The organism is Nitrosomonas sp. Nm33, from assembly GCF_900107265.1.
Classification (GTDB): Bacteria; Pseudomonadota; Gammaproteobacteria; order Burkholderiales; family Nitrosomonadaceae; genus Nitrosomonas.
The window spans coordinates 1-43468 of the sequence record NZ_FNPJ01000017.1 but is presented as its reverse complement, the minus strand read 5'-3'; the positions used below and the strand labels follow the sequence as shown (position 1 = coordinate 43468).

Here is a 43468-nt window from a genome sequence, read left to right as displayed (position 1 = left end):
TACGATGGGCATACGCTGACAGCATCCTTGGAACAAGTTCACAAACTAACGGGTATTGCGCCAAAGGAAGTTTATGTGGATCGGGGTTATAGAGGACACGTGGTGACGGATACGGTCAAAGTATGGATAGCAGGAGCCAGGCGCGGCGTCACGGTGGCGATCAAAAAGAAGCTCAAGCGGCGCAGTGCGGTGGAACCCGTGATCGGACATATGAAAAACGATGGGCGTCTGGGGAGAAACTTTTTGAAAGGCACAGCAGGCGATGCCATGAATGCCTTACTGTGCGGTGCTGGCTATAACTTGCGCAAGATTCTGCGCCAACTGGCGCTTTTGTGTACTCGTTTGGGAATCAATATTAATCGGCTATTGATTGGCAATATGCCTAACCTACAACTTAGTAGTTGAGAAAAAGGGTTTTTCAGGGACGACTGGTTACTTTTGGAACGATACATGGTAGGACACCAAGAATAAGCGTCCTACCGCCTAAAGCTTTAGCTTGCCGCCTGACGTAATGCTGCAATCCGTTCATCCAGTGGAGGATGTGACATAAACAAGTAGCCAAATCGACTTCCTCGACCTGAGATCCCGAGTGCTTCCATTCTGTCTGGCAAATGAGAAGGTTCATACTGTTGTTTCAGACGTTCTAGTGCAGCAATCATTTTATTGCGCCCAACCAGACTTGCACTGCCTGCATCTGCCCGGAATTCACGCTGTCTGCTAAACCACATTACGATAATGCTCGCAAGGATACCCAGCAGAATTTCTGCAATGATGCTTGTAATCATGTAGGCAGGTCCGTGCTCCTCTTCTGTTCTGAAGACAATGCGATCTACTGCATGGCCGATAATTCGAGCCAGGAAAATTACGAAAGTGTTTACTACCCCCTGAATTAGAGCAAGCGTCACCATATCGCCATTGGCTACGTGGCTTACCTCGTGCGCAAGGACAGCTTCGATTTCATCTTGTTGCATTTTTTGCAGTAATCCTGTGCTGACTGCTACCAATGCATTATTTCGATTCATTCCAGTAGCAAAAGCATTGACGTCGGGTGAATCATAAATAGCTACTTCTGGCATGCCAATACCAGCGGCCTTTGCTTGTCGACGTATTGTTTCAACTAACCAGCCCTCCGTAGCATTGGAAGGTATGTCAATGACGACAGCACCTGTCATATTTTTTGCACTCCATTTAGACATGGCAAGCGAAATAAGCGAGCCCCCAAAGCCTATGACTGCAGCAAACACAAGTAATGAATTGTAATTTAATCCACCACCTTGAGCTTCTAATATGCGATCAACGCCCAATATTCTTAGCGTAATGCTTAGTAATAATAAAATAGCTAGGTTGGTTGCAATGAATAAAAGAATACGTTTCATAAGTAACTACCTGTCAGAATTTGTTAATAAATATTTGAATACCCTACAAGGCAATGGTTCAATGTCTGCCTGTGTAGAATAAATTGAAGTTATATTTTATCAAGCATGAAAAAGGAATGGGAAGAAAGCAGCAAAATCAAAAATAGGTTCCTGTTGAGGTTGAGGTACAATTAAGCGCATATTTGATTATCCGATAAGAGGGACCTGAAAAATAATGAGGAAATATCAGTGCAAAGTGTGCGGTTTTATTTATGACGAATCGATAGGCGATCCAGAGCATGGTATTCCAGCGGGTACTCGCTGGGAAGATATTCCTGAAAGCTGGGCCTGCCCTGAATGTGGCGTAATCAAGGTTGATTTTGAAATGGTAGAACGTATATGAATCATCAATCAGTCGTGATCATCGGCAGTGGCCTGGCAGGTTATGCTGTAGCCAGAGAGTTACGCAAACTGAATACAGAAATTCCGATCACTATGTTATCCGCCGATCATGGGGGATTTTATTCCAAACCAATGTTATCCAACGCATTGGCAACAGGTAAAACGCCTGCATCAATCTTGGCCTCGGATGCAGCATTAATGTCCAGTCAACTAAAAATAACGATACGACCGTTTACTCGCGTCAATAACATTGATCCATCCAGTAGTAGCGTACTCCTTGAAAATGGAGAAAATTTATCTTATAGCCACCTTGTGCTGGCTGTTGGAGCGAATCCAATCCGGTTGCCCTTGTCAGGAGATGCAGCGGAAGAAGTTTTATCCGTGAATAATCTCGATGATTACCGTCGTTTCCGCGAAGCACTGGAAGATAAAAAAGAAATTGCTATTTTGGGTGCAGGACTGATCGGCTGTGAGTTTGCCAATGATCTTGCCATCGCAGGTCACCAGGTACATGTTATTGATATTAGCGCACAACCTTTAGGTAGGTTACTCCCCGAGGAGGGAGGTAAGTATCTATTGGATAAGCTGACAGCAATAGGGATTAGATTTCATTTGAAGTCCAAGGTACAGCGTATTGAACGAATCGAGAGCCGCTATCGTTTGATCTTTGAGGAAGATCGAATGATCGATGCAGATCTTGTTCTGTCAGCAGTAGGTTTGCGTCCACGGACCCAATTAGCTGAAGTAGCAGGCATTTATGTTAATCATGGTGTGGTAACAAATCGATATTTACAAACGGAGAATACGAATATCTTTGCATTGGGTGATTGTGCAGAGGTAGATGGTAAGGTATTGCCATTCGTAATGCCTATTACCCATGCAGCTCGCGCTTTGGCAGCAACAGTGATGGGTACGCCCACACCTGTTCACTATCCTCCAATGCCAGTATTCGTTAAAACACCAGCCTGTCCTATCGTAGTCTCTCCACCCGATCCTGATGTGATTGGTGAGTGGCAGATTGACGCCAATCAGGATGGTGTTAAAGCCCTATTTCAGGATATGGCAGGCAATCTTCATGGCTTTGCTTTATTAGGAGCAGCAACAAAGGAGAAAAACGCAATTACTCCTCAGTTACCGCCTATATTAGCGTGAGTCCAAACATTATCACAGCTTTCAGTAATGCGATTGGGGAGCTGCAATAATTTCAAAGACTTCTTGCTAAAGATATTGGCACAGATTAGATGTACTTGTTACTGCATGGGCAAGGAATTTGGGTGTTTCCGCTCCAGTACGGATTATGCGATTTTGCAAGCACATGGCTGCGCTGCACTCCTTGGAATGGAACCGATCATTCCGCGTCGTCGCACCTTGCCCCGCACTCGCAAAACTGCACACTCCATCCCGCTCAACGGAGAAATCTAGAATTATTCTATTGATGCTTTATTGAGCACTGGGACAAGTAGTTTATCTTTATGAAAGCTGCTATGGTAACCACTTTGGAGCACATAGCATCCAGGTAGCAGCAGGTCAACAGAGACAAAATCTTGTCTACTAGAAACTCTTCTGTCCCAGCATTTCTTTTTCCTCAAACTTTCTCTTTTTTCTTACTTTATACACAGCCGTCAGGCTGCCATACCACTATGCCGCAACAATGCATCTATGCTGGGCTCCCGACCACGAAAAGCAATAAAGGACTCCAGTGCTGGACGACTTCCACCTACTGCCAAAATTTCATTCCTGAAACGCTCGCCAGTCTTGGCATTAACTACCTGATTAGCACCATTTTCTTCAAATAAACTGTAAGCATCGGCGGATAAAACTTCTGCCCATTTATAGCTATAATAGCCCGCTGCATAACCACCCGCAAAAATATGCGAAAAACTGTTCGGGAAACGGTTAAATGCAGGTGGGATGACCACGGCAACCTGGTTACGAATTTCATCGAGTAACTGCAACACAGTTTTTTCCCCATGGGGATCAAAATCATAGTGCAGACCCATATCAAACAAGGCAAATTCAATCTGACGCAGTGTCTGCATACCACTCTGGAAATTCTTGGCAGCCAGCATTTTGTCGAATAGCTCTCGCGGCAGGGGCGCACCACTGTCGATATGGGTAGTCATATGGTTTAGCACTTCCCATTCCCAGCAGAAATTTTCCATAAACTGGCTAGGCAACTCAACTGCGTCCCATTCCACCCCATTGATTCCGGAGGCGCCCAAATCCTCAATCCGCGTCAACAAATGATGCAGGCCGTGACCAAACTCGTGAAATAACACAATTACCTCATCATGAGTAAATAATGAGGGACGTACTTGCTCATTGATTGTCACCGGGGGGGAGAAATTGCAGGTCAGATAAGCCACGGGGGTCTGGATAGCCGATTTTCCAGTTCCCGGCAGCTCAATACGCCGCCGAGTAATGGCATCATCCATCCATGCTCCCCCTCGCTTACTCGGGCGCGCATAAAGATCAATATAAAATTGACCAATCAGCTCACCTTTGGCATCGTGGATATTGAAAAATTTCACATCTGGATGCCAACATTGAGTATTAGAGGATGGCGGTACCTGACTAATGCTAATGCCATAGAGCGCCTCCACTAGTTTAAACATACCTGGCAATACTTTATTTTCAGGGAAATATTGTTTGACCTCCTGATCAGAAAAGGCATAACGCTCCATTCGCAACTTTTCACTAACATAGGCGAAATCCCATGATTCGAGTTTTCCCAGTCCCAGTTTATCTGCAGCAAATTGCTTCAACTCAGCCAGATCGCGCTCTGCATAGGGTCGAGCCTTAGCCGCAAGTTCATTTAGAAAATCCAATACCTGCCTGGGCGATTCAGCCATTTTAGACACCAGAGAAACTTCTGCATAGCAATCAAACCCCAGCATTCTGGCTTCTTCTTGTCGGAGCTGAAGAATCTTATTGATCAGCGGCATGTTGTCCCAGTTGGATGTACCATGCGCAAGGCTATCAATTTCACTCGCCCGGGTCACGTAGGCACGGTACATACTCTCGCGCAATGCCCGATTATCAGCATATTGCATAACGGCTAAATAGGAAGGAGCATGCAAGGTGAATTTCCAGCCAGGAGTAGAAATACCTGGATCTTTCTCGGCAGCCTCTCTGGCAGCATGCAGCACATCATCAGGTATACCTGAGAGCTCACTTTCATTTTTTATGAGTAGAAAAAAATCATTGGTCGCATCGAGCAAGTTATCGCTAAATTTTGCAGAAAGCGCTGATAATTCTTCCTGAATTTGCATAAAGCGCGCTTTCTTCTCCAGGGGCAGTTCAGCACCACCGAGGCGAAAATCACGTAATTGATTTTCAATGATCTTTTTCCGAGCACGATTGAGGCTGTTAAACTCCTCACTACCTCGTAACTGCTTAAATTTCTCAAATAATGCCTGATCCTGCGACAATTCAGCATAATACTGAGTAATACGCGGCAAGTTAGCATTGTATACTTCACGTAATTCTGCACTATTCATCACAGCATTCAAGTGCGAAACTTGCCCCCATGCACGTGACAATCGTTCATTTGCATCAACCATGGGTTGCACAAAATCTTGCCAGGTAGGTGGAGTTGCCGCAGCACGAGCTTCGGCGACTACTTCTCGACAATCATGCAGTAATTCTTCCACTGCGGGGGTAACGTGTTCTGCTTTAATGTCTGTAAAACGAGGTAGTCCAGAAAAATCAAGTAAAGGATTCATAATGATAATTGTCTAGAATTATTATTTTTTAGATGCAAATAAAACACATGTTTCATTACACCTTTTGTTTGATTAAGAAAATACTTAAAGGCTATGTGAAAAACGTTGTGATTACACCTCACTATCTTAAGGAAGAGCTGAATAAGTGAGCAAGGTGGATACCGGGTACAATGCGCACGGAACACAGAAACGATAAAATGAACTCGTAAGTTTTAGCAAAATTTCGTTTCTGCGTAGCCCCATACTTTATATAGATGGCGAGAGGAGCGAGCATCGTGCAACGAAGCAATGTGCCACAATAGCCACTTATTCAGGCTTTCCCTAATGTACTGTATATGCTGCACTTTGTATCTCGTTTGCTGATTTCCATCTTATTTTCGGAAAATTAACTTTCATACACAATATTGCCATCAGTCAGCGTAAATTTTACCCGTCCGGGTAATTCCCTACCCAAGAATGGCGTGTTCTTACCCTGACTTTTGATCGTCGAAGCAGACACATACCAATATTCTTCCGGATCGAAAATACATATATCAGCTGGCGCACCGAGGGTTAGATGCCCCGCATCAATACCTAATATCCTGGCAGGCGCTAACGTAACCGTGTTTAACGCTTCAATCAGCGGGATATTCATACTCGTTGCCCACTTAAACGTCAGCGACAATAACAATTCCAGACCCGTTGCGCCAACTCCAGCTTGTCCAAATGGTAATAACTTGGCATCTTCATCCACCGGTGCATGATCCGAGCAAATAGCATCGATGGTGCCATCAATCAGCCCTTTAGAGAGTGCGTCTCGATCATGCAAGCTTCGCAAAGGGGGAATAAGATGGCAATTGGTGTCAAAGAAGTCGATATCCATCTCTGAAAGATGAACATGATTGATCGAAACATCACAAGTGATAGGCAATCCTTGCTGCTTGGCAGCTCGCACCAGGGATACACCTTCTGCGCTGGAAATTCGGCACAGATGGACTTTCACAGCAGTTTCACGTGCCAGATAAATGATATTCGACAAAGCAATAGTTTCTGCACAAACCGGAATAGGGGGCAAACCGAGGCGTGTCGCGATTTCACCATCATGCGCCACACCATTGTTTGCGAGGCTGACTTCCTGCGGACGCAGCCAGACACTAAAACCGAAAGTCGATGCATATTGCATGGCCTGCATCAACACATGCAGATTGGCCAGAGGTGCATCGGCATGACTGAAGGCAACACAACCTGCATCTCGCAATTCAGCCATTTCCGTCAAACGCTCGCCTTTAAGTTTCTGGGTAAGCGCTCCCACTGGATAGACATTAACCTGATCCAAACTTTTAGTTCGATGTTTTAGCATTTCAACCAGCCCAGGCTCATCCAACGGTGGATCAGTGTCGGGTGGGCATGCCAGGCTGGTAACTCCTCCAGCTGCAGCTGCTTGCAATTCTGATTCTAAAGTGGCTTTGTATTCAAGCCCGGGTTCACGTAGCCGTGCCGATAAATCGACCAAGCCTGGACACACAATCAATCCAGTAGCATCGATCACCCGGCAATCTTGAAAACCTGCAGGAATGCTATTTACTGAAACAATTTTGCCCGTAGCAATACAAAGATCTCCGATAATATCAATACCATTCTTCGGATCAACCAGGCGTCCATTCTTGATATGGATTTTCATAGTGATAACAGTTGGTTATGCGTAAATAACCTAAACTCGATATTCAACTCAAAGAACTCATCAATTTCCAGCCAGAATCGACATAACTGCCATTCGTACCGCAATACCAAATGTCACTTGTGGCAAAATGACCGACTGTTTCCCATCAGCTACTGCCGAATCAATCTCGACCCCACGATTCATTGGCCCAGGGTGCATGACTATTGCATCCTGTTTAGCCAGTAATAATTTCTCCTGAGTAAGCCCATAATATTTAAAATATTCTTCAGTACTGGGCAAGCTTGCTCCCAGCATTCGCTCATTTTGCAGACGCAACATGATTAATACATCGATATCTTTCAATCCCTGAGCCATCTCGTGATAAACATGTACACCAAGGCGCTCAACTTTGCTAGGTAATAAAGTCTTGGGTGCAATGACGCGCACTTCGGGCACACCTAGTGTAGTCAGCGCATGAATTTGTGAGCGCGCTACCCTGGAGTGCAAGATATCTCCAACGATCGCTACTCGAAGGTTATGGAAATCTTTTTTGTAACGGCGAATGGTAAACATATCCAGCAATGCTTGCGTAGGATGGGCATGACGCCCATCACCGGCATTGATGACATGTATCTCTGGGCGGACATGGCTTGCTATCATATGAGCCGCACCACTTTGCACATGCCGGACGACGAACATGTCCGCATGCATGGCCGAAAGATTATTAACTGTATCCAGTAATGTCTCCCCTTTAGATTGCGCGGAAGCCGCGATATTGAGATTGATCACATCTGCTGACAGTCGCTTGGCAGCAATCTCAAAAGTTGTCCGCGTACGGGTACTGGATTCAAAAAAAAGATTGAATACTGATTTTCCACGCAGCAGGGGAATTTTTTTGACCTCCCGTTCAGTGACACCAGCAAAAGATTCTGCTGTGTCCAAAATATGCAGCAAAATGGACACAGGCAATCCTTCGGTAGTAAGCAGGTGCTGTAATTCACCGTGCTTGTTTAACTGAGGATTTCTATTCATTTCTCTGGGAGACGAATATCGCGTAAGCTGAGACTCAGCTTCCCATCAACATCCTGTTTTAATTCAAGCATTTTGTCTGCTGGCAAGGATAATACCGCGCCAACATATTGCGCTGCAATAGGAAGCTCTCTGCCTCCTCGGTCAATTAGTGTCGCCAAATGAATGCTTGCGGGTCGCCCATAATCAAAAATCTCGTTCACAGCAGCTCGGATTGTCCTGCCCGTATAAAGCACATCATCGACTAAAATGATATGACTGTCTTCAACTTCAAAAGGCAGATCTGATGGTTTAACTTGGGGATGCAAACCAATTTTACTGTAATCATCGCGATAAAAAGATATGTCGAGGACACCGAGTGGCGTACTGAACTCTAATGCCTGATGCAATCGTTTTGCCACCCATGCACCCCCTGTATGGATTCCGATCATGGCGACAGTCTCATCGACAACAGGACGTAGCTGCTCAGTCAAATCAGCAAGTAATTTTTCTGCATCAGGTAGTTGCATAGTTACAATCAAAAAAAGATTGCAGAATATGCTGCGCTGCAATCTGATCCAGCATGGGTTTTTGTTTTCTTCCTTTAATACCCAATTCACCTAATGCAGATCTGGCAGTAATGGTCGTATAGCGTTCATCTACTAAAACCGATTTAATTCTATAACGCCCTTCCAAACGGCGCGCAAACCGCCGACTTAATTGGGTGAGTTCATGTTCCGTTCCATCAGCATGCACTGGCAATCCAACTACGAGTAATACGGGCTGCCATGTTTCAATCAACTTGGCAATAGCCTCAAAACGCTGCCTGGTCATTTCACCATGAATGGTCGTAAGCGGATGCGCTAACCGCATCTCCTTTTCTCCGACAGCGACCCCAATGCGTTTCTTTCCAAAATCAAAAGCCAGTACTGTGCCCTTTGACAATCTTCCCTCAATTTCTGACACATTTTCATGGTCATGCACTGAGTTATTAATCGTTAATGTTGCTTGAATGCAGTTATCCGAGTTATGCATGCCCTACATCATTCGATAAATTAGAAAAATTGATTCCCAGCAACTGCGCTGCTGCAGGCAATCTTTCCTCGAAGGACATTTCAAAAATTATATTAGAAGAGGCTGGAACAGTCAGCCAGGCATTTTGAGCCAGCTCTTGTTCGAGCTGCCCAGGCGCCCATCCTGAATAACCTAATGTAACCAATATTTGCTCAGGGCCTTCGCAATTTGCGATAGCTTCTAAAATATCAACAGAAGATGTCAATCCAACTGTCTGGTTGACTGCTAACGTAGATTTCCACTTCCCTACAGGCTGGTGTAACACAAATCCGCTGTCGATCTGCACAGGCCCACCAAACAATACAAATCGCCCTGGTGGGAACGAACCTGTAAGAGGGATGCCAAGCTGCTCAAATAATTTCTCCACAGTTAGTTCTGTAGGCCGATTAATCACGAGTCCAAGTGCACCGTGTTCATTGTGCTCACAAATATAAGTAAGGGTTTTTGCAAAAAACGGATCGGCCAAATTAGGCATCGCAATCAGAAAATGATCTGTCAGGTTGATATTTTTCATGATAAAGATCTCTTTACTACCTATGCGAACTCGCAAGTCACACTATATGATCAATCTCAAATATGATCAATCTGAAATATAGAATTTCTGTTAATTCCTGCTTCCTTCTAAAATCCTGCTCATCAAACCCAGTATGCCGTTTGTGTCATAACTTTTGAACTCATTTTCATGAGTAATTTTACTGGTAATGGCAATTCTGTGCCGCCATGTGATACTGCCATCGTTGCATGACCAGCTTCGTCAATTTTCATTTGTGAAACAATAGCGCGACTTTTCAAATCCTGATGAGGCAATCGCTGCAAATGCTCTGAAAGATGGGCTTCAACCTGATGCTCTGTTTCAGCTAGAAAACCGAGATTCCATTTATCACCAAGCAACCCCGCTGCTAAACCAATAGCAAAAGAGCCGCCATACCAAATTGGATTGAGCAAACTTTTCCGACCACCTAATTCAGCAATACGACGTTCTGTCCACGCCAAATGTTCAGTTTCCTCGCGCGCAGCCTGTGTCAATGCGTTTTGTACTTCCTGATTCCGTGCAGTCAGTGCCTGCCCTTGATAAAGGGCCTGAGCACATATTTCTCCAACATGGTTAACACGCATCAATGCACATGATTCATTTTTTTCTTCGTCAGTTAATTCACCTTCTGGCAGATTTTTTCCCGGCACAGCACGTAATGTTTGAGCTGGCACCGTTAGTGTACGCAACGCACTATCAAAACCTATAATGAACTTATCTATATTCAGCATAGCATTAATTCCGGCTATTATAAGTAAATCAAATTATTCATTTTATCATTGTATACCTATTTGCCGAGCTAGCAATGTTACTGGGTGCAATACTTCTACTTTTTTCCCTTGATTTCTTAATCCACTCGCAAGATGTAATAAACAACCGATATTTGTTGTCGCAAGATAGCTTGCTTCTGCTGATTGCGCTAATGCTGCCATTTTATCGTTTAGTAATGATTCTGCAATTTCTGGTTGATCGAGAAAATAGGTACCCGCCGCACCACAACAGAGGCTATTGCCAGCAAGCTCGATCAGTTCAATATCAGGAATATGCGCTAGCAGTTGATAAGGGTAAATAGAAGAACGCAATACATTACGCATACTACATGGATCATGCACAACGACTTTTTTTGACAAAGCTTTGATTTTGACTTCGCTCCAATCCTGCTCAGCTAGAAATTGATTGATATCAACTATCGGAGCAGAAAAATTTTCCATTTGATTCTGAGAGCAAGACTCTACCAGATGCGCACCACACCCAGACGCTGTACTGATAATTACTTTTATGTTTAACCCAGCAAATGCTTTCCTATTCTGCTCAATTAAATACGCTGCCTTGGTTATTCGACCGCTATGCTGGTACAACGCTCCACAACAAGTTTGTGCATAGGGGACATGCACTGTATAGCCCAAGTGGTTAAGCACAAAAATTGCTGAAATATTCGTTTCGACATCAACTAATCGTGCTACACAACCCAGAAATAAGGCCACTTCTCCACGCTTCCTTCCAATTGCTGGATAAATTTCTTGCCACCCATGGAACGGAAAGCCAATCAATGGCAATTTTGATAATAGCAGCCCGAGTTTAGTCCCTTTTACATTGCTTGCTTGCTGCAACTTTTCCTGCAAGCCAACTTTCTGGAAAAGATAGATGAGTGGACGCACAAGATCAAAACGCTTTGTTTTATCAATAAACACTCTCTCCAACAGGTTCTTGAACCAATTCTTTTTTCTTACTACTACTTCCTCTGGCAAGTCCGATAGTGAAACTGTCATCATGTCGCGCGCCTCATCGATCAGCCGTCCATATGCCACATGATTGGGGCAAGCTACCTCACAAGCACGGCAAGTCAAACATCGGTCTATATGTTCAGCAAAACGTGCATTCATTGGAATACGCTGGCTCACCACCCCGTTTACCATAGCAATACGCCCTCGCGGAGAATCAGCTTCCGACAACGTTAAACGATAGGTTGGGCAATGTGGCAAACAAAGTCCACAAGAAACACACCGATTTGCTTCTGCCAGTAAGCTAGATCGAGAAGGTTTGATTAGAGAATCATCCTTAGTATGCATCCCTACTTCCTCTGAATAAATCTTGTTATTACATTTCTTCTACAAAGGTCAAAAATAAAAAATAAACAGAAATACATCTATCAAATCATGTTAATCCAATAAGTTTTTTATTTTTATATTTTTATAGCTTGCTAAGCTACAGAAAATTACCATAAAATTACCAGTTTTTAAGTTCGATTTGTTAATATACAATTAATATATGGTTATTATTCGACTGGCGCGCGGCGGCGCTAAAAACAGGCCTTTTTTCAATATGGTAGTTGCAGATTCTCGTTACAGACGCGATGGTAGATTCATTGAGCGTGTTGGTTTTTATAATCCCCGAGCAGCTGGGGACGAGGAAATGCTGCGTATTCAAATGGATCGACTCACGCATTGGCAATCTAAAGGAGCTCAATTATCCAGTACGGTAACAAGACTGGTAAAACAATTTGGTGCACAACAAAAAGTTACACAAGAAAACTAATATCAATCAATGCTCAACTGAATCCATGGTAACCATGGGTCATATTATGGGTCCTTTTGGTATCCTGGGTTGGGTTAAGATCGTTCACTATACTGAAAATATCGAGAGTTTGCTTGCTTATCCTGTATGGTGGCTAAGCAAAGGTGATGATACTTGGTCACCAATGAATATTGCATCATACAATATTCATGACAACAAATTGATCGTTGCGTTTGAAGGATATCTTGATCGAACTCAAGCAACACAATTAAAAGGTATGCAGATAGCAGTTCCTCGCGACCAATTGCCCCATCTAGCTGAGGATGGCAAAGAAGGGTACTACTGGTCGGATCTCATAGGAACAAGTGTGTTTAATTTACAGAATGAAGAATTTGGGACCGTAATTGGCTTATTAAGAACGGGAGCCAACGATGTATTACAGGTCCAATCTGCGAGAGAAGGTCAGAAAGAAAGATTGATCCCCTTTATTGATCAGGTTATTGTCGACATAGATTTAAAAGCCCGCAAAATAACGATTGATTGGGGGATGGATTACTGACAGAGGATAAAATCTTGTCATTTGAAATTGACGTCATTACGCTATTTCCAGAAATGCTTGATGCCATTACAAAATATGGCATAACAAGTAGAGCAAGCAAGAATGAAATTTTTCGATTGCATACTTGGAATCCACGTAATTTTGCAAAAGATAATTATCGCACAGTAGATGATAGTCCATACGGTGGAGGGCCAGGCATGATAATGCTAGCCCAACCTCTGGATGAGGCTATAGCCCATGCCAAAACAAGGCAGCTAGCAGAAGGAATAAACGAAACAAAAGTAATCTATCTTTCCCCACAAGGTAAACTTCTTAATCATGAGAAAATTTTACAATTATCCAAGTTACAGGGAATGATATTACTTTGCGGCCGTTACGAAGGGATTGATGAACGAATAATCATGCGCCAGGTAGACGAAGAAATTTCAATTGGAAATTACGTTATTTCAGGGGGTGAACTGGCGGCAATGGTTTTGATTGATAGTATAGTGCGGCAAATTCCTGGAGCACTTGGTAGCGCTGATTCAGCCAGAGAAGACTCATTTGTCAATAATTTACTAGAATATCCACAATATACACGACCAGAAATATATCGGGGAGATTCCGTACCCCCTATTTTGCTTTCAGGAGATCATGCAAAAATAAATCGCTGGCGATTGCAGCAATCTCTTGGTAAAACATGGTTAAAACGGCCTGATTTATTGGAGTCCAAATACAAACAGGGCATTTCCAAGGAAGAAGAAGAATTATTGGAAGAATTTAAACGAACTCAAAATTTAGAATAAACTAATCCCATAAAATATTAGGAGAAAAGAATGAATTTAATCGAACAATTAGAGCGAGAAGAAATAGCGCGTCTTGGTAAAATTATCCCGGGTTTCTCTCCTGGTGACACAGTTGTAGTCAATGTAAATGTGGTGGAAGGTGATCGCAAGCGCGTTCAGGCATATGAAGGTGTTGTTATCGCCAAACGTAATCGTGGTCTTAATTCATCTTTTATTGTACGCAAGATATCCAGTGGTGAAGGTGTCGAGCGCACTTTTCAGACATATTCCCCTATTATTTCCAGTATTGAAGTAAAACGTCGGGGCGATGTGCGTCGAGCAAAACTTTATTATTTAAGAAGTCGTTCTGGTAAATCAGCGAGAATTCGCGAAAAACTTCCTACTCGTAATACAACAAGTAGCGTGACGGAAGAATAAACTTTACTTGGAGCTATAAGTTATTAGTAAGGCGGCAAGGCAAAGCTTTGACCGCCTTTTCTCTTTAGCAAATAAAAATTATTTTTCTATTGCTCTAATAATTTTTTCACATTTTCTGGTGGCCTGCCTAATATTGCCCTATCACCTCGCACTACGATAGGGCGTTGGATCAGATCCGGATTTTTTACCATCAGCTGCAATAACTCCTCATCAGTTGCAGATTCCGTACCACGAGCCATAGGTTCTTCTGCGCGCAGAATATCACGTGCTGACATATTCAGCTTGTGGAGAAGCTCGCGCAACAATTCTACTGTCATAGGCTTTTCGTAGTAATTGACACTATCGAATTCTTCTCCACTTTCTTTCAGTAATACCAGCGTAGTCCTGCACTTACTACAAGTAGGCTTCTGATAAATAGTTATTTTGTCATTCATATTACTTTTTATATTTATAAGCTGTAGGCTACTGGTACAACATATTACCCTGGATTTTATTAACCACAGAAATAGCTATTTAATACCACATTCTTTGGAAATAGCGCCATAAGCAGAAGATGAACCTTTTAATCCAAACGTATCCGTCGTTGTTTTATCACGTGCAGATATCCCTTTAATAACTAATGAGCTACCACTACGAATCGCATTGGTTAGCTTATTATCAGTTTCTTCATCAGGTGCCCAGGCTGTTTCATTCTGAGTGAATAGCTTAATATTCTGATTACCCGCACTCACCGTTACCTCGCTACCTTGCTTGAATGGATAGCCAGCAACAAAACTGAAGACATTTTTACTTTTTTCTGCAGGCCTGTGTGTAACAAGAGCAAAAACATCACCTCGCTTGGTATAATTTCCTTCTTGTTTTTTAGGTTTGCTAACCATATAACAAACCTTGTTATTACCTTCCATATAAACATAAGCAGTCCAATCATTGAATTCACCAATCACTTTTGGATCAGCTGCATAGACTAATCCGCTCATCATGAGCGTAGTCAGAAAGGTAAATTGCTTTACAAAAGTCAGTCTCATTATATAAAAATCCTAAAAGTTATCAGCTGTTTCCCTTCGTCCAGCCATTACTATTTACAGCCTTCCATCTTATATATGAAATAACCATCTTTGTTGATTGCCTCAACAACATCATCAGGTGCACCCTGACTATGACAGAATCTACATTCCTTGCTAGTAACGACTGCTTCCCCTTCCCCAATCGAAGTTAGCCATTGTTTAGCATATTCAATTGCTTTCTTCTCGTCCTTGACAGAAGTAAATACATCAAAATGCATGATATGCCCATCTCTGGCCTTTACATAGGTATCGTAAACATGAATTTCCATAAATATTCCTCTCTGAATAATTTAAATAAGTTGATTAATAAACATAAAAAGAACTCAAATCACTTCACTCTGATCTTTTTATTCACACTTTTTATTATGCCATTTTTCGCCTTGCCACGATAACACCATCACGCGTTGGATTGATAAAAGCATCAAACTCAGGATCATTGAAAATCAGCTGATTATGCGTGAGTATTGCTTCTGTCCAGTTCGAAACAATGTCAGTAAAATTTTCCATTGCAACTTGTCCATGCCAAAGTACATTATCTGCGATGTATAGACCACCCGGCCGGATTCGGTTTTTTGCCATTTGCCAGACGTTAGGATACTCGCCTTTATCGACATCGTTGTAGCAAATATCGAACATACCCTCTGTTTGCGAAAATATTTCCTGGGCATAACCAACATGAAAATCTATCCTATCCCATAAACCAGCTGAGGATAAATATTGCTCTGCTTTCATTTTGTTAGCAGCATTACCATCAGTACATACCACTTCCCCTTCGGGACCAACTGCTCTTGCAAACCAGTAAGCAGAATAACCATAACCACTGCCAAACTCAAACACACGCTTGGCGTTAATCATTTTTGCCAGCACTTCCAAGGAAACACCCACCAAACGATCGACAATCGGAAAATTTTTCTGCTTTGCCAAGGCTTCCATTTCAATCAATACTGGATGATCAGTTTGTTTCACTAGACTGCGCATATATTTCTCAATTGCAGGATTTACTGGAAGCAAAACATTTGGGTTTTCCATTGTTGGAGACTGTATTTTTGCCATTATCCACTCCTCCTTAAACATAAAAACCTAAATTTAAACTAAAATTAGATCACTATAAATTTTTTATATTTTTAACTGATTGTGCGTTTTGGCTCTATTGGTTTTTGCCAGCAAATCACTATTGCCGTGACGACTAGCAGGATGATTGGTATCCTGTTGTAAAGTAGAAATGTATCTGTCAATCCTGCTAGAAATACATAGCAAATTAATATGACCCCTAGCAAACTCAGCTGGTAGATCTTTAATGTTTGAAACCAGCTCCACAGTAGAAAAATGAGTGCAAAAATACCAAGTCCTCCCAAATGCATACCGATCTCAATCCAGTCATTATGGTAATGCGAAGTTTTTTGGAATTCTGGTAGATTTTTATATATACCATTTTTGTAGGTTTGTATGGTCTCTTCAAAATATATTTCCGGCATACCTGTTCCATACCCTAACAAAGGTCGCTCTGCAATCCCATGCACCCCGACATCCCATATTGCGAGACGATAACCTAAGCTAGTCATATAGTTGCCTTGCAAGACTGAACTCAGATCTCTTTCTATGAGCTTTAATCTTTCCTGGAAAACATTACTGCTCATCGCAATCAAGAGAATCACAGTCATAAACAAAGCTAAAATACCAAGAAATATCTTACCTTGAGATCTATAGCGTAGAAAAATTAAAAGCAATAAAGCAAGTACCGTAGCTAGCAGTAATCCCCTTGCGCTCTGATGAAATTGTAAAAAAAGTAGTACAAATGCAATAAACCAATATAATAATGTTATTTTCCTTACCTGGCAGATACTACCTAAGAAAGCCATCAAAATGATTCCAATTCCTAACATAGCTGAAAAAGCAAGGTATGAGATTTCGAAAAAGGGTACTCCACTTTCTCCTGAAACTATACACTGATAGCCACCCGTCAATAACACACATAAATAGCCGATCAAGAAAGCAGCAATCACCCAGGGTAATCGCTCTTTATTCAGCAAGGAAAGAAAAGGAATAAATGTCAGAAGAATAAAATATTTTTTCCATTTATTCTGACCAGTATCTGAATAGTCACCCCAAAGCAATCCCAAAACTAATACGCCACAAAATACCAGTATGCCCAAGGCTAAAGGCTCCTCAATCAGTCTGCTGAATTTCTGGAAACCTCCATCAATTATCCATGCAAATGCCAAAAGAAAGAAAGCATAAGAAAGAGACCCCTTCTGCCACAAAGCTATGCAAAAGAAGGCTAGCGCACATTTTGCAAACATGTCACGCCAACCGCTCACACGTATTCCCTCTCCCGGGCAAAATAGACTGATTCGATTTTCACGCATTTGAAATGTCAGTCATTAATAAATTACTTTTTAAAGAGGAAAAGCTCTGATGCCTTGAAAATCTGTTTTCTTAAAGAAATTGAAGATGCGAAACGAGAAACGAGTTTGATCAATAAAACCTAAATAAGCTATTTTCCTTCAACCAGGGATTCCAACAATGCCACATAATGAGACAAAACATCAGTACCCGGTACATCTAACATCTCCTTTATGAACCGTTGCCGATGTGATTCGACATAATGAGACTGATAACCATTTGTAAGAAATTCATTGATTTTTTTATACACATCATCGCGGCAATACAGCTCAGTTTCCGGCATATACACCGCTGCAGCAGAACGCCCTGCATGCAAATAATCAGCAGCCAAGACAGGCTTACCTGCTCTAATTGCTTCATACGCAACTGAAGTAGCTAGATCAATGATGACATCAGCCCATTGCAACAAATGGACGGAATGAATATCATCTCCTATCATGGTTACATTTGTCAGACGTTGCAGAGCAGTATCCTTAGTCAAGGATTGTTTCCAGCCACCGCGCGTATGAGGCTTAATCGCCAATTCCACACCAGGAAATGCTGCAATCATTTGCACTACTTCACCCACTTCTTCCCAGAAAGTTGTGAAATTGGCTTTTCTTAGAAAGATTACAATTTTGAGTCGGCTATCAGAGCGCTTTAACGGTGATGAAGGCATAAGCGTTGCCAGTTTGGCTAACCACTCTTCGCAGTATCGAGGTGAACCTAACACAATGAGCTTCTGATTATCTAGAAAAGGGCGGAAACGCTTGGCACACAACTCATTCGGCACAACAACTTTATCAAATATTCCTGCGGCCGAAAATGATGCATCGGGCTTTAGCTGCCATTCACCACGTCGTATCAATTGACTTGCATGAGGACTGTCGCCGTGCGGAAGCGAAATCGTTCCAAGCCCTTGGCTCCGAGCTATACCCACCAGAATCTCTACCCATTCGACACAAATTTCTGAATTTCTCTCGATCCAATCAAATACAACTACCCCCTTTCTACCGTCGGAAAAGCTTCTTTCCAGTAAATATCGAGTAGTGCGCAACCAAGTCGCTTTGCGTCGCTTAGCATGATAAAGCCTAGCCAATACCTTGACCAGCGGGCCCAAAAAAGATCTATACGAACTTCTAACGAGCAGTAAAGTTTGCAAACGCCATTTCGTGAATTCCACCAATGACAATAAATCACGCAGATGAGCAATCCGTACACCTGCTAATTTTTTTAGAAATTCGATACGATAATCTCCATCAAATCGCTTCTTACCAATCATGACAATATCGCAAACATGACCTCGCTCCACCCATTTAGCAATAACCGGCGTCATGTGATCAATATCGTTATAATGGCGAAGGAAAAAAAGGGCTTTCATGAAAGAAAATCAAGTTAATAGAAACTTCAAGAAGAGATTTAAGAAATTTTATTTTTCTCAAATATAAAACAGGTTTCACCCCAATTTTTAGTCGATTTTTGTTTCAACTCAAGCCCTGCCTGCTTCATGATTGTAATTGCCTCTTGTTGTTCTGCAGGCGTGCCAAGTTCAACGATCACTGATTTAAGATTAGGGTGACTTAATACTTTCTCTGCCGCCTTAAGGATAGAAATTTCTATCCCATCGACGTCAATTTTCATATAGTTTGGATAAGGAAAGCCCCACTTGCTACATAAATCATCCAAAGTTACACCAAACATACCTTGAATATGTGAAGTAGGTGCTTTCATGGTATCCAGCAATTCTTCTCCGAATTGGGAACGATTCCCACCTGGAATAAATTTAGGTACATACAATTTGGAGAATCCACTCTTGCCTGACACTGCAATACAATAAGCACTGATGCGGTCTTTAAGATTGTTATAAAAAATATTTTTGTTAAGCGCGTAGTAATTATTGCTCTGAGGCTCGAATGCATATATCTCAACTTCACGACCGTATTTTTTGGCCGGATAAAGCGAATACTGACCTATATTGGCACCGATGTCGAAATAGCATGACTCTGGATCAAAACTATCAATCCAATCCAAGGTATCCGGTTCTTTAATCGTATAAGTCTTTGCTCGTTTAAGAATCCGCCAGTGATCTATAGTAATCAGAATAGATAACCCTCTGACATTTATATTGGTATAGCCGCCTTTAACCCAATAAGCAGCTACTGCCAAGTTTTTCAGAAAACTAATCGAAAAGACATATTTTATTGCAGTCCATAAGGATCGCAAACTCATTTACCTCATCAAAATAAAGTCTTGTTAATAACTTCAGTCGCGCTCCGCAACTGCCTCAAGCAATGCTACATAACGAGGCAATACCTCTGGTCCTGATACATCGAGCATTTCTCGCAGAAAATGTTGACGATGTTTTTCAATGTAGAAATCATGACAGCCCTGAGAAAGAAATTTATTTATTTTTTCATACACATCATCACGGCAACGTAATTCAGTCTCGGGCATGTAAACGGCGATGGCAGATCGACCTGCATGAAGATAATCCGCAGCCAATACCGGTTTCTTAACTCTGACAGCTTCAAAGACCACTGAAGTAGCCAAATCAATACAAATATCCGCCCAGTTCATTAAATGAATGGAATGCACCTCATCGCCTGCTATGGTTACATTCGGCAATTGCTTCAGGGCTCTGTCCTTGGTCAGAGACTGTTTCCATCCACTGCGCGTGTGAGGCTTGATGGCAAGCTCTACTTCGGGGAACGCAGCAATCATATGCACGACCTCATTCACTTCTTCCCAGAACGTCGTAAAGTTCGCCTTTCTCAGAAACATGACTATCTTGAGGCGACCATCCGAGCGAGTTAAGGGCGAAAGGGGCATCAGTTTCGCCAATTTGGCTAACCACTCTTTACTATAGCGAGGTGACCCCAATATGGCGATCGAGCGTTCTTCCAAAAAAGGTCGGAAGCGTTTAGCACAAAGTTCATTTGGAACCACCAGCTTATCGAAGATCTGGGCAGTTGAGAATAAAGAATCAGGGCCAACACGCCACTCTCCTCGACGGATAAGCTGGTTGGCATGCGGACTATCACCGTGTGGCAATGAAGCCGTACCTAGCCCCCTTTCTCGCGCCATGACCACAACAGTCTCAACCCACTCCACAGCAATCACAGAGTTTCTTTCAATCCAGTCAAAAGCAACCACACCCTTGTCGGAATGTTCAAAACTACGCGATAGTATGTGCTCTGCAGTAGCTCGCCATAGTGGTGCACGCCGCTTAGCATCGTAAATATCTGCTAACAAGCGGATAAAAGATCCGATAAACAAGCGACGTAAATTGCCCGTCAACAATAACATCTGCAATCGCCACTTGAGAAATTGAAAAGGTGAGAATAATTCGCGGATATGCGCGACCCTAACTCCTGCGAGTTTACTTAAAAAAGAAATACGAAAATCATTACGGAATCGCTTAGCGCCAATCAAAATCACATCACAAGTATGACCCGCATCGATCCACTTGGAGATGATGGGAGTAATATGATCAATGTCGTTATAATGACGAAGAAAAAAGAGAGCTTTCATACCTATGTTATGATTACAAGCGTTTAAGAAGAATAATATGTCTACAATTTTTATGAGTCAGATCAGAAATAATAAATATTCTGAAAATCAGGCAGTAGAAATTATGCGTAAAATCCATATGAGCAATTTTACACGTCCAGTTCCTTATTTATCAAAAAAGCAGCCAAGCTACTTCATTTTTCAAGACGTTTGACCATCCTCAATAAATTCTTTCGGGACAAATGAAATAGTCTTCTTATAGCTTAAACTTGGCCGCTTCAGCCTATTAATCCCGATAAATAAATCATTACCAACCATTAACTTATCATGAAAACAATTGCAATTATTCCCGCACGAATGGGATCATCACGCTTCCCAGGCAAGCCCCTTGCTAAATTGCTTGGGCGCACCATGCTAGAGCATGTTTATAAACGCGTTGCTTTAAGTAACGCACTTGATGCTACCTATATTGCTACCTGTGATGAAGAAATTCGTCAAGCGGCAGAAGCTTTTGGTGCACCTGCCATCATGACTTCAAATAAGCATGAGCGTGCGAGTGATCGTGTCGCAGAAGCTGTCACTGGCATGGATGCAGAACTCATTGTGATGGTCCAGGGTGATGAACCCATGACCCACCCTCACATGATCGACACTGCGGTCGCCCCGTTTCGTGCAGATCCACAGCTGGGCTGTGTCAACCTTGTTCGGCGCATTGAAAACGAAGCTGATTTCCATGGCGTCAATACTATTAAGGTGGTTATGAATCAACGAGGTGATGCACTCTATATGTCGCGCCAGCCTATTCCTACATTGACCAAATCAGGTTTTGCCTCAACTTCTGCCTATAAGCAGGTTTGTATCATTCCTTTTAGACGCGCCACCCTTCTTGAATATGCTCAATTACCCACTACGCCACTGGAGCAGCTTGAATCAATTGATATGCTGCGTCTACTGGAACACAACATCCGAGTCAAGATGGTAGAGACTGAATTCAACAGCCAAGCCGTCGATACTGAAGCCGATCTGGCACGTGTCGCCAAGCTGATGGAATCAGATCCATTGCTTAGCAGCTATTAACGATTTTTAAGGACTTTTCATGCAATTGAAAGCAAAGCTTGCACGCTCCGAATTGACTATTGGTTCATGGATTACGCTTGGACATCCCGCCATTGCCGAAATCATGGCTTCAGCCGGCTTTGACTGGTTAGTACTGGATATGGAGCATAGCGTGCTGGAATTAAGCGAAGTGCAGACAATTATACAGGTGCTCGATGGTCAGCGTTGCCCAGCAATTGTCAGACTTACCTCCAATCATCCGGATCAGATTAAGCGCGTCATGGATGCAGGTGCAGCGGGCATTATGGTGCCTATGATCAAATCTGCCGCAGATGCTCAAGCAGCAGTAGAATCCGTGTATTATCCTCCGGAAGGAAAACGAGGGGTAGGATTAGCACGTGCACAAGGTTATGGTGCTCGTTTTCATGAATATCGGCAGTGGTTGAAAAATAATGCAGTGATCATCGTCATGATCGAACATGTAGACGCTGTTTATAACATTGATTCGATTCTTTCAGTTCCAGGTATAGATGCTTATATCATTGGTCCTTATGATTTATCCGGATCAATGGGGCGACCAGGCGAGCTTGATCATCCACAAGTGCAAGATGCCATCAAGCAGATATTGGATGCCGGACATCGCCTGCGCAAACCAGGAGGCATTCATGTCATTGAGCCTGAACCGAATGTGTTACAGCAACGTATTAACACAGGCTTTAATTTTCTTGGCTACAGCCTCGATATCCGCATTCTTGATACGCTCTGCCGCAATCACATGCAAACCATAAGATCCCAGCTATGAGTAAAGTCGTTATTTCCACTTCTTCATTCGATATTGACAACAACCCGTACATCCAGCATTTGCTCAAAGCTGGAATAACTATTATCACTAATCCTCATCGCCGCAAGTTAACTGAAGAAGAAATTATTGCACTATTGGATAATGACACGGTGGGCTTGTTAGCAGGTATTGAACCCCTCACTGAACGTGTTTTTGCCTCTGCTAACTGCCTCAAGGTTATCTCGCGTTGCGGAACCGGCCTTGATAGCGTTGATTTAGCTGCCGCCAAACAGCATAACATAGCTGTTTCTAATACTCCTGAAGCGCCAGCCCAGGCAGTCGCCGAACTGACACTGGGGCTGATACTCGCCATACTCAGACAAATAAACCAGACTGACCGTATGTTGCGCGCTGGCGAATGGCCACGCATGCAAGGACATTTGCTTGCTGCTCAATCAGTTGGCATTATCGGCCTGGGGCATATTGGCCGGCGTGTCGCACGGTTGTGTCAAGCTTTTGAAGCGACCGTAATCGCGCATGATCCTTATCTACCGCAAGCGCCCGCTGGTGTCACGCTTATGCCATTGGAACAACTCTTGGCAGAAGCGGATATCATTAGTCTCCATCTCCCCTATAGCATCGCTACCCACCATCTATTAGATGCTGCTGCGTTCAAACGCATGAAAGCAGGCGCTATCGTTATCAATGCAGCACGGGGAGGATTAGTTGATGAAACCGCCCTGTATCAAGCGTTGGTTTCGGGACATTTAGGTGGAGCTGCACTCGATGTATTCGAACAGGAACCATATCAAGGTCCTCTACTCCAATGCGACAATATCACGGTAACATCACACATTGGCTCACTTGCCAAAGAATCACGCCATCGCATGGAATTGGAAGCAGCGGACAATTTATTGCGTGGCTTAGTCAACATAGGGTTAATTGATGGAAAATAAATTAGCATCTGATGAAATTGCTGTCGTGTTTGGTGCTAGTGGCTTTTTAGGTAGCCATGTTGCAGATGCGCTATCGGAAGCAGGCTATCGGGTTCGCCTATTTGATCGTTCATCCTCTCCTTACCAAAAACCCGATCAGGAAATGATCGTTGGCGACATAATGGATATCGAGCAAGCGATCGAAGCGGCAAAAGGCGCTTCTGTCGTCTACAATTTTGCTGCCATTGCCGATATCGATGAAGCGCATGATAAACCGCTGGCTACTGCTACCATTAATGTTCTTGGGAACATGCATGTACTAGAAGCAGCACGATTAGTTGGCGCACGCCGTTTCATCTTTGCCAGCAGCGTGTATGTGTATTCTGAATCTGGCTCATTTTATCGCGCCAGCAAACAGGCAGCTGAACGCTTCACCGAAACTTATCATGAACGTTATGGATTGGAATATACCATTTTGCGCTATGGCTCATTATATGGTCGACGTGCCGATCTGCGTAATGGAATTTATCGGATGCTGCATGAAGCCGTTCAAAAACATACTATCACCTATCACGGCAGTGGAAACGCCATGCGTGAATACATCCATGTCGAAGATGCTGCCCGGATGAGTGTGCAAGTGCTCGCTCCAGAGTTTGCCAATCGCCACTTGATCTTGACAGGTCAAGAAAAACTGCGCATCCGCGACGTAATGACCATGATCTCTGAAATCATGCCATGGCCAGTTGAATTGCATTTTGAGGAGGCTAACGTTGTACACCATTACGAGATCACTCCTTATGCATTTCAGCCTCGCATCGGACGTAAACTGGTACTCAATGAACACGTTGATCTGGGGCAAGGGTTGCTTGATTGCCTTAGGGAAATTCACCAGTACATCCATCATGCTGATGAAGATGATGACGCTACACCTTCCACCTCTGACAATAAAGCCTGAAGATGAGCATGAAAAACTGGCAAGCCATTATCTTCGATTTTGATGGCGTAATCGCTGAATCCGGCGATATCAAAACTCAGGCTTTTGCTGAACTATATCGCTCCCATGGCGAGCATGTGGTCACAGAAGTCGTTCGCTATCACCGGCAAAACGGCGGGATGTCCCGTTACCACAAGTTCCGTTATTTTCAGCAGCATTTGTTGGGTAAACCATTCTTGACAATGGAAGAAGAACAATTACTTGATCAACGTTTTTCCGAACTTGTGATTGAAGCTGTTATCGCGAGCCAGGCTGTGCCAGGTGCTGAAGCATTGATTCAAAAGGCAGCTGCAACGATTCCCCTCTTTGTCGCTTCTGGCACACCGGAAAATGAACTCAAAACGATTGTTGAACGACGTGGTCTGTCATCTTACTTCACTGAAGTGCGAGGCTCTCCGCTATCCAAACAGACCTTGATTGCTAATATATTGACTACCTATGCGCTCATTCCCGAGCGAGTTCTGATGATTGGTGATGCCATGGCTGACTATCAGGGCGCCACTTTGAACGGAACTGCATTCCTGGGCCGGGTCCGCCCAGGTGATGAGAATCCTTTTCCCGGGCATGTCAGGATTGTTCCTGATTTGTGCTCGCTCACAATATGATTGAACGTCACTTCCATAACAGCATGCATGAGCTGGTTGCTGCTTTTACTGATTCTGCTACCTTGATTCTGCGCAATGCGCTCATGCAAAACAATAAAGTAAGCTTGGTTGTGCCAGGTGGGCAAACACCACGTGACTACCTGCCTGCACTAGCTCGCAAAGTCTTGCCATGGGAACGTGTCTATATTACGTTAAGCGATGAACGTTGGGTAGAAGCTCAAGCAGACGCCTCCAATGAACGGCTGGTACGCAACTATTTTTTAAAAGACCAGGCAGAGAAAGCCCACTTCATCGGATTGAAGACCTCGCATGCTCATCCATCCGAGGCACTGACTACGGTTCATGAACGACTCTGCCAACTCCCCCGGCCGCTTAATCTAACAGTATTGGGATTGGGACAAGATGGACATATTGCCTCCTTGTTTCCTGGAATGATTCTCGATCAAGATACCCCCTATTTATGCCAGGCAGCTGAACCACCGCTCGCACCGAGTCTGCGCATCAGCCTGACACTGCCGGTACTGGCCAGCAGCTGTCATATTGCTCTTGTCGTTACCGGTATTGCCAAAAGACAACTACTCGATCGATTAATCAAGAACCCTGATCCACTTATTCCGTTTGTACAACTGATGCAGCAGTGTCAATCGCCTATCACTGTTTTTGAAACAAATTAGCTAATAATTTTTTATGAGAAATAGTCATGTCGATTTTCAGCGCCGCAAATTGCTTCGATATGGCGGTGTCGGGTTAACTACCCTGCTAGTACACAACTTGCTGGTTGTCAGCACTAGCAAAGCAGCCATGCCAAACCTTGCATCAATTGGTCCCCTGCAAGCACCTGACCAGAATGGGGTTCGCCTACCCCAAGGCTATTCCTCTCGCATCGTTGCCTATTCAGGGCAAAATTTGTTTGGTTATTCCTGGCACGCTGCACCTGATGGGGGCGCCACCTTTGCTACCGATGAGGGTGGCTGGATTTATGTCTCCAATAGCGAAATGAAAAATAACGCTGGCGGAGTAGGCGCGCTTCACTTTGATCACAATGGGAAGTTGATCAACGCCTATTCTATTCTGGAAAATACCAACCGCAATTGCGCCGGTGGAGCTACGCCCTGGCAAACATGGCTGTCTTGCGAAGAAATTGAACACGGTCTAGTTTGGGAATGTGATCCCTTTGGGGAAAAACCGGCACAAGTCAGAAGAGCTCTCGGACGCTTCAACCATGAAGCCGTGGCTGTCGACACAAAAAATAAACAGCTTTACCTCACCGAAGATGAGCCTGATGGCTGTCTCTATCGTTATACCCCCAATTTACTCAACGCAACTGGCCACCCTGATCTGGAAGATGGTTTTCTGGAAGTAGCGGAAATACTCGGTGATCGTCAGAAAACAGTATGCTGGCATCGCCTATCTGACCCTGAGGGGACAAGAATTGCCACACGCAAGCAAATAAAACAAAGCAGTCATTTTAATGGCGGTGAAGGGATCTGGTATCACCAGGGAATCGTTTACTTCACTACCAAAGGCGATAATCGGGTATGGGCTTATGACACCCTTCATAACAACCTTGATATCATTTACGACGCTGCACACTATGCTTCACCCGTACTGAGCGGGGTTGACAATATTACTGCCAATGCCGCAGGCGAGCTGCTGGTCGCAGAGGATGGCGGAGATATGCAGATCGTGATTTTATCAGGTGAAACAATCAAACCCTTGCTACAACTTGTCGGTCATGACCGCTCTGAAATAACAGGGCCAGCTTTTAGCCCAGATGGATCACGCTTATATTTCAGCTCGCAAAGAGGAAAAACCGGACGTCATGAAAATGGAGTTACCTTTGAAATAATGATTCCATTCTAAGTTACCTGGAAGAAATCGCTTCTCGCTTCTCGCCTATCTATTTGATATGTAGCTACGCTAAAACGTAGTTTCGCTAAAACTTCATTTTATCGAAACTTACTCCGTTCGTTTTCTTGTCGCTGCGTTCCATCCGCCTTGCGCTTGGAGTGTTCGCTACGATTTTTTGGCGAAACTACGTTTTCACAACCTCTCAGTCTTCCCGTCGCAATTGGGGAAACAAGATAACATCACGAATACTGGGGCTATTGGTCAGCAACATGATCAATCTATCAATACCAATCCCCTCTCCTGCAGTTGGGGGTAAACCATATTCCAGCGCACGAATGTAATCAGCATCATAATGCATGGCCTCTACATCGCCCGCTTCTTTAGCTTTGGCCTGCTCTAGAAAACGCGCTGCTTGATCTTCCGGGTCATTCAATTCTGAAAAACCATTTGCAATTTCACGTCCGGCAATATAAAGCTCGAAACGATCCGTAATTTCTGGGTTATGATCATTTCGGCGCGCCAGGGGTGATACCTCTGCGGGATAATCAATGATAAAAGTCGGTTCGAATAATAGATGTTCTGTGGTTTCATCAAAGAGGGAAAGCTGCAATCCACCTATCCCATCTTTAGGATTATACGCAATATTCAATTCCTCCATTCGACCAATCAGAAAATTGCGATCATTAAGCTGAGCAATCGTATATTCCGGGTAATGCTTTTGTATCGCCTGAGTGATGGTTATTCTGGCAAATGGTTGAGATAAATCGATCTCACGCTCCTGGTAGATGACTCGAGTTGTTCCCAGCACCTTCATTGCAACTTCCCGCAACATGGACTCGGTTAAATCCATCAGGTAGACATAATCCCGGTAAGCTTCATAAAACTCCAACATGGTGAACTCAGGGTTGTGTCGGGTAGAAATTCCCTCATTCCTGAAATTCCTATTAATCTCAAAAACTTTCTCTATACCACCGATTACCAGGCGCTTCAGGTATAATTCAGGTGCAATTCGCAAATAGAGCGCCATATCCAGTGCGTTATGGTGAGTTATGAAAGGTCGCGCAGCCGCACCCCCTGGAATGGTATGCATCATGGGTGTTTCTACTTCGAGATAATGCCTCGCCACCAGAAACTCTCGAATAGCCTGGATGACTTTGGAGCGTATCGAGAAAACCTGACGTGTCTCTTCATTGGTAATTAAATCGAGATAACGTTGGCGGTATTTCTGCTCTTGATCAGCCAGACCATGAAATTTCTCCGGCAGCGGACGTAACGATTTAGTCAGCAACTGCAAATAAGTGACGCGTACAGATAATTCGCCCGTTTTGGTTTTGAACAAAACACCTTCAGCCCCCAAAATATCACCCAGATCGTAATGCTTGAACGCTTCATGCACAGTTTGGCCTGTATGATCATTGGAGACATAAAGCTGGATTCGTCCACTCATATCTTGAATAGTAGCAAAACTTGCCTTGCCCATGACGCGCTTGAACATCATACGTCCCGCCACCTTAACCACAATCGGATCTGCCTCCAGCGCCTCTTTGCTATGCGCGTTATAGTGGTGGTGCAATTCTGAGGCTAAGTTATCGCGATGAAAATCATTAGGAAAAGCATTACAGCTTTTACGCAACTCGGTTAGTTTAGCGCGCCGTTCAGCAATAATATGGTTCTCGTCTTGAGGAATGGCAGATTGAGTTTCTTGAGTCATAACAATTTAATTTGCTTAATAAAATTTAGATTCCGGGCCGTTTAGGTTATTTGCGCTGCATTTATTTCACTAATTTATTCTGGTTTTGGCTGGTCAAACACACTCTATAATATTGCGACTTTGTATTATAGTTCTTTTAATGATCGCATTCCCAACCCAATTAGAAAGACAAATTTGTGAGCACATTACCTATTTCTTCAAATTTCATTCGTACCATTATTGATGAGGATAACCGTACCAGTAAATGGGGCGGGCGAGTAGAAACACGTTTTCCACCAGAACCAAATGGTTATCTCCATATCGGTCACGCCAAGAGCATCTGCCTCAATTTTGGCCTTGCTCGGGATTATGGTGGTATCTGTCATCTGCGCTTTGACGATACTAATCCGGAAAAAGAAGCACAAGAATACGTGGATGCCATCTGTGATTCAGTCAAATGGTTGGGTTTTGATTGGGGAAAGCATATTTACTATGCATCTGATTACTTTGAGAAACTATACGAATTTGCTGAATATCTGATAAAAAAAGATAAGGCGTATGTAGATAGCCTGTCCGCAGAGGAAATCCGGCAATTACGCGGCACCTTGATTCAGCCAGGAAAAAATAGCCCATATCGCGATCGCTCCGCAGCAGAAAGCCTGGATTTGTTCCGTCGCATGCGTGCTGGTGAATTCCCAGATGGCGCACATGTATTACGCGCCAAAATTGACATGACTTCTCCCAACATTAATATGCGCGATCCAGTCATTTATCGTATTCGCCATATTCATCATCAGCGAACCGGTGACAAGTGGTGCATTTACCCCATGTATGATTTTACGCACTGCATATCTGATGCACTTGAACATATTACCCATTCTCTTTGCACACTGGAATTCGAAGACCATCGACCACTGTATGATTGGGTACTAGACCAATTAGTTGACCAAATCCCTTGCCACCCTCAGCAAATCGAGTTTGCTCGATTAAATCTCACTTATTGCGTGATGAGTAAGCGCAAGCTAATTGAGTTAGTAGAAGGTCATTTTGTGGAGGGATGGGATGATCCACGTATTAATACCTTAGCAGGCCTGCGTCGCCGTGGATATACCCCTGCATCAATTCGCCTGTTTACTGAACGCATCGGTATCAGCAAAGCTGATTCTTGGATAGATCTGACAGTTCTAGAAGATTGTCTGAGAGAAGATCTCAATGAGCATGCTTTACGGCGAATTGGAATATTAAAACCATTGAAACTTATAATTGATAATTTTCCGGAGGATCAGGAAGAAGAATGTTATGCACCGAATCATCCGCAAAAACCAGAATGGGGTAAACGAATATTGCCTCTTACCCAAACTGTTTATATTGAGCAGGATGATTTTATGGAAGTTCCCAGCAAAGGCTATTTCCGGCTCTCGCCTGGAGCAGAAGTTCGTTTACGCTATGCCTACCTGATAAAATGTGTCTCTGTGGTAAAAAATGACCGGGGCGAAATAGAAGAAATACACTGTGTTTATGATCCAGCTACCAAAAGTGGTACGGCAGGCGCCGATATCCGCAAGGTCAAGGGAAATATTCATTGGCTATCTGCCAGGCATGCACAACCAGCGGAAATCAGAGTATACGATCGTCTGTTCAATCATCCCTATCCTGATAGTGGCGATAAAGACTTTAAATCCCACTTGAATCCTCATTCAAAACAAATCACAACCGCCTTGATCGAACCTTCGCTGCTTGACGCACAAGCTGAACAATGCTTCCAGTTTGAACGTCATGGCTATTTCGTGGCGGATCGCATCGATGCAAAACCAGGAAAACCAGTATTTAATCGCGCTGTTACTTTACGCGATACGTGGGGAAAATAGCTAATGTGCAGGCACATACGATAATAAACAAAGGGTGTTCTAAGTAAATCTAAAGCAGATTATTATTGATTGACTGAATCGCTCGAAACGCTCACAACACACCGATTATCAATTGGTAAATAATTGAAATCTACCATTCTAGTAATAACAACTCATTTAAGGAATGCGATAAATTGTGATATCGTCATGTTTGATAGTGTCACTTTAGCATTGCAGCTGCATTAAGCGGGTGTATTTACTGTATTATTTTGATTTAGGAGAACTCAATGAAAAAATCTATCGCATCACTGTCGGTATTGTTCGCATTAGCATTCTTTTTCCCAACCGCGGCAATGGCAACTGATTACCCCATTAAAGTTGGAGAAAAACTTGCTAATGGTGTCGCCAATGCAGTGACTGGTTTTGTAGAAATTCCTAAAACCATGATGGTCAAAGGCCGTAGTCATGGCGCTACCTATGGCATGACTGCTGGTTTCTTTACCGGTCTTGTCCATGCGGTAGGACGCTCCTTAACCGGAGCACTCGATATCGCTACCTTTCTGATTCCAACCACACCCATAGTAAATCCTGCCTATATCTGGGATGATTTCAACAGAGAAACGACTTACACCGCTTGGCGCATGCGCTAGGATACAACATAATTTTTACATAATTTTCCGGAATCACCCACGTGGTGGATTCCGGAAATGATCGTATCTTTGAGAATTTTATAGTAAAAATCAAAGAACTGCAGTAGTCAACTATTTATCATGCTGCCGCAGCGCCCATTGGACATGTTCACGTACTAAAGGGGAAGGATCATTACTGCGTGCTTGCAACGCTTCAATGACCGCTGGAGATGAGGGAGCATTACCCAAACCAACCGCAAGATTGCGCAACCATTGCTCATAACCGATGCGACGAATGGGACTACCCGCAAGTTTTGATTCAAACTCTTCCCTGCTCCATTGAAATAATTCCACCAGTGAGACATTATCCAGTCCATTGCGCACAGCGAAATCAGCTTCCTGTGTGGTCCTAGCAAATTTGTTCCAGGGGCAGATCAATTGACAATCATCACAACCATATACCCGATTACCGATTAGCGGGCGCAAATCTTCGGGAATACTACCCTTTAGCTCAATGGTGAGATAAGAAATACATCGTCTTGCATCTAACTGGTAAGGACCAATAATCGCCTGGGTAGGACAGATATCAATGCAGCGAGTACAGCTACCGCAATAGCTCTCGACAGGATCGTCTACAGGTAGCGGTAAATCAGTATACATTTCCCCAAGGAAAAAGTACGATCCCCCTTCTCTGGATAACAGCAATGTATGCTTGCCACGCCATCCAAGTCCTGATTTTTTTGCCCACTCTACTTCCATTACCGGCGCGCTATCAGTAAAAACACGATAATTAAATTGACCTATCTTACTGGAAATATTGTCAGCCAGTTTCTGCAGTCGCGCACGCAATACTTTATGGTAATCACGTCCGACAGCATAGCGTGAAATAAATGCTTTATTGCCGTCATGGATAATGCCCCAACTTTCCTTCACTTCTGGCGGTGCATAATTCATACGCACAGAGATCACTCGCAACACCCCAGGTACCAGCTCTGCAGGGCGGGTACGCTTGGTACCATGTTTTGCCATATAATCCATGTCGCCATGGAAGCCTTTATCCAGCCACGCGAATAGTTCTGCTTCGACTAAAGACATGTCAGCATTAGCATCAGCGATACGAACATCTTGAAAACCAAGTTGTCTACCCCAATTTTTGATAGATTCTTTTAACGAAGCAACATCTAATGATGAATTTGTGGAGATCTCTTCTTGCATAATCCTTTTCTTTCCAATTCTGATACAGAGCAACCTTTTATTTTACAGCTTGCCAATGAAACAGCAACGCTAGCGCTTGGTGAGAAAATTGCCAGCATTTTGCATCCTGGCTTAATTATCTTTCTTTCTGGTGAGCTAGGTGCTGGGAAAACTACATTAACTCGCGGTATTTTGCACGCAATGGGTTATTTGGGGAAAGTGAAAAGCCCAACGTATAATCTGGTTGAGATCTATAAATTTTCTAGGTTATACTTGTATCATTTTGATTTTTATCGCTTCAATGATCCTATTGAATGGGAGGAAGCTGGCTTCCGCGATTTCTTTAATGCAGAAACAATTTGTTTAATCGAATGGCCAGAGAAAGCTGACAAATTATTGCCAGCTGCGGATATAGAGATTTTTCTTCGATTCAATGAATTAGGCCGGGAAATTAGAATTCAAGCTGGAACTGAAAAAGGAAAACAATGCTTAAAATCCTGGTAAAATCTGGAGCTACTTTTAATATCATTGCGACTGGGTATTATCAGGGTTTATTTCTAGCTTTTTTCTTATTAATTGCCATCCTCATTTCCTTATTTAGCAATAGTGCTCTGGCAAGCACAAAGATTATCTCTACGCGTCTCTGGGCAGGCCCGGAATATACCCGACTGACACTTGAATCCAACTCACCTATTAACTATACCCTTGATACACTTGATAATCCTCGAAAAATTATTATGAATCTGGAAGGGGTGGCATTAACCCCTGCGCTGGAAAGTCTGTCAGGAAAAGTTAATAAAAAAGATCCTTTTATTCAGGTAGCACGTATAGAACGCCCAAAACCACATACACTGCGCCTTGTTTTAGGGCTAAAAACCAGCGTTGCGCCTAAGACATTTACTCTTGATCCAATGGATGGATTTGGTCACCGTCTTGTACTGGATATCTATCCACCTGAAGAGCCTGCTGCATCCAATAAAAAAGAAGATCCATTAATGACACACGGCGGCGAAGGCAATGCAGCTCGGCATCCTGCGGCTGCATCCAATAAAAAAGAAGATCCATTAATGGCGCTGGTACAAGAATTTGAAAGCAGAGTACCTACGAAAAATAATAGCCACAAGCAATCAGGAGTATTACCAACAGCTTTTGATCGCAATCCTCGTAAATTATCAAAAACTTACATTGTAGCAATTGATGCGGGACATGGCGGGAAAGATCCTGGCGCAATTGGACCAAATGGTACTCGAGAAAAAGATGTAACTCTTGCTATTGCAAGAAAGCTCAAAACCAGTATAGACAAAGAACCCAATATGCGTGCCGTATTAATTCGGGATGATGACTATTTTTTACCTCTCGAAGAACGACGTGCAAAAGCACGCCGGGCAAATGCTGATTTGTTTATATCTGTTCATGCAGATGCTGTCCCGAGACTTCAGGCACGTGGCTCTTCTGTATATGCATTATCTGAAAATGGAGCCACTTCCACGACAGCAAATTGGCTAGCAAAAAAAGAGAATGAGTCCGATTTAATCGGAGGAGTTAAACTTGATAACAAAGATCACTATCTTAAAAAGACGTTAATAGATTTATCTTTAAATGCGACTATTAACGACAGCATCAAGCTTGCCGGGAACGTACTATCAGCAATTAGCAGCATTAATCCTCTAAATAAGAGAAATGTAGAACAAGCAGGTTTTGCTGTTCTCAAATCACCAGATATTCCATCCATCTTGGTGGAAACTGCATTTATCAGTAATCCAACAGAAGAAGAAAAATTGAGGAGCCAAGCATATCAGGATAAAATGGCCAATGCGATCACTGCTGGAATTAAACGCTACTTTGCTGGTAGCTCAGTATTAGCTCATACTGAATTAGTTCAGGCTAAGTAATTTTTCACATGAAGAAATTTGTGAGCAGACATTACGAATTTCTTGAATATCTTAAATCACTACTAGACAGAAAGGAAGAAACAATAGCAGAAGTAGTGAAGTTGTGACATAAATCAAAATACCAGACTGGCATTCACACGAACAAAACGATACCACCAGAAAAGATGCATGCAACGATCTTATAGGTTAGTGAGAGAAAATACCACCTAAAGAGTAGTCAGTTTTTATTGATAAATAAACCAAAATAGTAAGTTTATTTATTACCGAGTACTTTCTGTTATTTTAATTTTGTTTCTTTGTATTTGACATGCTTTCTTACCACTGGATCATATTTCATAAGCTCTAGTTTTTCAGGTTTAGTGCGCTTATTTTTGGTTGTGGTATAAAAATGACCAGTTCCAGCTGAAGATTCAAGTTTGATTTTTTCACGCATAATTAAATTCCCGTCTTAAGTCTTAATTAAAGTAAATACTTTACCTTATACACTAAACGCTCTCACCACGCGCACGCATTTTGGCAAGCACAGCATCAATTCCATTTTTATCAATAGTACGCAATGCCGCATTAGTCAAGCGTAAAGTGATCCATCGCTTCTCACTTTCTACCCAGAATCGGCGATGCTGCAAATTTGGTAGGAAACGACGTTTTGTTTTGTTATTTGCATGGGAAACATGATGACCAGTCATAGGTTTTTTACCAGTCACTTCACATACTCGCGCCATGGTTACGTACTCCTAGATTTATAAAACTAAGTATTATATCCTGATTCAGAGGTATTCTTCAATTCATATCAGACCATGCTCTGCAAATGAGAGTGTGTCTCTATCACCGATAATAAAATGGTCCAATACCTTGATATCGACCAGTGCAAGCGCTTGTTTCAACGATTGAGTAAGTATCTCATCAGCCTTACTGGGTTCCGCGACACCAGAGGGATGATTATGAGCAAAAATCATGGCTGCGGCATTATGATATAATGCACGTTTGACTACTTCACGCGGATATACACTGGCTTGTGTCAGCGTACCTGTGAATAATTCCTCAGTAGCAATAGTACGATTTCTAGCATCCAGGAAAATACCCATAAATATCTCGTGCTCCTTCCCAACCAGACTAAGGCGCAAGTAATCGCGAACTGATTGAGGCGAATCCATGATATCGCCACTGTTTAGTTCTTCTCTGAGTGCACGCTGAGCCATTTCCAGAACAGCTTGTAATTGAGTATATTTGGCCACTCCCATACCAGGCAATTGACATAATGCATCTTGATCAGCAAGGAATAATTCTGTCAAACTTCCAAAATGTTTTAATAATTCTCTTGCCAGATCCACTGCACTTTTACCTGCAATACCAGTACGTAAGAAAATAGCTAATAACTCAGCATCTGAAAGGTTTTTTGCTCCTTTTTTCAGGAGCTTCTCACGCGGGCGCTCGGACTCAGGCCAATCTGTAATTGCCATTGTTTAATAAAACATGTAAAAAATCATCGTTACCAAATTAACGGCTAATTTTTCCAACAATGTAGTAAATTACTTATGCTTATCAATTTTTGTGTTTTAGCTCGGACCAAATCTTTTTTCCTATTTTCAATTAATCAGCGCGCATAGATAATTGTGACAAACTCCCAGAAAAAAAAACGTGTGTTACTTGGAATAACTGGCGGTATCGCAGCGTATAAGGCTGCTGAACTTGCACGCTTACTCATACAAGATGGTACTGAAGTACAAACCGTTATGACTGAGGCAGCTTGTCATTTTTTAGGATCAACCACATTACAGGCATTGACCGGCAAACCGGTACATACTCAACTCTGGGATGAAAGTGTCAATAACAGCATGGCCCATATCGATCTATCACGTGCTGCTGATGTCATTTTAGTCGCGCCCGCAAGTGCTGATTTCATTGCCAAAATCGCTCATGGCCTGGCAGATGATCTGCTGTCAACGTTATGCCTTGCTCGTAATTGTCCGCTGATGATTGCACCTGCCATGAATCGCCAGATGCTGGAAAATCCCGCAACACAGCGCAATCTGACTACCTTACAAAAAGATGATATTACTGTGCTCGGCCCTGCTCATGGCATTCAGGCTTGTGGTGAAACTGGAATGGGACGTATGCTGGAGCCACAAGAACTTTTTGAAGCTGTGCAGAATTTCTTTCAACCCAGATTATTAGAGAAGAAGCGTATCCTCATTACAGCTGGGCCTACCTTTGAAGCGATTGATGCAGTTCGCGGCATTATTAATTTAAGTTCGGGTAAAATGGGCTACGCACTCGCGCAAGCTGCACTTGGGGCAGGTGCAGAAGTTACGCTAATTTCAGGACCGGTCTGCTTGACTTGCCCTACCGTTAAAAAATTCATCCCCATCACCAGTGCTAACGATATGCTGACTGCAGTCAAAAATGAGGTGATCTTTAACGATATTTTTATCAGCGTCGCCGCAGTAGCAGATTATCGTCCCGCTATCGCTCACACCCAAAAGATAAAAAAATCCGATAATGATCTGATGCTGGAGCTCATTCCTAATCCCGATATCTTGCAATATGTCGCTAATTTGCCCAATCCACCATTCTGCGTTGGTTTTGCTGCTGAAACAGAAAATATTGATCAAAATGCAAAAAGCAAGCGTCACAAAAAGAAGCTGCCTTTGCTTGTTGCAAATTTGGCCCAGGAGGCGATGGGTGCAGATGACAGTACCTTGCTACTGTTTGATGATAATGGTAAACATATACTACCCAAAGCACCTAAAATTGATCAAGCACGCCGCTTAATCGAGCACATCGCTGCCTTACATAAACAACATCATAGCTAACTCTTCTGGTATGAAAAAAATCGACATCAAAATTCTTGATCTGAGGCTAAGAGATCAGCTACCCGCTTATGCTACGCCAGGTTCTGCGGGATTAGATCTGCGCGCATGTATTGAGCATCCCATTCAAATACAGCCCGGGGAATCACAATTAATTCCAAGTGGTATTGCGATTTATTTGAATGATCCAGGTTTAGCGGCAATAGTGTTACCCCGCTCTGGTCTTGGCCACAAGCATGGCATCGTACTAGGGAATCTGGTTGGATTGATCGACTCAGATTATCAGGGACAGATTTTAGTTTCTTGCTGGAATCGAGGGCAAACAGACTTTTTTCTTAACCCGTTAGAACGGATTGCTCAACTAGTGATCGTTCCTGTCCTGCAAGCCCAATTCAATATAGTTGAAAATTTTGAACCGACCACCCGCGGTGAAGGTGGCTTTGGAAGTACAGGTAAATGTTAAAGTACCTTTTGTTCGCGATCATTATTTTGCTGCTACCAGCAGCGGAAAGCTCAGCTACTCAAACTGTACCCCCAGCAATTCCTCTTAAAATTTTAAATCATACGCTCTCGGCAGAAATAGCGCATACCCCAACTGCGCGCTCCAAAGGATTGATGTATCGCTCGCAATTGGAGAAAAATAGCGGCATGCTGTTCGTTTTTCCCAAAACAAATATTTATGGTATGTGGATGCTCAATACCTCTATCCCCCTCAGCGTGGCGTTTCTTGATGAGAAAGGGGTGATCCTCAATATTGCCGATATGGCCCCGCTCTCAATCAATACCCATTATTCAGCCAAACCAGCTAAATATGCTCTTGAAATGAATCTTGGCTGGTTTGCTGAAAAAGATATAACAACTGGAATTCAGGTAGAAGGACTCGAGCAGGCGTCTAAAGCAGAATAATCAAACCTAAAAAATTTTCCTCCTCGATCGTTCTTGATACTAGCGCATCTGCGGTAGCATGCCTTTTACTGCACGCATCATCTTGGCCATGCCACCTTTATTGACCATTTTCATCATCTTGCGTGCCTGCTCAAATTGCGCGAGCAAGCGATTTACCTCCTGCACAGAGACACCCGAACCGGCTGCAATACGGCGTTTGCGTGACGCCTTAATGATTTCTGGTTTGGCACGCTCTTGTCGTGTCATGGCATTGATAATTCCTTCAGTACGATTAATTATTTTATCGTCTACCTTCATATTCTGGGCTGCTTGCGTCAATTGATGCGGCAGTTTCTCCAACATTGCACTCATTCCGCCCATTTTTTTCATCTGCTGGAATTGCATTTTGAAATCATCAAGATCGAACCCCTTGCCTGATTTCATTTTTTTCATCAGCTTTTCAGCTTCTTTCTGATCTGCGCTACGCTGCGCTTCTTCAATCAACCCCAATACATCGCCCATGCCCAGGACACGAGAAGCCATCCGGTCAGGATAAAAAGGCTCCAGTCCAGTCAATTTCTCAGCCACCCCGGTAAACTTGATTGGTTTACCCGTCACATGCCGCACCGATAAGGCCGCTCCTCCCCGTGCATCTCCATCTAACTTGGTTAAGATAACACCCGTCAAAGGAAGCGCATCAGCAAATGCCTTCGCCGTATTGACAGCATCTTGCCCTTGCATTGCGTCGACGACAAAAAGTGTCTCAATTGGTTTCAGCAGAGCCTCAAGTTCAGTAATCTCGTCCATCATCACTTGATCAATACCGAGGCGACCTGCAGTATCGACGATCATTACGTCATGGTGATGTTTGCGAGAATAATCCAGCGCAGCAGTGCAGATTTCTGCTGGCTGTTGACCTGCTTTTACCGGAAAAAAATCAGCACCAACTTGACTGGACAGCAGCTCTAACTGATCAATAGCAGCAGGTCGATAAATATCACAAGATACCAGCATCACTTTTTTCTTTTTATTATCTATCAGCCATTTAGCCAATTTTCCACTGGATGTGGTTTTTCCCGCACCTTGCAACCCTGCCATGAGAATAACAGCAGGCGGTACAGTGCTGAGGTTGAGATCCGCTTTTTCTCCTCCCATGATGGTCATGAGCTCTTGATGAACAACTCCTACTAACGCCTGTCCAGGAGAAAGACTTTCTATTACCTCCCGACCGATCGCCTTTTGTTTTACCCGCTCGATAAAATCCTTGATAACAGGTAAAGCAACATCAGCTTCAAGTAACGCCATGCGCACTTCACGCATTGCTTCCTGTATGTTACTCTCAGTTAATCTCGCTTCTCCACGCAGAGTTTTGATAACACCAGAAAGTCGATTCGTCAGATTATCAAACATATTTGTCCCTCAAAAAATTGATGCTGATCATATAGCACCATAAAATGATAATTTCTCAAATTCTAATAATAACGCTTTGAATTTATACAAGTGCAAGGTAGACTGAATAAATCAGTTTTCTAGATCTGTTTTATAAATGCTCAGCATTCTAGTTTATATTTCAGCTTTTTTGTTTTATACATTAGTTGGATGGTATTTCTGGCCCACCCGCTGGAAGAATCAACCCATCTCACCCAGTGCTGAAGTAAGTACCTCATCAATTGCCAAGGGAGAGCATTTCATCATGCTTGCCCCGCTTACACTTCATGGTCTTATACTTTATCAAACTATTTTTATAAATACTGGACTCAGTTTTGGTGTGGGTAATGCAATCTCATCGATTGTATGGCTGACTGCCTTGATTTACTGGTTCTCAGGTTTCTTTTCACGGCTGCGTGAATTACAGAATTTGATTGCACCGATCGCTATTGTGGCAGCAATAGCAGTATTATTGCCCTTGACGCTTCCTTCACTGCGCCCCCTTGCCAACACTGAATTACCTGCATTTAAAGCACATTTGCTGGTCGCTCTGCTTGCCTATAGTCTGTTTACTATCGCGGCACTCCATGCAATCCTTATGACGATATTGGAGTATCGCCTTCACCATCCTGCCATGTCACGGGTATTGATGAATCTCCCACCCCTTCTCGTTATGGAGAAAATGCTGTTTCGCATTATCTGGGCAGGTTTCATACTCCTCACTTTGACACTTCTTAGCGGCATAATATTCTCACAAGAAGTTTTTGGCCAATCCGTAACATTTTCACACAAAACACTTTTCAGCTTTATCTCTTGGGGGGTATTTGCAGCCCTGCTTATAGGCAGGCATTTTTATGGCTGGCGTGGACGTACTGCTATACGTTGGACTTTAACCGGTTTTACCATTCTTCTGCTTGCTTATATCGGTAGTAAATTTGTGCTGGAAATTATCTTGCATCGGTAAAAACAAATTTGATTCAATTGCTCTTGATTAACATTCCAGCAAAACCAGTCTAACAACTGGCTGCGAGGAGGCTGGCTAGAGGATTATCAGGTTTGATTTAGAAGTGGAATAAGAGACTGCAATTGAGGAAAATAGGATAATACAAACGCATACATCTTTTATCTCTTAACAGCACGAAACCAAATTTGCGCTGTTGTATTAATCCTGCATTACTCAAGCTTGACCAGAATAGCGATGAGACATAACAACTCAAGCATAATTACTGCGATAATAACTTCTCCAACTACACTACTGACACCATTTTATGAAGTTTCTTTTTGATCTCTTTCCAGTAATCCTTTTTTTTATTACTTTTAAAGTTTATGGCATTTACGCTGCAACTGCGGTAGCTATTGCCGCTACTTTTGTGCAAATCGGCTGGGTATGGTTCCGTCATCATCATGTTGACAACATATTATGGATAAGTCTCGTGATCATTGTCATTTTTGGCAGTGCAACATTAATCCTGCAAGACGAGACTTTCATCAAATGGAAACCGTCAGTGCTTTACTGGCTGTTTGCCAGCGCATTGCTCTTGGCGCGAGTGATTTTTAAGAAAAATTTGATCCGTACCATGATGAAAGAGCAGATCAAACTACCCGAGCAGATATGGGTTCACCTCAATACCAGCTGGGCAGCATTTTTTGCATCAATGGGTGCCATCAATCTCTTCGTAGCATACAACTACTCTACTGAAACCTGGGTTAATTTCAAGATGTTCGGCTTTATGGGTCTGATGCTGACTTTTGTTGTTCTGCAAGGATTATTACTGGGAAAATATATCGAGAAAAACGAGGATAAGGAAATATGAAATCCTGTTGTATTAGCAACAATTGAAAATAGGACCGCTGATACCTTAACACCTGGCTCAGATAGTTGCGGCTTAAGCTATTAAAAACCATCAATTGATGGATCATTTTAATAAGCGAAATGAATAAAACAATAACAATTATTTCTATTCCTTAGTACATGATCGGAGAGCGTTTCTGCAATGATTCATAGCTTCATGTATGAGGATATATACTAATGAAGTGGAAATAGCCAATTCATCGGCAATCATCCGATGGCTATATCCTTCTATCTGATAAAGCTCAAACACCCGCTTGGTACGTTCCGGGAGCTTAGCCAGCGCCTGGGCAATCAACGCAATATGTTGTCGATTAATCGCATGAGTTTCAGGTGATGCTGATGGAGCCCCTGCCATCCAGATCGACCGATGGTGAGTGCCATGGTGACGTAAGCATATATTTATGCTTACTTACGGCGCAGTCAGCTCCTTCAATCAGAGCTCCCTCAATGGAGTCTTCAATAGCCTGGTGTTGCCCCTATCAACAGCAATTGCATACAAATTTTCATCAATGAGATTGCCAGCCGTTACCCTGGTGATAATGTCGTTATGATCCTTGATGGCGCCAGCTGGCATAAAAACAAGGATTTCCATTTGCTTGAGAACATCCGTTTATTATTCCCTTCTCGAATTCATCTGAATTGAATCCGCGGGAATATCTTTGGGATGAACTACGAAAAAATACTTTCATAACCGCGTGGTTGACAGTATCGATGCGCTCGAGAATCATTTGGTTAGTGCATTATATGATCTCGAAAATACCCCGACTTTAATCAAAAGTATAACTAACTGGAATTGGATTATTATTAATGCGGTTTCTAGTGCAAATTAGGATTAGTCGGTTAATTCGTTCATTTTGCAGAATGCAATAACTGACACTTTTTTTATATTCCAGCAGTAGCCAGAAGTTTATCAATTGATCTTGCATTACTTAAGGATCCGGTGAAGTGCGAGCAATTACTTTCGGACGGATTTAATGAAGCACTGACTAATGCTGAAAATGAGTTTAAGAAACAAATGCGCATTAATGAAGGCAGCAACACGACCGCCTAGGATTCGTGAGAGCGTTTATTTTCTGGCGGGAATGTATATAGAGATATGTGCCCTGCTTAACTTTAATCCCAAAGCGATCAAGGAAAACCCGCTAGACCTTTAAAATGTAGTCGCTCAAACTTAATCAGACAGCTTCAAAAATTAGTTTCTATTCAATTTGACATTGATTGAATTCGACCAGAAGCGATATTTAGCGCTTTGAAAAAGCAAGCAGTCATCCCGATCAGGCAACGTATGTGCCACAACAATCCATGCTTCCGATATCTCGCACGATAGCCGTATTCATTAGTATAAACATATGGTACATTCGACCCTTTTTACCGAGGCTTGTCGTCCTCGCCCTTTAATTTGCCAGATAGCAGAGATATCCACGAGGCATTGCAATGAAGATTGAAAAAATTGAAATCAAGAATTTACACCACCGATTTGATATCACTCTAAATCATCTTTACCCTGGGTTAAACGTCGTTCACGCAGAAAATGGGGCTGGAAAAACGACAGTCTTGCACATAATTGCAAACCTTTTGAATGGTGACTTAAGTAGGTTTTTGTTTCTTGATTTTGACCTAATTTCAGTTTGGTTTTCTGGCCAAGCAGGCCCGATCACTATCCAATCAGAAGGAACGAAAGATGAATCACGGATAATTTTCAAATTATAGCCTAACCAGTTAAGAATGATTCAGAATGCATAGGATTTGAAGAGCGTATCGACGGTTTGGTTTTGTTGTCTACGGAGCGCCTTGGCCTGTGCCCATTTGTGTTCGATGGGATTGAGATCAGGAGAATAAGCGGGAAGGTATTCAAGGGTATGCCCGGCGTTATGTATGGCATCCCGTGTGTCTAGTCTCTTATGGAAGGTGGCATTGTCCATCACAACGATGGAATGTAGTGGCAATTTAGGCAACAGGTCCTGCATCGCCCATCCATGAAACACATCAGCATTGATGTTGGCTTCAAACAGGCCGATGGTTACCAGTAACTTTCCAATCAGGGCACCAATCG

The 43468-nt window shown here is 43.0% G+C and carries 50 protein-coding genes; 25 read left to right on the top strand and 25 right to left on the bottom strand.

What is annotated here, in order from left to right:
* Positions 1 to 405: transposase (locus tag BLV54_RS15985; protein ID WP_371113274.1), on the top strand; the 405-nt coding region annotated here is incomplete at its 5' end.
* Between the two features lie 86 nt (positions 406 to 491).
* On the opposite strand, the gene htpX is transcribed toward BLV54_RS15985, so the two are convergent.
* Positions 492 to 1376, bottom strand: coding sequence for a protease HtpX (gene htpX, locus BLV54_RS05685; protein WP_090569038.1), 885 nt, complete (start codon positions 1374 to 1376; stop codon positions 492 to 494).
* Positions 1377 to 1590: 214 nt separating this feature from the next.
* On the opposite strand from htpX, the gene BLV54_RS05680 reads away from it, so the two are divergent.
* The 3 genes from BLV54_RS05680 (at position 1591) to BLV54_RS15980 (ending at position 3179) form a co-directional block, all read left to right on the top strand.
* On the top strand, positions 1591 to 1758 hold the full coding sequence (locus tag BLV54_RS05680) for a rubredoxin (protein WP_090569034.1): 168 nt from the start codon (positions 1591 to 1593) through the stop codon (positions 1756 to 1758).
* Entirely contained in the window at positions 1755 to 2909 is a 1155-nt protein-coding gene (locus BLV54_RS05675; RefSeq protein ID WP_090569030.1) for an NAD(P)/FAD-dependent oxidoreductase, read from the top strand. Before BLV54_RS05680 ends, BLV54_RS05675 begins: the two co-directional genes overlap by 4 nt.
* A 105-nt stretch (positions 2910 to 3014) precedes the next feature.
* The gene (locus BLV54_RS15980; protein WP_176969687.1) at positions 3015 to 3179 is read left to right on the top strand and encodes a hypothetical protein; all 165 of its coding nucleotides are present in this window, start codon (positions 3015 to 3017) and stop codon (positions 3177 to 3179) included.
* A gap of 200 nt (positions 3180 to 3379) precedes the next feature.
* On the opposite strand, the gene BLV54_RS05670 is transcribed toward BLV54_RS15980, so the two are convergent.
* The 8 genes from BLV54_RS05670 to BLV54_RS05635 all read right to left on the bottom strand — a co-directional run bounded on the left by BLV54_RS05670 (position 3380) and on the right by BLV54_RS05635 (position 11804).
* Entirely contained in the window at positions 3380 to 5482 is a 2103-nt protein-coding gene (locus tag BLV54_RS05670) for a M3 family metallopeptidase (RefSeq protein ID WP_176969686.1), read from the bottom strand.
* 385 nt (positions 5483 to 5867) lie between these two features.
* On the bottom strand, positions 5868 to 7142 hold the full coding sequence (locus BLV54_RS05665) for a dihydroorotase (RefSeq protein WP_090569015.1): 1275 nt from the start codon (positions 7140 to 7142) through the stop codon (positions 5868 to 5870).
* A 60-nt stretch (positions 7143 to 7202) separates the two neighbouring features.
* Entirely contained in the window at positions 7203 to 8153 is a 951-nt protein-coding gene (locus BLV54_RS05660; protein ID WP_090569012.1) for an aspartate carbamoyltransferase catalytic subunit, read from the bottom strand.
* Positions 8150 to 8659: a bifunctional pyr operon transcriptional regulator/uracil phosphoribosyltransferase PyrR gene (gene pyrR / locus BLV54_RS05655; RefSeq protein WP_090569008.1), complete on the bottom strand. Its 510-nt coding sequence runs from the start codon at positions 8657 to 8659 to the stop codon at positions 8150 to 8152. Before pyrR ends, BLV54_RS05660 begins: the two co-directional genes overlap by 4 nt.
* On the bottom strand, positions 8646 to 9164 hold the full coding sequence (gene ruvX, locus BLV54_RS05650; RefSeq protein ID WP_090569005.1) for a Holliday junction resolvase RuvX: 519 nt from the start codon (positions 9162 to 9164) through the stop codon (positions 8646 to 8648). The genes pyrR and ruvX overlap by 14 nt, the downstream gene beginning before the upstream one ends.
* The gene (locus BLV54_RS05645) at positions 9157 to 9717 is read right to left on the bottom strand and encodes a YqgE/AlgH family protein (RefSeq protein ID WP_090569002.1); all 561 of its coding nucleotides are present in this window, start codon (positions 9715 to 9717) and stop codon (positions 9157 to 9159) included. Before BLV54_RS05645 ends, ruvX begins: the two co-directional genes overlap by 8 nt.
* A gap of 122 nt (positions 9718 to 9839) precedes the next feature.
* Positions 9840 to 10466, bottom strand: a complete 627-nt coding sequence (gene coq7, locus BLV54_RS05640) for a 2-polyprenyl-3-methyl-6-methoxy-1,4-benzoquinone monooxygenase (RefSeq protein WP_090569000.1) — start codon at positions 10464 to 10466, stop codon at positions 9840 to 9842.
* A gap of 45 nt (positions 10467 to 10511) precedes the next feature.
* The gene (locus tag BLV54_RS05635; RefSeq protein WP_090568998.1) at positions 10512 to 11804 is read right to left on the bottom strand and encodes a (Fe-S)-binding protein; all 1293 of its coding nucleotides are present in this window, start codon (positions 11802 to 11804) and stop codon (positions 10512 to 10514) included.
* Between the two features lie 199 nt (positions 11805 to 12003).
* Between BLV54_RS05635 and rpsP the strand changes: the two genes are divergently transcribed.
* From rpsP to rplS, 4 genes are read left to right on the top strand one after another with little or no spacing between them, the layout of a single operon-like run.
* Positions 12004 to 12270, top strand: coding sequence for a 30S ribosomal protein S16 (gene rpsP / locus BLV54_RS05630; protein WP_090568996.1), 267 nt, complete (start codon positions 12004 to 12006; stop codon positions 12268 to 12270).
* A 34-nt stretch (positions 12271 to 12304) separates the two neighbouring features.
* The gene (gene rimM / locus BLV54_RS05625; RefSeq protein ID WP_339389417.1) at positions 12305 to 12808 is read left to right on the top strand and encodes a ribosome maturation factor RimM; all 504 of its coding nucleotides are present in this window, start codon (positions 12305 to 12307) and stop codon (positions 12806 to 12808) included.
* Between the two features lie 14 nt (positions 12809 to 12822).
* Positions 12823 to 13593 (top strand): tRNA (guanosine(37)-N1)-methyltransferase TrmD, encoded by a 771-nt coding sequence (gene trmD, locus BLV54_RS05620; protein WP_090569044.1) that lies wholly within the window; start codon positions 12823 to 12825, stop codon positions 13591 to 13593.
* Between the two features lie 30 nt (positions 13594 to 13623).
* Positions 13624 to 14010: a 50S ribosomal protein L19 gene (rplS, locus tag BLV54_RS05615; RefSeq protein ID WP_090568991.1), complete on the top strand. Its 387-nt coding sequence runs from the start codon at positions 13624 to 13626 to the stop codon at positions 14008 to 14010.
* A gap of 86 nt (positions 14011 to 14096) precedes the next feature.
* Here the strand turns inward: rplS and BLV54_RS05610 are convergent, their stop codons facing one another.
* The 8 genes from BLV54_RS05610 to BLV54_RS05575 all read right to left on the bottom strand — a co-directional run bounded on the left by BLV54_RS05610 (position 14097) and on the right by BLV54_RS05575 (position 20987).
* Entirely contained in the window at positions 14097 to 14444 is a 348-nt protein-coding gene (locus tag BLV54_RS05610) for an arsenate reductase family protein (protein WP_090568988.1), read from the bottom strand.
* 75 nt (positions 14445 to 14519) lie between these two features.
* Complete coding sequence (locus tag BLV54_RS05605; protein ID WP_090568985.1) at positions 14520 to 15035, bottom strand: invasion associated locus B family protein; 516 nt, start codon at positions 15033 to 15035, stop codon at positions 14520 to 14522.
* 50 nt (positions 15036 to 15085) lie between these two features.
* Positions 15086 to 15343 carry a DUF2024 family protein gene (locus BLV54_RS05600; protein WP_090568982.1) on the bottom strand — a complete coding sequence of 86 codons (258 nt, stop codon included), beginning with the start codon at positions 15341 to 15343 and terminating at the stop codon, positions 15086 to 15088.
* A gap of 94 nt (positions 15344 to 15437) precedes the next feature.
* A complete protein-coding gene (locus BLV54_RS05595) occupies positions 15438 to 16127 on the bottom strand; it encodes an O-methyltransferase (protein ID WP_090568979.1) in 690 nt (229 codons plus the stop codon).
* Positions 16128 to 16198: 71 nt separating this feature from the next.
* Complete coding sequence (locus BLV54_RS05590; RefSeq protein ID WP_090568977.1) at positions 16199 to 17440, bottom strand: O-antigen ligase family protein; 1242 nt, start codon at positions 17438 to 17440, stop codon at positions 16199 to 16201.
* Between the two features lie 128 nt (positions 17441 to 17568).
* On the bottom strand, positions 17569 to 18837 hold the full coding sequence (locus BLV54_RS05585; protein ID WP_090568973.1) for a hypothetical protein: 1269 nt from the start codon (positions 18835 to 18837) through the stop codon (positions 17569 to 17571).
* A 38-nt stretch (positions 18838 to 18875) separates the two neighbouring features.
* Positions 18876 to 19622 carry an FkbM family methyltransferase gene (locus BLV54_RS05580; protein WP_256329167.1) on the bottom strand — a complete coding sequence of 249 codons (747 nt, stop codon included), beginning with the start codon at positions 19620 to 19622 and terminating at the stop codon, positions 18876 to 18878.
* Between the two features lie 96 nt (positions 19623 to 19718).
* Positions 19719 to 20987, bottom strand: a complete 1269-nt coding sequence (locus tag BLV54_RS05575) for a hypothetical protein (RefSeq protein ID WP_090568967.1) — start codon at positions 20985 to 20987, stop codon at positions 19719 to 19721.
* A gap of 306 nt (positions 20988 to 21293) precedes the next feature.
* Between BLV54_RS05575 and BLV54_RS05570 the strand changes: the two genes are divergently transcribed.
* Genes BLV54_RS05570 through BLV54_RS05540 form a run of 7 tightly spaced genes read left to right on the top strand, consistent with a single transcriptional unit; the run spans position 21294 to position 27200 of the window.
* Complete coding sequence (locus tag BLV54_RS05570) at positions 21294 to 22043, top strand: 3-deoxy-manno-octulosonate cytidylyltransferase (RefSeq protein WP_090568965.1); 750 nt, start codon at positions 21294 to 21296, stop codon at positions 22041 to 22043.
* A gap of 19 nt (positions 22044 to 22062) precedes the next feature.
* Positions 22063 to 22824: an HpcH/HpaI aldolase family protein gene (locus tag BLV54_RS05565; protein ID WP_090568962.1), complete on the top strand. Its 762-nt coding sequence runs from the start codon at positions 22063 to 22065 to the stop codon at positions 22822 to 22824.
* On the top strand, positions 22821 to 23759 hold the full coding sequence (locus BLV54_RS05560) for a phosphoglycerate dehydrogenase (RefSeq protein WP_090568959.1): 939 nt from the start codon (positions 22821 to 22823) through the stop codon (positions 23757 to 23759). Before BLV54_RS05565 ends, BLV54_RS05560 begins: the two co-directional genes overlap by 4 nt.
* Positions 23749 to 24693, top strand: coding sequence for an NAD-dependent epimerase/dehydratase family protein (locus BLV54_RS05555; RefSeq protein WP_090568954.1), 945 nt, complete (start codon positions 23749 to 23751; stop codon positions 24691 to 24693). Before BLV54_RS05560 ends, BLV54_RS05555 begins: the two co-directional genes overlap by 11 nt.
* A gap of 8 nt (positions 24694 to 24701) precedes the next feature.
* Entirely contained in the window at positions 24702 to 25337 is a 636-nt protein-coding gene (locus BLV54_RS05550; protein WP_090568952.1) for an HAD family hydrolase, read from the top strand.
* The gene (gene pgl / locus BLV54_RS05545; RefSeq protein WP_090568948.1) at positions 25319 to 26011 is read left to right on the top strand and encodes a 6-phosphogluconolactonase; all 693 of its coding nucleotides are present in this window, start codon (positions 25319 to 25321) and stop codon (positions 26009 to 26011) included. The genes BLV54_RS05550 and pgl overlap by 19 nt, the downstream gene beginning before the upstream one ends.
* Before the next feature lie 13 nt (positions 26012 to 26024).
* Complete coding sequence (locus tag BLV54_RS05540) at positions 26025 to 27200, top strand: alkaline phosphatase PhoX (protein ID WP_090568945.1); 1176 nt, start codon at positions 26025 to 26027, stop codon at positions 27198 to 27200.
* Between the two features lie 190 nt (positions 27201 to 27390).
* Here the strand turns inward: BLV54_RS05540 and lysS are convergent, their stop codons facing one another.
* Positions 27391 to 28899, bottom strand: coding sequence for a lysine--tRNA ligase (gene lysS / locus BLV54_RS05535; protein ID WP_090568942.1), 1509 nt, complete (start codon positions 28897 to 28899; stop codon positions 27391 to 27393).
* Between the two features lie 176 nt (positions 28900 to 29075).
* Here lysS and BLV54_RS05530 point away from each other — a divergent pair, with 176 nt between their 5' ends.
* Both BLV54_RS05530 and BLV54_RS05525 read left to right on the top strand, forming a co-directional pair.
* A complete protein-coding gene (locus tag BLV54_RS05530; RefSeq protein ID WP_090568938.1) occupies positions 29076 to 30746 on the top strand; it encodes a glutamine--tRNA ligase/YqeY domain fusion protein in 1671 nt (556 codons plus the stop codon).
* A gap of 266 nt (positions 30747 to 31012) precedes the next feature.
* Positions 31013 to 31375: an exosortase system-associated protein, TIGR04073 family gene (locus BLV54_RS05525; protein WP_090568935.1), complete on the top strand. Its 363-nt coding sequence runs from the start codon at positions 31013 to 31015 to the stop codon at positions 31373 to 31375.
* 111 nt (positions 31376 to 31486) lie between these two features.
* Here BLV54_RS05525 and queG read toward each other — a convergent pair whose 3' ends face one another.
* The gene (queG, locus tag BLV54_RS05520) at positions 31487 to 32569 is read right to left on the bottom strand and encodes a tRNA epoxyqueuosine(34) reductase QueG (protein WP_090568933.1); all 1083 of its coding nucleotides are present in this window, start codon (positions 32567 to 32569) and stop codon (positions 31487 to 31489) included.
* On the opposite strand from queG, the gene tsaE reads away from it, so the two are divergent.
* Together tsaE and BLV54_RS05510 are read left to right on the top strand one after the other, a co-directional pair.
* Entirely contained in the window at positions 32564 to 33052 is a 489-nt protein-coding gene (tsaE, locus tag BLV54_RS05515; protein WP_256329166.1) for a tRNA (adenosine(37)-N6)-threonylcarbamoyltransferase complex ATPase subunit type 1 TsaE, read from the top strand. The two genes, queG and tsaE, sit on opposite strands and share 6 nt — an antisense overlap.
* Positions 33034 to 34440: an N-acetylmuramoyl-L-alanine amidase gene (locus BLV54_RS05510; protein ID WP_090568930.1), complete on the top strand. Its 1407-nt coding sequence runs from the start codon at positions 33034 to 33036 to the stop codon at positions 34438 to 34440. The genes tsaE and BLV54_RS05510 overlap by 19 nt, the downstream gene beginning before the upstream one ends.
* Before the next feature lie 277 nt (positions 34441 to 34717).
* On the opposite strand, the gene rpmG is transcribed toward BLV54_RS05510, so the two are convergent.
* The 3 genes from rpmG to radC form a co-directional block, all read right to left on the bottom strand.
* Positions 34718 to 34873 carry a 50S ribosomal protein L33 gene (rpmG, locus tag BLV54_RS05505; protein WP_090568927.1) on the bottom strand — a complete coding sequence of 52 codons (156 nt, stop codon included), beginning with the start codon at positions 34871 to 34873 and terminating at the stop codon, positions 34718 to 34720.
* A gap of 52 nt (positions 34874 to 34925) precedes the next feature.
* Complete coding sequence (gene rpmB, locus BLV54_RS05500; protein WP_090568923.1) at positions 34926 to 35162, bottom strand: 50S ribosomal protein L28; 237 nt, start codon at positions 35160 to 35162, stop codon at positions 34926 to 34928.
* A gap of 63 nt (positions 35163 to 35225) precedes the next feature.
* Positions 35226 to 35900: a RadC family protein gene (radC, locus tag BLV54_RS05495; protein WP_090568920.1), complete on the bottom strand. Its 675-nt coding sequence runs from the start codon at positions 35898 to 35900 to the stop codon at positions 35226 to 35228.
* A 147-nt stretch (positions 35901 to 36047) separates the two neighbouring features.
* Here radC and coaBC point away from each other — a divergent pair, with 147 nt between their 5' ends.
* From coaBC to BLV54_RS05480, 3 genes are read left to right on the top strand one after another with little or no spacing between them, the layout of a single operon-like run.
* Entirely contained in the window at positions 36048 to 37253 is a 1206-nt protein-coding gene (coaBC, locus tag BLV54_RS05490) for a bifunctional phosphopantothenoylcysteine decarboxylase/phosphopantothenate--cysteine ligase CoaBC (protein WP_090568918.1), read from the top strand.
* A 10-nt stretch (positions 37254 to 37263) separates the two neighbouring features.
* Complete coding sequence (gene dut, locus BLV54_RS05485; RefSeq protein WP_090568915.1) at positions 37264 to 37713, top strand: dUTP diphosphatase; 450 nt, start codon at positions 37264 to 37266, stop codon at positions 37711 to 37713.
* Positions 37707 to 38156: a DUF192 domain-containing protein gene (locus tag BLV54_RS05480; protein WP_090568913.1), complete on the top strand. Its 450-nt coding sequence runs from the start codon at positions 37707 to 37709 to the stop codon at positions 38154 to 38156. The genes dut and BLV54_RS05480 overlap by 7 nt, the downstream gene beginning before the upstream one ends.
* Positions 38157 to 38195: 39 nt before the next feature.
* Here BLV54_RS05480 and ffh read toward each other — a convergent pair whose 3' ends face one another.
* Positions 38196 to 39545, bottom strand: a complete 1350-nt coding sequence (gene ffh / locus BLV54_RS05475) for a signal recognition particle protein (protein ID WP_090568910.1) — start codon at positions 39543 to 39545, stop codon at positions 38196 to 38198.
* Between the two features lie 136 nt (positions 39546 to 39681).
* Here ffh and BLV54_RS05470 point away from each other — a divergent pair, with 136 nt between their 5' ends.
* Both BLV54_RS05470 and BLV54_RS05465 read left to right on the top strand, forming a co-directional pair.
* Positions 39682 to 40527, top strand: a complete 846-nt coding sequence (locus tag BLV54_RS05470) for a cytochrome C assembly family protein (protein ID WP_090568907.1) — start codon at positions 39682 to 39684, stop codon at positions 40525 to 40527.
* 304 nt (positions 40528 to 40831) lie between these two features.
* Positions 40832 to 41377 (top strand): septation protein A, encoded by a 546-nt coding sequence (locus BLV54_RS05465; protein WP_090568904.1) that lies wholly within the window; start codon positions 40832 to 40834, stop codon positions 41375 to 41377.
* 144 nt (positions 41378 to 41521) lie between these two features.
* On the opposite strand, the gene BLV54_RS05460 is transcribed toward BLV54_RS05465, so the two are convergent.
* On the bottom strand, positions 41522 to 41770 hold the full coding sequence (locus BLV54_RS05460) for a sigma-70 family RNA polymerase sigma factor (RefSeq protein ID WP_090568901.1): 249 nt from the start codon (positions 41768 to 41770) through the stop codon (positions 41522 to 41524).
* Positions 41771 to 42849: 1079 nt separating this feature from the next.
* On the opposite strand from BLV54_RS05460, the gene BLV54_RS05455 reads away from it, so the two are divergent.
* Entirely contained in the window at positions 42850 to 43125 is a 276-nt protein-coding gene (locus BLV54_RS05455) for an AAA family ATPase (protein ID WP_090568898.1), read from the top strand.
* 20 nt (positions 43126 to 43145) lie between these two features.
* Here BLV54_RS05455 and BLV54_RS05450 read toward each other — a convergent pair.
* On the bottom strand, positions 43146 to 43468 hold a 323-nt coding region (locus BLV54_RS05450; RefSeq protein WP_090572414.1), incomplete at its 5' end, for a transposase.

Bases quoted from the DNA above. Each gene is read 5' to 3' on its own strand.
- htpX (WP_090569038.1), bottom strand. From the start codon at position 1,376: ATGAAACGTATTCTTTTATTCATTGCAACCAACCTAGCTATTTTATTA.
- BLV54_RS05680 (WP_090569034.1), top strand. From the start codon at position 1,591: ATGAGGAAATATCAGTGCAAAGTGTGCGGTTTTATTTATGACGAATCG.
- BLV54_RS05675 (WP_090569030.1), top strand. From the start codon at position 1,755: ATGAATCATCAATCAGTCGTGATCATCGGCAGTGGCCTGGCAGGTTAT.
- BLV54_RS15980 (WP_176969687.1), top strand. From the start codon at position 3,015: ATGGGCAAGGAATTTGGGTGTTTCCGCTCCAGTACGGATTATGCGATT.
- BLV54_RS05670 (WP_176969686.1), bottom strand. From the start codon at position 5,482: ATGAATCCTTTACTTGATTTTTCTGGACTACCTCGTTTTACAGACATT.
- BLV54_RS05665 (WP_090569015.1), bottom strand. From the start codon at position 7,142: ATGAAAATCCATATCAAGAATGGACGCCTGGTTGATCCGAAGAATGGT.
- BLV54_RS05660 (WP_090569012.1), bottom strand. From the start codon at position 8,153: ATGAATAGAAATCCTCAGTTAAACAAGCACGGTGAATTACAGCACCTG.
- pyrR (WP_090569008.1), bottom strand. From the start codon at position 8,659: ATGCAACTACCTGATGCAGAAAAATTACTTGCTGATTTGACTGAGCAG.
- ruvX (WP_090569005.1), bottom strand. From the start codon at position 9,164: ATGCATAACTCGGATAACTGCATTCAAGCAACATTAACGATTAATAAC.
- BLV54_RS05645 (WP_090569002.1), bottom strand. From the start codon at position 9,717: ATGAAAAATATCAACCTGACAGATCATTTTCTGATTGCGATGCCTAAT.
- coq7 (WP_090569000.1), bottom strand. From the start codon at position 10,466: ATGCTGAATATAGATAAGTTCATTATAGGTTTTGATAGTGCGTTGCGT.
- BLV54_RS05635 (WP_090568998.1), bottom strand. From the start codon at position 11,804: ATGCATACTAAGGATGATTCTCTAATCAAACCTTCTCGATCTAGCTTA.
- rpsP (WP_090568996.1), top strand. From the start codon at position 12,004: ATGGTTATTATTCGACTGGCGCGCGGCGGCGCTAAAAACAGGCCTTTT.
- rimM (WP_339389417.1), top strand. From the start codon at position 12,305: ATGGGTCATATTATGGGTCCTTTTGGTATCCTGGGTTGGGTTAAGATC.
- rplS (WP_090568991.1), top strand. From the start codon at position 13,624: ATGAATTTAATCGAACAATTAGAGCGAGAAGAAATAGCGCGTCTTGGT.
- BLV54_RS05610 (WP_090568988.1), bottom strand. From the start codon at position 14,444: ATGAATGACAAAATAACTATTTATCAGAAGCCTACTTGTAGTAAGTGC.
- BLV54_RS05605 (WP_090568985.1), bottom strand. From the start codon at position 15,035: ATGAGACTGACTTTTGTAAAGCAATTTACCTTTCTGACTACGCTCATG.
- BLV54_RS05600 (WP_090568982.1), bottom strand. From the start codon at position 15,343: ATGGAAATTCATGTTTACGATACCTATGTAAAGGCCAGAGATGGGCAT.
- BLV54_RS05595 (WP_090568979.1), bottom strand. From the start codon at position 16,127: ATGGCAAAAATACAGTCTCCAACAATGGAAAACCCAAATGTTTTGCTT.
- BLV54_RS05590 (WP_090568977.1), bottom strand. From the start codon at position 17,440: ATGCGTGAAAATCGAATCAGTCTATTTTGCCCGGGAGAGGGAATACGT.
- BLV54_RS05585 (WP_090568973.1), bottom strand. From the start codon at position 18,837: ATGAAAGCCCTTTTTTTCCTTCGCCATTATAACGATATTGATCACATG.
- BLV54_RS05575 (WP_090568967.1), bottom strand. From the start codon at position 20,987: ATGAAAGCTCTCTTTTTTCTTCGTCATTATAACGACATTGATCATATT.
- BLV54_RS05570 (WP_090568965.1), top strand. From the start codon at position 21,294: ATGAAAACAATTGCAATTATTCCCGCACGAATGGGATCATCACGCTTC.
- BLV54_RS05565 (WP_090568962.1), top strand. From the start codon at position 22,063: ATGCAATTGAAAGCAAAGCTTGCACGCTCCGAATTGACTATTGGTTCA.
- BLV54_RS05560 (WP_090568959.1), top strand. From the start codon at position 22,821: ATGAGTAAAGTCGTTATTTCCACTTCTTCATTCGATATTGACAACAAC.
- BLV54_RS05555 (WP_090568954.1), top strand. From the start codon at position 23,749: ATGGAAAATAAATTAGCATCTGATGAAATTGCTGTCGTGTTTGGTGCT.
- BLV54_RS05550 (WP_090568952.1), top strand. From the start codon at position 24,702: ATGAAAAACTGGCAAGCCATTATCTTCGATTTTGATGGCGTAATCGCT.
- BLV54_RS05540 (WP_090568945.1), top strand. From the start codon at position 26,025: ATGAGAAATAGTCATGTCGATTTTCAGCGCCGCAAATTGCTTCGATAT.
- lysS (WP_090568942.1), bottom strand. From the start codon at position 28,899: ATGACTCAAGAAACTCAATCTGCCATTCCTCAAGACGAGAACCATATT.
- BLV54_RS05525 (WP_090568935.1), top strand. From the start codon at position 31,013: ATGAAAAAATCTATCGCATCACTGTCGGTATTGTTCGCATTAGCATTC.
- queG (WP_090568933.1), bottom strand. From the start codon at position 32,569: ATGCAAGAAGAGATCTCCACAAATTCATCATTAGATGTTGCTTCGTTA.
- BLV54_RS05510 (WP_090568930.1), top strand. From the start codon at position 33,034: ATGCTTAAAATCCTGGTAAAATCTGGAGCTACTTTTAATATCATTGCG.
- rpmG (WP_090568927.1), bottom strand. From the start codon at position 34,873: ATGCGTGAAAAAATCAAACTTGAATCTTCAGCTGGAACTGGTCATTTT.
- rpmB (WP_090568923.1), bottom strand. From the start codon at position 35,162: ATGGCGCGAGTATGTGAAGTGACTGGTAAAAAACCTATGACTGGTCAT.
- radC (WP_090568920.1), bottom strand. From the start codon at position 35,900: ATGGCAATTACAGATTGGCCTGAGTCCGAGCGCCCGCGTGAGAAGCTC.
- dut (WP_090568915.1), top strand. From the start codon at position 37,264: ATGAAAAAAATCGACATCAAAATTCTTGATCTGAGGCTAAGAGATCAG.
- BLV54_RS05480 (WP_090568913.1), top strand. From the start codon at position 37,707: ATGTTAAAGTACCTTTTGTTCGCGATCATTATTTTGCTGCTACCAGCA.
- ffh (WP_090568910.1), bottom strand. From the start codon at position 39,545: ATGTTTGATAATCTGACGAATCGACTTTCTGGTGTTATCAAAACTCTG.
- BLV54_RS05470 (WP_090568907.1), top strand. From the start codon at position 39,682: ATGCTCAGCATTCTAGTTTATATTTCAGCTTTTTTGTTTTATACATTA.
- BLV54_RS05465 (WP_090568904.1), top strand. From the start codon at position 40,832: ATGAAGTTTCTTTTTGATCTCTTTCCAGTAATCCTTTTTTTTATTACT.
- BLV54_RS05460 (WP_090568901.1), bottom strand. From the start codon at position 41,770: ATGGCAGGGGCTCCATCAGCATCACCTGAAACTCATGCGATTAATCGA.
- BLV54_RS05455 (WP_090568898.1), top strand. From the start codon at position 42,850: ATGAAGATTGAAAAAATTGAAATCAAGAATTTACACCACCGATTTGAT.